47 protein-coding genes and 1 pseudogene (2 of these 48 cut by a window edge) are annotated in these 57,671 nt (G+C 61.3%); 27 read left to right on the forward strand and 21 right to left on the reverse strand.

Going from position 1 to position 57,671, the window contains the following annotated elements:
- The 5 genes in view from dctA to J3P91_RS15285 are tightly spaced (at most 40 nt apart) and all read right to left on the reverse strand, a layout consistent with a single transcriptional unit that may run on beyond the window.
- On the reverse strand, positions 1 to 1,268 hold the 5' portion of the coding sequence (gene dctA / locus J3P91_RS15265) for a C4-dicarboxylate transporter DctA (protein WP_434600927.1). It extends 31 nt beyond the left edge of the window; the window shows 1,268 of its 1,299 coding nt (coding positions 1–1,268); it begins with the start codon at positions 1,266 to 1,268; its stop codon lies beyond the left edge, outside the window.
- A gap of 40 nt (positions 1,269 to 1,308) precedes the next feature.
- A complete protein-coding gene (locus J3P91_RS15270) occupies positions 1,309 to 2,250 on the reverse strand; it encodes a D-2-hydroxyacid dehydrogenase (protein ID WP_434600928.1) in 942 nt (313 codons plus the stop codon).
- On the reverse strand, positions 2,247 to 2,630 hold the full coding sequence (locus J3P91_RS15275; protein WP_434600929.1) for a VOC family protein: 384 nt from the start codon (positions 2,628 to 2,630) through the stop codon (positions 2,247 to 2,249). Before J3P91_RS15275 ends, J3P91_RS15270 begins: the two co-directional genes overlap by 4 nt.
- Positions 2,627 to 3,592 carry a hydroxymethylglutaryl-CoA lyase gene (locus J3P91_RS15280; RefSeq protein WP_434600930.1) on the reverse strand — a complete coding sequence of 322 codons (966 nt, stop codon included), beginning with the start codon at positions 3,590 to 3,592 and terminating at the stop codon, positions 2,627 to 2,629. The genes J3P91_RS15275 and J3P91_RS15280 overlap by 4 nt, the downstream gene beginning before the upstream one ends.
- A gap of 16 nt (positions 3,593 to 3,608) precedes the next feature.
- Positions 3,609 to 4,799, reverse strand: coding sequence for a CaiB/BaiF CoA transferase family protein (locus J3P91_RS15285; RefSeq protein ID WP_434600931.1), 1,191 nt, complete (start codon positions 4,797 to 4,799; stop codon positions 3,609 to 3,611).
- 112 nt (positions 4,800 to 4,911) lie between these two features.
- On the opposite strand from J3P91_RS15285, the gene J3P91_RS15290 reads away from it, so the two are divergent.
- From J3P91_RS15290 to J3P91_RS15300, 3 genes and pseudogenes are all read left to right on the forward strand, one after another.
- Positions 4,912 to 5,811, forward strand: coding sequence for a LysR family transcriptional regulator (locus J3P91_RS15290; RefSeq protein WP_434600932.1), 900 nt, complete (start codon positions 4,912 to 4,914; stop codon positions 5,809 to 5,811).
- Positions 5,812 to 6,322: 511 nt separating this feature from the next.
- Positions 6,323 to 6,613 (forward strand): type II toxin-antitoxin system ParD family antitoxin, encoded by a 291-nt coding sequence (locus tag J3P91_RS15295; RefSeq protein ID WP_434600933.1) that lies wholly within the window; start codon positions 6,323 to 6,325, stop codon positions 6,611 to 6,613.
- Between the two features lie 2 nt (positions 6,614 to 6,615).
- Positions 6,616 to 6,972: pseudogene (locus J3P91_RS15300) on the forward strand (type II toxin-antitoxin system RelE/ParE family toxin).
- A 62-nt stretch (positions 6,973 to 7,034) separates the two neighbouring features.
- Here the strand turns inward: J3P91_RS15300 and J3P91_RS15305 are convergent.
- The 3 genes from J3P91_RS15305 to J3P91_RS15315 form a co-directional block, all read right to left on the reverse strand.
- Entirely contained in the window at positions 7,035 to 7,589 is a 555-nt protein-coding gene (locus J3P91_RS15305) for a hypothetical protein (protein WP_434600934.1), read from the reverse strand.
- A 187-nt stretch (positions 7,590 to 7,776) separates the two neighbouring features.
- Positions 7,777 to 8,661, reverse strand: coding sequence for an alpha/beta fold hydrolase (locus J3P91_RS15310; RefSeq protein WP_434600935.1), 885 nt, complete (start codon positions 8,659 to 8,661; stop codon positions 7,777 to 7,779).
- Positions 8,662 to 8,811: 150 nt separating this feature from the next.
- A complete protein-coding gene (locus tag J3P91_RS15315; RefSeq protein ID WP_434600936.1) occupies positions 8,812 to 9,780 on the reverse strand; it encodes a helix-turn-helix domain-containing protein in 969 nt (322 codons plus the stop codon).
- 216 nt (positions 9,781 to 9,996) lie between these two features.
- Between J3P91_RS15315 and J3P91_RS15320 the strand changes: the two genes are divergently transcribed.
- The 3 genes from J3P91_RS15320 (at position 9,997) to J3P91_RS15330 (ending at position 13,511) form a co-directional block, all read left to right on the forward strand.
- Positions 9,997 to 11,370, forward strand: a complete 1,374-nt coding sequence (locus tag J3P91_RS15320) for an aspartate aminotransferase family protein (RefSeq protein ID WP_434600937.1) — start codon at positions 9,997 to 9,999, stop codon at positions 11,368 to 11,370.
- Positions 11,371 to 11,401: 31 nt separating this feature from the next.
- Positions 11,402 to 12,856, forward strand: a complete 1,455-nt coding sequence (locus tag J3P91_RS15325; protein WP_434600938.1) for an aldehyde dehydrogenase family protein — start codon at positions 11,402 to 11,404, stop codon at positions 12,854 to 12,856.
- A 91-nt stretch (positions 12,857 to 12,947) separates the two neighbouring features.
- On the forward strand, positions 12,948 to 13,511 hold the full coding sequence (locus J3P91_RS15330; protein ID WP_434600939.1) for a cytochrome b: 564 nt from the start codon (positions 12,948 to 12,950) through the stop codon (positions 13,509 to 13,511).
- Positions 13,512 to 13,552: 41 nt separating this feature from the next.
- Here J3P91_RS15330 and acuI read toward each other — a convergent pair whose 3' ends face one another.
- Positions 13,553 to 14,539 carry an acrylyl-CoA reductase (NADPH) gene (gene acuI / locus J3P91_RS15335; protein ID WP_434573915.1) on the reverse strand — a complete coding sequence of 329 codons (987 nt, stop codon included), beginning with the start codon at positions 14,537 to 14,539 and terminating at the stop codon, positions 13,553 to 13,555.
- 72 nt (positions 14,540 to 14,611) lie between these two features.
- Complete coding sequence (locus J3P91_RS15340) at positions 14,612 to 15,424, reverse strand: oxidoreductase (RefSeq protein WP_434573913.1); 813 nt, start codon at positions 15,422 to 15,424, stop codon at positions 14,612 to 14,614.
- 317 nt (positions 15,425 to 15,741) lie between these two features.
- On the opposite strand from J3P91_RS15340, the gene J3P91_RS15345 reads away from it, so the two are divergent.
- The 7 genes from J3P91_RS15345 (at position 15,742) to J3P91_RS15375 (ending at position 27,364) form a co-directional block, all read left to right on the forward strand.
- Positions 15,742 to 16,506: a substrate-binding periplasmic protein gene (locus tag J3P91_RS15345; RefSeq protein ID WP_434600940.1), complete on the forward strand. Its 765-nt coding sequence runs from the start codon at positions 15,742 to 15,744 to the stop codon at positions 16,504 to 16,506.
- A gap of 162 nt (positions 16,507 to 16,668) precedes the next feature.
- Positions 16,669 to 17,922 (forward strand): multidrug efflux RND transporter periplasmic adaptor subunit MexE, encoded by a 1,254-nt coding sequence (gene mexE / locus J3P91_RS15350; RefSeq protein WP_305500743.1) that lies wholly within the window; start codon positions 16,669 to 16,671, stop codon positions 17,920 to 17,922.
- A 15-nt stretch (positions 17,923 to 17,937) separates the two neighbouring features.
- Positions 17,938 to 21,117 (forward strand): efflux RND transporter permease subunit, encoded by a 3,180-nt coding sequence (locus tag J3P91_RS15355; protein ID WP_434600941.1) that lies wholly within the window; start codon positions 17,938 to 17,940, stop codon positions 21,115 to 21,117.
- On the forward strand, positions 21,114 to 22,538 hold the full coding sequence (locus tag J3P91_RS15360; protein WP_434600942.1) for an efflux transporter outer membrane subunit: 1,425 nt from the start codon (positions 21,114 to 21,116) through the stop codon (positions 22,536 to 22,538). The genes J3P91_RS15355 and J3P91_RS15360 overlap by 4 nt, the downstream gene beginning before the upstream one ends.
- Before the next feature lie 447 nt (positions 22,539 to 22,985).
- Positions 22,986 to 24,041: a tetratricopeptide repeat protein gene (locus J3P91_RS15365; protein WP_434600943.1), complete on the forward strand. Its 1,056-nt coding sequence runs from the start codon at positions 22,986 to 22,988 to the stop codon at positions 24,039 to 24,041.
- 153 nt (positions 24,042 to 24,194) lie between these two features.
- Positions 24,195 to 25,697: an ATPase domain-containing protein gene (locus tag J3P91_RS15370; RefSeq protein ID WP_434600944.1), complete on the forward strand. Its 1,503-nt coding sequence runs from the start codon at positions 24,195 to 24,197 to the stop codon at positions 25,695 to 25,697.
- Positions 25,694 to 27,364, forward strand: a complete 1,671-nt coding sequence (locus J3P91_RS15375; protein ID WP_434600945.1) for a response regulator — start codon at positions 25,694 to 25,696, stop codon at positions 27,362 to 27,364. Before J3P91_RS15370 ends, J3P91_RS15375 begins: the two co-directional genes overlap by 4 nt.
- Positions 27,365 to 27,961: 597 nt before the next feature.
- Here J3P91_RS15375 and J3P91_RS15380 read toward each other — a convergent pair.
- The 5 genes from J3P91_RS15380 to J3P91_RS15400 are packed head-to-tail and all read right to left on the reverse strand — an operon-like array spanning position 27,962 to position 34,472.
- The gene (locus J3P91_RS15380; protein ID WP_434573902.1) at positions 27,962 to 28,339 is read right to left on the reverse strand and encodes a response regulator; all 378 of its coding nucleotides are present in this window, start codon (positions 28,337 to 28,339) and stop codon (positions 27,962 to 27,964) included.
- Entirely contained in the window at positions 28,332 to 29,597 is a 1,266-nt protein-coding gene (locus J3P91_RS15385; protein WP_434600946.1) for a hybrid sensor histidine kinase/response regulator, read from the reverse strand. Before J3P91_RS15385 ends, J3P91_RS15380 begins: the two co-directional genes overlap by 8 nt.
- Positions 29,598 to 29,602: 5 nt before the next feature.
- Entirely contained in the window at positions 29,603 to 30,190 is a 588-nt protein-coding gene (locus tag J3P91_RS15390) for a chemotaxis protein CheB (RefSeq protein WP_434600947.1), read from the reverse strand.
- A complete protein-coding gene (locus tag J3P91_RS15395; RefSeq protein ID WP_434573896.1) occupies positions 30,187 to 31,002 on the reverse strand; it encodes a CheR family methyltransferase in 816 nt (271 codons plus the stop codon). Before J3P91_RS15395 ends, J3P91_RS15390 begins: the two co-directional genes overlap by 4 nt.
- Positions 31,002 to 34,472, reverse strand: coding sequence for a response regulator (locus tag J3P91_RS15400; protein ID WP_434600948.1), 3,471 nt, complete (start codon positions 34,470 to 34,472; stop codon positions 31,002 to 31,004). The genes J3P91_RS15395 and J3P91_RS15400 overlap by 1 nt, the downstream gene beginning before the upstream one ends.
- A 257-nt stretch (positions 34,473 to 34,729) precedes the next feature.
- Here J3P91_RS15400 and J3P91_RS15405 point away from each other — a divergent pair, with 257 nt between their 5' ends.
- The 10 genes from J3P91_RS15405 to J3P91_RS15450 all read left to right on the forward strand — a co-directional run bounded on the left by J3P91_RS15405 (position 34,730) and on the right by J3P91_RS15450 (position 46,170).
- Complete coding sequence (locus J3P91_RS15405) at positions 34,730 to 35,101, forward strand: response regulator (protein ID WP_434573892.1); 372 nt, start codon at positions 34,730 to 34,732, stop codon at positions 35,099 to 35,101.
- 75 nt (positions 35,102 to 35,176) lie between these two features.
- Positions 35,177 to 36,469 (forward strand): glycosyltransferase, encoded by a 1,293-nt coding sequence (locus J3P91_RS15410; protein ID WP_434573889.1) that lies wholly within the window; start codon positions 35,177 to 35,179, stop codon positions 36,467 to 36,469.
- An 80-nt stretch (positions 36,470 to 36,549) separates the two neighbouring features.
- Positions 36,550 to 37,455: an AraC family transcriptional regulator gene (locus J3P91_RS15415; protein WP_305500721.1), complete on the forward strand. Its 906-nt coding sequence runs from the start codon at positions 36,550 to 36,552 to the stop codon at positions 37,453 to 37,455.
- 196 nt (positions 37,456 to 37,651) lie between these two features.
- Positions 37,652 to 38,962 (forward strand): ABC transporter substrate-binding protein, encoded by a 1,311-nt coding sequence (locus tag J3P91_RS15420; RefSeq protein WP_434573885.1) that lies wholly within the window; start codon positions 37,652 to 37,654, stop codon positions 38,960 to 38,962.
- 163 nt (positions 38,963 to 39,125) lie between these two features.
- Entirely contained in the window at positions 39,126 to 40,061 is a 936-nt protein-coding gene (locus J3P91_RS15425; RefSeq protein ID WP_053184628.1) for a carbohydrate ABC transporter permease, read from the forward strand.
- 10 nt (positions 40,062 to 40,071) lie between these two features.
- Complete coding sequence (locus J3P91_RS15430) at positions 40,072 to 40,902, forward strand: carbohydrate ABC transporter permease (RefSeq protein WP_014338173.1); 831 nt, start codon at positions 40,072 to 40,074, stop codon at positions 40,900 to 40,902.
- A gap of 39 nt (positions 40,903 to 40,941) precedes the next feature.
- Positions 40,942 to 42,045 carry an ABC transporter ATP-binding protein gene (locus tag J3P91_RS15435; RefSeq protein WP_434600949.1) on the forward strand — a complete coding sequence of 368 codons (1,104 nt, stop codon included), beginning with the start codon at positions 40,942 to 40,944 and terminating at the stop codon, positions 42,043 to 42,045.
- Positions 42,046 to 42,060: 15 nt separating this feature from the next.
- Entirely contained in the window at positions 42,061 to 43,542 is a 1,482-nt protein-coding gene (locus J3P91_RS15440) for a mannitol dehydrogenase family protein (RefSeq protein WP_434600950.1), read from the forward strand.
- A 189-nt stretch (positions 43,543 to 43,731) separates the two neighbouring features.
- Complete coding sequence (xylB, locus tag J3P91_RS15445; RefSeq protein WP_434600951.1) at positions 43,732 to 45,219, forward strand: xylulokinase; 1,488 nt, start codon at positions 43,732 to 43,734, stop codon at positions 45,217 to 45,219.
- Between the two features lie 12 nt (positions 45,220 to 45,231).
- Complete coding sequence (locus J3P91_RS15450; protein ID WP_434600952.1) at positions 45,232 to 46,170, forward strand: carbohydrate kinase family protein; 939 nt, start codon at positions 45,232 to 45,234, stop codon at positions 46,168 to 46,170.
- Positions 46,171 to 46,245: 75 nt separating this feature from the next.
- Here the strand turns inward: J3P91_RS15450 and J3P91_RS15455 are convergent, their stop codons facing one another.
- The 4 genes from J3P91_RS15455 to J3P91_RS15470 all read right to left on the reverse strand — a co-directional run bounded on the left by J3P91_RS15455 (position 46,246) and on the right by J3P91_RS15470 (position 49,819).
- Complete coding sequence (locus tag J3P91_RS15455) at positions 46,246 to 46,530, reverse strand: DUF1652 domain-containing protein (protein ID WP_434605157.1); 285 nt, start codon at positions 46,528 to 46,530, stop codon at positions 46,246 to 46,248.
- A 377-nt stretch (positions 46,531 to 46,907) separates the two neighbouring features.
- Complete coding sequence (gene ilvA / locus J3P91_RS15460; RefSeq protein ID WP_434600953.1) at positions 46,908 to 47,915, reverse strand: threonine ammonia-lyase, biosynthetic; 1,008 nt, start codon at positions 47,913 to 47,915, stop codon at positions 46,908 to 46,910.
- 370 nt (positions 47,916 to 48,285) lie between these two features.
- Positions 48,286 to 49,437, reverse strand: coding sequence for a PQQ-dependent sugar dehydrogenase (locus tag J3P91_RS15465; RefSeq protein WP_434600954.1), 1,152 nt, complete (start codon positions 49,435 to 49,437; stop codon positions 48,286 to 48,288).
- Between the two features lie 40 nt (positions 49,438 to 49,477).
- On the reverse strand, positions 49,478 to 49,819 hold the full coding sequence (locus tag J3P91_RS15470) for a hypothetical protein (RefSeq protein ID WP_434600955.1): 342 nt from the start codon (positions 49,817 to 49,819) through the stop codon (positions 49,478 to 49,480).
- 224 nt (positions 49,820 to 50,043) lie between these two features.
- On the opposite strand from J3P91_RS15470, the gene J3P91_RS15475 reads away from it, so the two are divergent.
- Entirely contained in the window at positions 50,044 to 50,934 is an 891-nt protein-coding gene (locus tag J3P91_RS15475) for a Ku protein (RefSeq protein ID WP_434600956.1), read from the forward strand.
- A 33-nt stretch (positions 50,935 to 50,967) separates the two neighbouring features.
- Positions 50,968 to 52,956 (forward strand): DNA ligase D, encoded by a 1,989-nt coding sequence (ligD, locus tag J3P91_RS15480; RefSeq protein WP_434600957.1) that lies wholly within the window; start codon positions 50,968 to 50,970, stop codon positions 52,954 to 52,956.
- 5 nt (positions 52,957 to 52,961) lie between these two features.
- Here the strand turns inward: ligD and lpxO are convergent, their stop codons facing one another.
- Positions 52,962 to 53,861, reverse strand: a complete 900-nt coding sequence (gene lpxO / locus J3P91_RS15485) for a lipid A hydroxylase LpxO (RefSeq protein WP_434600958.1) — start codon at positions 53,859 to 53,861, stop codon at positions 52,962 to 52,964.
- A 407-nt stretch (positions 53,862 to 54,268) separates the two neighbouring features.
- Here lpxO and J3P91_RS15490 point away from each other — a divergent pair, with 407 nt between their 5' ends.
- A complete protein-coding gene (locus J3P91_RS15490) occupies positions 54,269 to 55,858 on the forward strand; it encodes an ABC-F family ATPase (RefSeq protein ID WP_215005954.1) in 1,590 nt (529 codons plus the stop codon).
- A gap of 347 nt (positions 55,859 to 56,205) precedes the next feature.
- A complete protein-coding gene (locus tag J3P91_RS15495; protein ID WP_434600959.1) occupies positions 56,206 to 57,399 on the forward strand; it encodes an MFS transporter in 1,194 nt (397 codons plus the stop codon).
- On the opposite strand, the gene J3P91_RS15500 is transcribed toward J3P91_RS15495, so the two are convergent.
- Positions 57,393 to 57,671, reverse strand: the end of a protein-coding gene (locus J3P91_RS15500; RefSeq protein WP_434573861.1) for an alpha/beta hydrolase family protein. 759 nt of this gene lie beyond the right edge of the window; the window shows 279 of its 1,038 coding nt (coding positions 760–1,038); its start codon lies off the right edge, out of view; its stop codon occupies positions 57,393 to 57,395. The genes J3P91_RS15495 and J3P91_RS15500 overlap by 7 nt on opposite strands.

The raw sequence follows: 57,671 nt of genomic DNA on the forward strand, positions 1-57,671 counted from the left end.
TCCAGAGCCCCATCCCAGCGGGCAATGAACAGCGTGGCGACACCGTTTCCGATCACATTGATCAGCGCGCCGCCTTCGGAGATAAACCGGTAGACGCCTAGCACCAGTACCAGGCCTGCCGCCGGTATTACATCGATCGAACCGAGGGTTGCCGCCAGGGTGATGAACGCGCCTCCGGTCACGCTCGCGGCGCCCTTGGACGTCAGCAACAGGATCAGTAACAGCGTTACTTGATGATAAAGAGAGACGTCGATGTCCAGGGCCTGGGCAATGAAGATCGCCAGTACCGTCATGTTGATGCAACTGCCGTCAAGATTGAAGCAGTAGCCGGAAGGTACCACGAGGCCGACGGTGGACTTCTCGCAGCCGAGCTTCTCCAGCTTGCCCATCAGGCGCGGCAACGCCGACTCCGACGAGGAAGTGCCGAGGACCAGTACCAGTTCTTCGCGGATGTACTTGAGGAACTTCCACAGGCTGAAACCAGCCAGCCGCGCCACCAGATTCAGCACCACGAATACGAATACCAGCCCGGTAAGGTAGTAACACACCAGCAGGTTCACATAGGCCCCGAGCGACTGCACGCCGTACTTGCCCACAGTGAAAGCCATGCCGCCGAAGGCTCCCAGGGGAGCCAGGTACATGACGATCTTGAGCATGCGAAAGAATGCCTTGGCCACCAGGTCGATGGTATTGAGCAGCGGCTTGCCAGTCTCGCCCAACAATTGCAGGCCGAAGGCGAACAGCACCGAGATGAATAGCACTTGGAGGATATCGCCCTCAGTAAACGCGCCGAACACCGTGGTCGGCACAATGTGCGTGAGGAACCCGACCACGCTCTGATCATGGGCGGCCTTGGTGTAGCCCGCGATAGCCGAAGCGTCGAGGCTGGCCGGGTCGATGTGCATGCCGACACCTGGCTTGAGCAGGTTCACCCCGATCAAGCCGATCACCAGGGCTATGGTGGTCAGCACCTCAAAGTAAATCAGAGACTTGAAACCGATACGCCCGATGCGCTTAAGGTCCTGCATGCCGGCGATACCGCTGACCACCGTGCAAAATATGATCGGTGCTATCAGCATCTTGATCAGCTTGATGAACGTATCGCCCAAGGGTTTCATCTGCTCACCGAGACCGGGGCTAAAGTGACCGAGGATCACCCCCAGCACGATCGCTGCGAGGACTTGCACGTAGAGGTGCTGGTAAAACGCTTTGCGCCGTGGAAGCGGTTCATCCACGGATTCGACTGACGAGCTGATTATTTTTGTCATGGCTCTGCCTTATGGGGTTGTGATTGGGGGAGCTGAAGGTTCAAGTCACCACGTTGATCGGTTGATGGGCCGCAAACGCCGCTATATTGGCTGCCAGCACGGCTTTGAGCCGCTCGACACTGCTTTGGCTGGCCCAAGCGACGTGGGGCGTAACCAGCAAATTGGGATGTTCGCAGTGCAGCAAGGGATGGTCGGATTGGGGCGGTTCCACCTGGAGTACGTCCAGTGCAGCCCCGCCCAATCGGCCGTGGGCGAGCCCGTCGAGCACGGCGTTTTCATCTACCAGTGCACCGCGTGCGGTGTTGATGAGCAAGGCACCGGATTTCATCCGTGCGATCTCGGCGGAACCGATCAAGTTACGAGTCTGCGGCGTCAATGGACAATGCAAGGTCAGCGCATCGGCCTTGGCCAATACCGTGTCGAACGCCGTGTAGCCTTCCCGCACCCGCGACTCGCCACGGTGTTCGGCAAACAGCACGGTGATGTCCAAGGCCTTGGCCAGGCGCGCCACGCGGCTGCCGATATCACCTCGGCCGATGATACCCAGGGTCGAGCCTTGCAGGTCTTGGATCGGCGCCGCATGCACGCAGAAATGGGATGACTGTGGCCACAACCTGGTCGACGCCGCACGATACGCCATGAGGTGACGACGTAGCGCAAACAGCGAGCCGATCACCGCTTCGGCCACGCTGACCGCGCTGTACGCCGGCACGTTGCACACCGTCACGCCTTGATCACGGCAAGCCGCAATATCGATGCAGTCGTAGCCAGTCGCAGCCACGCAGATCAGCTTCAAATGTGGCAGTTGTCCCAGGGTAGCTCGGTCGATACGTACCTTGTTGGTAATGGCCACATCGGCTTCGGCCAACGCCTGCACAACCTGGTCGGGAGTGGTTTTTTCTCGTTCAGTCCACGTGCTGGCCTGGGCCGGGCGCGCCAATGGCGACGGCAAGCTTGCACCGTCGAGAAACACGATATTCATACGGGCACCTGTTCAGAAATTTCGATGAGGTTCAGGTCCGGGTCGCGCACATACACCGAACGAATCGGCCCAGTGGCGCCTGTACGCGGCACCGGGCCTTCGATGATCGGCCAGGCCTGGGCTTGCAAATGGGCGATCACTTCCTCCAGCGAAGTGCTGGTGATAAAGCACAGGTCCAGCGCACCGGGCACCGGCAGATGGGCCTTGGGCTCGAACTCTTGTCCACGCTCATGCACATTGATTTTCTGGTTGCCGAAGCGGAACGCGAGTCGGCCGTTGCCAAAGCTCTCCTGGTGCATGCCCATGACGCGAATGTAAAAGTCTTTGCAGGCCGCTACGTCGATGGTGGTAAGAACCAGATGGTCTAGATGATCAATCATGGGGTGCGCTCCAGTTCAGGGTTGGCCACTTGCTTGCTTAGGCTGTGTACGTGATCGGGGATAGGATGCAGGTCCAGGCGTTTGCCGGCTTTGAGGATCTGGCTGGGGATGTCGTGACCAATCAGTCCGGGCAACTGGGCGGACGCCGCCAGTACGCGGTCCAGGTTCATGCCGGTGTCGTAACCCATCAGGTCCAGCATGTGCACCAGGTCCTCCATGCACACATTACCGCTGGCACCTGGGGCATACGGGCAACCGCCCAAGCCGCCCAGGGATGCATCAAAGCGGTCGATGCCGGCCTGCAACGCCGCCAGGGTATTGGCCAGGGCCATGCCACGCGTGTTATGAAAATGCAAAGTCAGTTGCAACTCAGGAAAGCGCTCGCGCACCTGGCTCGACAACGCCTCCACTTGCGAGGGATAGGCCATGCCAGTGGTGTCACACAAGGTGACGCCACGCACGCCCAATTCGGCGAAACGCCCGACCCAACCCAATACATCGTCGGCCGGCACGTCGCCCTGCATCGGGCAGCCAAATACCGTGGACAGCGACACGTTGACCGCCACCGGCCCGCGCCCAATTACCCCCACCACATCTCGGAGCTGGGCAAACGACTGCTCGCGTGTCATGCGCAGGTTGGAGCGGTTATGCGGTTCGCTCACCGACATCACCAGGTTGGCTTCGTCGATTCCACACCCCAGCGCTCTTTCTGCCCCCCGAATGTTGGGCACTAGCACCGTGTACTCCACATCTTTATGCCGCTGAATTACAGCCATCACGGCCTCGGCGTCACGCAACGCGGGAATGGCCTTGGGCGAAGTGAAGGAAGTCACTTCGATCTTGGCGTAGCCGCACTGGCTCAGCGCATCGATCAAGGCGATTTTCTTTTCGGTGTCGATAAAGGTCTTTTCGTTCTGGAAGCCGTCACGGGTCGCGACTTCCTGCAGGTATAAGCGTTTCATTGAGGTACTCCTGGTTTCAGATGAGGCCGCGAGCGCGCCAGGCTGTACGGGTCGGCGCATCGATACCGATGTTCTCAAGCACCGCATCTGTGTGTTGTCCAAGACTCGGCGCACGCGAACGCACACGGCCGGGTGTCGCCGTCAACTTGGGAACGATGCCGGGCAAGGTGACGGCAGTGCCGTCGTCCAACTGGCTGGCAAGTAGCATGTCGCGTGCCTGGTAATGGGAGTCGCAGGCAATGTCGGCGGCGTCATAGATCTTGCCGGAGGGGATGTTGGCGTCCTTCAACGCGGCGAGCACATCATCAAGGTTCCGCTCGGCCGTCCACGTGGAAATTGCCGCATCAATGCGCGCCACATGGCGCACACGGCCATCGTTCTGCGCCAGTTCCGGGTCCTCGGCCAAGTCCGGGCGTTCGATCTTTTCCATCAGGCGGCGGTAGATGCTGTCGCCGTTGCCCGCGATCAATGCGTACTTTCCATCCTTGCAACGGTAGGCATTGGTCGGCGCAATACCCGGAAGGCTGCTACCGGCCGGCTCGCGCACCGTGCCAAACACCGAATACTCGGGAATCAGGCTTTCCATCATGTTGAAAACCGACTCATACAAAGCCACATCTACCTGCTGGCCGACACCGTGGTTTTGTTCGCGATGGCGTAGTGCAAGCAGCACCCCGATCACACCATGGAGTGCGGACAACGAGTCGCCTATCGACACCCCCACCCGCACCGGTGTGCGCCCTGGCTCGCCGGATAGATGTCGCAAACCGCCCATGGCTTCTCCGATAACGCCGAAGCCTGGCAAGTCGCGATAAGGCCCGGTCTGGCCATAGCCGGACACCCGCAGCATCACCAGGCCAGGGTTGATAGCGAACAGCTCATCCCAGCCCAACCCCCATTTTTCCAGTGTTCCAGGACGGAAGTTCTCGATCAGGATGTCGGCGTCCTTGACCAGCCGCTTGACCACTTCCCGGGCTTCGGCCTGACGAAGATCGAGGGTGACCGATTGCTTGTTGCGCGACTGGGCTGCCCACCAAACTGAGGTGCCGTTGTGCAGCAACCGCCATTTGCGCAGGGGGTCGCCGGTGACCGGCGGTTCGATCTTGATAACTTCAGCGCCGAACTCGGCGAGGATCTTGGCCGCGAAAGGCCCAGCAATCAGCTGGCCCATTTCGACCACCTTGATGCCTTCTAGCGGTAGGCTCATGACGTCTTCCGTTCTTGTTGGAGGCGATGGTCAGATAATCCACTCAAACGCACGGTGTGAGAATTTCAAAGATTTCCACTACTCTTTCCAAACTGGAAACACAGAGGTGGATATGTTCAATTTGTTGCAACTCGATTTGGTGTCGCTACGCCTGTTGGTATTGACCGCCAAGACGGAAAACCTGACCCAGGCCGCAAACAGTGCGCACATGACCGTTTCCGCAGCGAGCAAGCGGTTAGCTGAACTTGAAAGGGTGACCCACTGCACCTTGTTCACCCGTGTGCCCCGAGGACTGCAGCTCACTCCCGCTGGGCGCGGCCTGGCAGAACATGCGCGGGCCATCCTCGACGTCGCACAGCAAATGGCCCACGACGCCACCGACTACGCGAATGGTGTTCGCGGCCATGTGCGGTTGTTTGCGAATACCTCCGCAGTGATCCAATTCCTGCCGCATGACCTGGCGACATTTCTGGCGGCCAACCCCCACGTACGTATCGAGCTTGCGGAAGCGCTCAGCGACAGCACCATCCATGCGGTGGAAAGCGGCCAGGCCGAGATAGGAATCTTTGCCGACAATGCGCCTGCTCCCGGGCTGCAAATGCAGCCCTATCGACGCGACCGCCTCGTGGTGCTGGTGCCCCGAGCCCACGAGTTGGCGCAGCGTGCCGCCGTGACCCTGGCTGACACGCTGGATTTTGATTACGTGGCTTTGAATCAGGGGAGCTCACTGCTGCGTCGCATCAACGACGCCGCTGCCAGCACTGGGAGGCTGCTGAAAGTACGGATTCAAGTCAGCAGTTTTGACGGTATCTGCCGCATGATCGAGGCTGGATTAGGCATTGGCATTCTGCCGCTCGGGTCGGTCCATCCCGAACTGCTCGAATCGAAGCTACGAGCGATACCGCTGGAGGGGGCCTGGGCGACGCGTACGTTATATGTCGGCGTGGCTGACGCCTCGCGTCTGTCACCGGAAGCAATGAACTTATATAACTATCTCGGGAGTCTGGAGTAGGAAATAGAGTTGACCGAAATCGGAGTTAAACCCTATCCCTTCTGGCGCCGTCTTGATTGACCATGCAGCGAGCTTGTGTCAGTTGCTCTTTCCTTAGCGGTCTCCGCAGTCGGTAGCTGGCGTCTGGTTTGCGTGGTGTCAATTATTGTCAGCGGCTTCAGGCGCAATACGATCTGGTTGCTCAGGGCCTCAGCGGCAGGAATCGTCACTCGCAATCGCTCGCACACTCGGTTCGAATTGGGGCAAAACTGGGGGCATGCTTTGGATGGTTTGAAAAGGATGCCCCCAGCCTAAGGCCAAGTGGGCTATTGATGAGGATAGCTCCGACCGGACACTCTGGATTCGATAGGCCGGCCTGAAGCTTTCAGCGGAACGGCGGGCACTGATCTGCAGGTCGCTTTATCATGGGCGGATGACTTTGAACCTTGCTGATTGGCGCCGAGTCAGCCATGACCTTGGCATAATATGCCAACAATCAAAAGTACCTGTTTGCATAGAACTGGAGCTAGTTATGGCGACGCGAAACGTTGTGCTCACCCCTCACCAGGAACAGGTTATCCATGACTTGGTGCAGTCCGGTCGTTATCAGAATGCCAGCGAAGTGATGCGAGAAGGTTTACGTTTATTGGAGCAGCGCGTCGCCGAAGACACCGCCAAAATTGAGGCCCTGCGTCAGGCGACCTCAATCGGCACCATGGATCTTGAGCACGGGCGCGTTACTCAGATGAACGAAGGGGATCTGGAGCACTACCTCGAGGGCTTGAGCCTGGAGGCAACCCTCCCCGCGCGCGAGAAACACTGAGCATGCCGCCGTATCGGATTTTCAACGCGGCGCGCGCCGACATTGTCGACATTCTCAGGCTCTCGCAGACGCAGTTCGGCGATCAAGCTCGTCAGCGCTACCAAGCGCTGATCCTCGCGGCGCTGCAAGCGCCTGCCGACACGCCTTATCGCATCGGCAGCCACGACTGCGATGAGCTTGCACCTGGCCTTCGCAGCTATCACCTCATCTATTCACGCCTGTAGGCCAAACAAACCCATGGAACGGTCAAAAGCCCAGGCCATATTGTGTTCTATCGTGTGGCAAACGACGACGTGATCGAGGTCGTCAGGCTCCTTCATGACGCCATGGAAGTGCACTTGCACTTGCCTAACGATTGATCAGCAACCTGGCCCAACGGCTTAACTGGCCAGGAATAGCGAACTATCCGGAAACCTGCGGTTTACTGGCCCAGAATGTTCTCCAACGCAGCGGTATGGCCGGCCGGGTCGTTTGCGCTGGACATCACTTCGACGATGGTGATGTTCTGATTGTTCATCGTCATCAACGAGGCCATCAGTAGTTTCAGGCCGTTGAAATCGTCGGTGCCGTCCAGGCGGTACATCTTCAAGCCGTTCACCTGGATGGTCTTCTCGCCAGTCATGCGAAAGTTGGGTGACGCGGCCTGCTGCTTTTCCTTCACGGTATCCACGGCAAGGCGAAACGCAGCGTCCGGGGTGGTGCCCGCAGTCGGTGCCGGACCTTCGGTAACGATGATGGCCCGCTCGCTTTCCGGATCGAAGTACATCGTGCCGCCGTTCTCGCTGTTCAAGGTACGGGCCTCGACGCCGTTCAGCACGAACTTCAGCTTGCCGCCTGCCAGGGACACCGCTTGCGTATCCGATGCCGTCGTAGCGGTTTTTTCAGGCGAGGCAGCGACTGCCATGGTGGCCGCGCCGCTCAAGGCAGCAAGCACGCACAAGGAACGGGTCCAGCCCAACAGCAAATGCTTCGACATTGATAACGCCTTTGTTTTCAGGCCGTCGACTACCGACGGCCTGTCGTGCGAACAGCCTAGCTTACTTGCCTGCTCATTTGCCCAGGATGTTGTGGGGGCGCTGGTTCCGGGTTGTTGCTGGGGCTGGATCGGGATGACCAGCAGCATCGAGCCTAAGTCTCACGACTTGGGCAGCCTGCCAAGGAAGTCAACCACCGAGGCTCAAGATCCCGTCAGCAAATTTTCCTGGCGCCTCTTGAGGCACGTTGTGGCCAATGTTTTCCAGGATTTCCCGGCGATACGGCCCGGTAAAATGACGGGCGAATGGGTCCTCCTCGGCAGGCGGATCAACCGCATCAGCGCCACCCTCCAGAACCAATGAAGGCACCGCTATCCTGGGTTGTGCGGCAAGCCGGGATTCAATGTTCCGATAGGCTGGATCTCCTTCGACCAATCCGAAACGATGACGGTACGAGTGTGTTACCACGTCAACAAAGTCGTCGTTCTCAAACGCTGCAGCGGTCGTTTCGAACTCCTCCTGCGTGAACCCCCAGGTCGGCGACCACATGCGCCATAACAAGCGGCAGAAATCCCTTCTGTTCGAGGCCAATCCAGCGCGACCACGGCTACCGTGAAGATAGTATTGATACCAGAGCAGGTGCTCCGCCTCGGGAGAAACAGGCCGGTGCGCTTCAGCGATATTCTGAATACTGTAGCCACCACAGCTGACCAAACCGCTTACCCGTTCCGGCCATAGCGCGGCGACGATGCAAGCCGCTCTTGCGCCCCAGTCATAACCCGCAAGTACAGCTTTTTCGATTTCCAGTGCGTCGAGAAAAGCCAACAGGTCGGCTCCGATTGCCGCCTGCTCTCCAGAGCGCATTGTCTGCTCATCCAGAAATCGGGTGGGGCCGTAGCCACGAAGGTAAGGCGTCAAGCATCGCTTTCCAGCTGAAGCCAGGATCCTGGCGACTTCATCGTAGGCATGCACGTCATAGGGGAAGCCGTGGAGCAACACCACGGGGGCCCCGTCGACCGGACCGATCTCCAGATAGGCGATTTCCAGAACACCGGCTTTAACAGTTTTCATCATTGCCTCCTGCGTAGCACCTGCGATCGAAAAATCGGACCAGGAAAAACACGCCCATGCTCAATGAATCGATAACCTCGCCTTCCATCAGAAGCGAGAAGCGTCCCGCCCGGAATCGACGCCAGCGCACCGCCGATTGCGCCAGGAGAACCTTCAGGCATGGGCGCAATCAGGAATGGCGGCGCGGGCAGTATGGGAGGGCAATTCCGCGAACAGCTCCTGATACTCCGCGGCAAAATGGCTGAGGTGATAAAAACCCCATTGGGCGGCGGCGTCGCCGATCGACAGATGGGACGCCCGGGTAGACATCAAGGTCCGGCGCACACCGTTGAGCCTGACGGAGCGCAGATAGTTGAGCGGCGTGGTCTCGGCAACCGAGCGGAAGCTGTTCTGCACGGTACGCCGACTCACCTGGAGGCGCTGGCAGAGGTCGTCCACGCTGGGCACGTTGTTCAGTTCCGCGGTCGCCAGGCGGTGGCATTTTTCGACAATATAACTGCGCGTCGAGCTTGGCGTGCGCTGCTGCTTGTCGCAGGCCGGATCGGTCATCAATTGCAGCAACTCGCCGAGCATGGCCTGTTCCAGCACCAGCTCGCGATCGTGCGTCGGGTCGAGCTCTTCGCTTGAGAGGGCCTGGGAGAATGCCGCCAGCATGCGACGGCGGGCGTCGGCATAACGTTGAGTGGGCAGCCTGATGACCGGCTGCCGCAGCAATTGACCGATTTCCTTTGCCGAGGTGGTTTGTGCCAGCGCCTGCTCGAACCATTCGCGCTCGAAGGTAATGGCCAGCAGCTCCATGCCCATCGGCATATGGAACATGAACTCCTCGCCCCCGTGCAGGAAGAACAGGCTGCTGTCGTCGACCTCCCGCCCTTGCATCCGGATCGAACCCGGAACCGTGATGGGCACGGCGAAACACATCTTGCCCCGGGGCGCGACGCCGTGCTGCACGACACGCTGGTTGATCTTCTCGCGAAATACGTGGCAGCGCGCGGTGCTCAGCTGTATGAGCGAGCTCTCGGCCGAGCCGGCGGTCAGTTGGTTGTAATCCTGATTCCACTCCTGGACGGTAGCGGCGTGGACATGAATATCGCGGAAATGGCTGATGTTGTGGTTTTTCATGATGACAAAAGCCTCTGCCGATATTCTTGTTATTGGGATCGTCTTTGTGCGCAATATTCTCACGATAGGAGAATTCTGCAAATTTATTTGGTTAGCTTTCAGCACTCCTGCCGGACCGCTGCGGGATGGCCGGCCAATGTGCCGATTCGGGCTACCGGCCGCGCACGGGCGACGGGGATGATCGGGACACTGAAACCGACATCCTGAGAGACCGTCATGAGTGAAGCCAAGCTTGAATCCTTGCATTTTGCGGATGCGCCGCGGATCACCTCCGCCATTCCCGGCCCCAGGACCATCGAGGCCATGGCGATATCGGCGCGTACCGAGTCGATGGCGCGCGGTGGCGGACGCATGCCCGTGGCCATGGACCGGGCTTTTGGCGCGACCTTCAAGGACCCCGATGGCAACACCTATATCGACCTGTCCGCCGGCGTGGGCGTCAGCAGCGTAGGCCGCTGCCATCCGAAGGTGGTGCAAGCGATCCGTGAACAGTCCGAAGTGCTGATGCACGCCCTGGAAGTGAACAGTACCCGGCGCACCGAACTGGCGGCGAAGATTGCCGAAATCGCCCCCGACGGGTTGCGCGGCGATTGCATAACGTTCTTCACGCAAAGCGGCAGCGACGCACTGGAGGCCGCGGTCAAGTTCGCCAAGCGCATTACAGGGCGGCACCAGATCATCGCTTTCCACGGTGGCTATCACGGCGTCTGGAACGCCTCGGGCGCGCTGACCACTGGCACCGCCTACCGCAAGGGCTACGGTGCCCAGATGGGCGGAGTCATTCATGCGCCCTACCCTTACGCCTATCGTTTTCCCTTCGACACCACGCACAAAAGCGCCGAGCAGATCGCCGGCGAATACGTGGATTACTTGCTGAACACCCCTTACACAGCGGCCGATGACGTGGCCGCGGTGATCGTCGAACCGGTCCAGGGCGAAGGCGGCTACGTGCCCCCGTCGCCAGAGTTCCTGCAATTGTTGCGCAAGGCCTGCGACCGCAGTGGCGCGTTGCTGATCGTCGATGAAGTGCAGTCCGGCGCGGGACGCACCGGCAAGATGTGGGCGGTCGAACATTCAGGCGTGAAGCCCGACATGCTCACCTTCGGCAAGGGCATCGGCAGCGACCTGCCGATGGCGGGCCTGATCATGCGCTCGGACCTGGCGGCGGCGATTCCTGATGGCTCGGTGCCCAATACCTTTGCCGCCAACTCACTCTCGGCGGCAGTGGCGCTGACCAATATCAGCATCCTCCAGGACCCTGAGCTCGACCTGCTCAACCGCGCCCACACGCTTGGGCTGGAAGCACAGGAACGCATCCGCGGTTTCGACAGCCCTTTCATCGGCGAGGTACGCGGTCGTGGCCTGATGATCGGCATCGAGCTGGTCGAGGACCCGGTCACCAAGGCGCCGCTGGCGCCGGCCAGGATCGGCCAACTGATGGGCTACCTGCTGAACCACGGCGTACTGATGATTCCCTGCGGTCGCTACAGCAACGTGATGCGGGTGATGCCTTCGCTGACGATCCCACGCTCGATGTTCTTCAAGGCCCTGGACATTTTTGGCGACGCCCTGGCCACCCTCAAGGCATGACCGTCCACTTCACCTTATTACGGATCGCAAAATGACCCAGCACTTCAAGCACTTCATCGAAGGCGCGGCCCTCGAAGCCTCCGACGGTCGCCGCATCCCCCTCGTCGACCCAGTGACGGAACAGGCCTACGGCAGCTCCGCACGCGGCACCGCCGAGGACGTCGACCGTGCGGTGAACGCTGCGCTCGACCAACTTGAGCGTGGCGCCTGGAGTCGGCTCGACGGCGCCCAGCGCGCGCGACTGCTGTCGAAACTGGCTGACCTGGTCGAGCGCGACACCGAACAGCTCGCCGACCTCGACGCCAATGCCATCGGCCGCTCCCCCCTCGAACCCCGCCGAATGGACATCCCCAACGCCGTTGCGAATCTGCGCGCCGCCGCCGGCTGGGCCAATCAGCTGGAGGGCCGGACCATCCCCTCCGGCGGTTATTTCGGCACCAGGACCCTGTCGTATACGGTGCGCGAGCCGGTAGGCGTGGTCGGCGCCATCGTCCCTTGGAACTCGCCGCTGATGATCACCGTCTGGAAGCTCGCTGCGTTACTCGCGGCAGGCTGCACGGTGGTCATCAAGCCTTCGGAAGAAACCCCGCAATCGGCCCTGCACCTGGTGGCGCTGGCCCAGGAAGCGGGCTTCCCCGACGGGGTGATCAACGTGGTCACCGGTTACGGCGATGAAGTCGGCCGTGCCCTGTGCGAACACCCGCACGTCGCCAAGATCAGCTTCACCGGCAGCCCCGAAGCGGGTCGCGAAATCCAGCGCACCGCCGGTGTGCTGTTCAAGCGCGTCGCCCTGGAGCTGGGCGGCAAGAGTCCGCAGATTGTCTTCGACGACGCACCCTTCGACGATGCGTTGCACGGCTGCTCGCTCGGCCTGTTCGTCAACCAGGGACAGATCTGCGCGGCCGGCTCGCGCATCCTGGTCCAGCACGGCATCGCCGAGCGCTTCGCCGCGGCGCTTGCCGATGCCGCACGGGCGGTCAAGGTCGGTGATCCTCGGAAAGCCGACGTACAGATGGGCCCCGTGGCCAAAAAAGCCCAGTTCGAGCGCGTCAACCGGTACATCCAACTGGGTATCGAGCAAGGTGCCACGCTGTTGGCTGGCGGCGTATCGACGCCCGAAAGGGGCTGGTTTGTCCAACCGACCATCTTTGCCAATGCACGCAATGACATGGCGATCGCCCGGGACGAGATCTTCGGCCCGGTCGGCACCGTGATCACTTTCGACAGCGAAGACGAGGCTCTTGCCTTGGCCAACGATTCGGCTTACGGCCTCGCGGCGACGGTCTGGACCAATGACCTGGCAAAGGCGCATCGCGTGGCTGGCGCGGTGAAGGCCGGCGCCGTGGGCGTCAACTGCTGGAGCCCGCTGGATGCCAACCTGCCGTGGGGCGGGGTGAAAGCCAGCGGCATTGGCCGTGAGGGCGGATTTGCTGGCGCGTTGGCCTACACCGAAGAGAAAGTCATCACCGTATTACTGCCCACCTGACAGCCATCCCTGCACTGACCAAGCGACCCTCGATGCGCTGATTAGCCGAGGGTCGCTCAGGTGCATTTTTGTTACCGATGGAGAGACCGCGATGCATCCGGCAAATCAAACACCTGTTGATCGGTATCCTACGTCCCTGCGACTCCTGCATTGGGCGCGCGCCGTGCTCATCGCAGGCCTGCTCTGGGCAGGCTGGCACATGACCGGGCTGGATGACGAGGTGGCGAGCAAATACGAGCTTTATTATCCGTGGCACAAATCGTTCGGGGTGTTGGCATTCTTGCTGGTCCTGGTCCAGATCGTCTTGCGCATGCGAACCCCCAGGCTGCCGCAGCCGCCGGAATCATTGGCGCGCTATGAACGGGTTTCGTCAAGACTCGCCCACCGTACCTTGTATGCGCTGCTGGTGATCGTGCCGTTGATGGGCTATTCGATGTCGAGCACCTACACGATGAGCGACGGGGTGTTCTTCTTTGGCGTGAACCTCCCGGAGCTGCTTGGCAAAAATGACGATTGGTTCGTCGTCTTCCAGTGGCTGCACAAGGTGCTTGCCTACACGCTGCTCGGCCTGATCCTGCTGCACGTTGCCGGCGCGCTCAAGCACCGGTTCCTCGACCGCGATCCCCGAAGCGACGTGCTGCGCCGCATGCTCTGACGGCTTTGCAAACCCTCGTCGGACACCGCGGGAGGCCTTGGTTATGCGTTCACATCCACGACCGTACGGCCACGCACCTGTCCTTCCAACACCTGAGCGGCGACCTGCGGAACCTGCGCCAGGCCGACGACCTGGGTGGTCCGGGCGAGCTTGTTCACGTCGAGATCCCGGGCCAGTCGCGCCCATGCCTGCAGGCGAACATCTTGCGGAGCGTTCACCGAGTCGATACCGGCGAGGGTCACGTTGCGCAGGATGAAGGGCAGCACCGAGCCGGGCAGATCCGCCCCCTGGGCCAGGCCGAAAGCGGCGACAACGCCACGATATCGAGTCTGTGCCAAGGCATTGACCAGGGTATGGCTACCGACCGAATCGATGACGCCGGCCCAGCGCTCCTTGGCAACCGGAGCACCCGGCTCGGACAAGGTATGACGATCGATGATCTCGCAGGCACCCAGATCGCGCAGATAATCGGCTTCTTCCTGACGGCCGGTCGAGGCAATCACCCGATAGCCCAGGCCGGACAACAGTGCGATTGCAACCGAGCCCGCGCCGCCGTTGGCGCCGGTCACCAGAACGTCGCCACGCTCAGGCGTCAGGCCACCGTGCTCCAGGGCCAACACACTGAGCATCGCGGTGTAGCCGGCGGTGCCGATGGCCATGGCCTGGCGGGTCGAAAAAACCTCCGGAACCTTCACCAGCCAGTCGCCGCTCACGCGCGCCTTCTGGGCAAAGCCGCCGTGGTGGGTCTGGCTCAGCCCCCAGCCGTTGAGCAGCACCCGATCGCCAGCCTGGAAACCGGCATGACTGGAACTCTCGACAACGCCGGCAAAGTCGATGCCAGGAATCAGCGGAAATTGGCGGATCACGGGTGTGCGACCGCTGAGCGCCAAGGCGTCCTTGTAATTGACGGTGGAGTACTCGATCGCGACGGTGACGTCGCCGGCCATCAGGTCCTCATCCTTGAAGTCGACCAGGCTGGTGGAAATCACGTCAGCGGTTTTGGTGCAAAGCAGCGCTTTGAAGGTCATTGTTGGTTTCCTCTTCATTCTGAGCGGGTCGGGGCCAACGCAGCGAATGCGGGCGCTGGCCCGGCTGGCAATTCATGCGAGCTGCAGGGCCTTGCGGATGCCCGTGTCCAGCACGCCAGCCGGCGCGAAGCGACGCATGAACTGCAGCTGCGCGGCTGTCTTGCCGGCGGTGTAACGCAGCTTCGGCCGCTCGGCGCGAGCAGCCTTGAGCACCACGTCAGCCACCACGTCGGGGCCCTCGGCGGTCGCCATCGCCTGGTTGACGACCTTCGTTACCTTAACCCGAATGTCCTCATACACGTCCAGCTTGGCGTCAGCCTGCAGGCTGTTGCTTTCGAAGGCCGTGCGCGTATAGCCGGGCTCGATGACGACCACCCGGATGCCATGGGTACGCAACTCGTGATCCAGGGCTTGGGAATAGCCGTCCACCGCATGTTTGCTGGCCACGTAGAGCGCTACATAAGGTACGGATACGACACCAAGAATGGAGCCGATGTTGATGATTCGACCGCTGCCCTGACGTCGCATGTGGGGCACAACGGCGCGGGTCATGCGCACGACACCGAGGAAATTGGTATCGAAGACGGCCTTGGCCTGCTCGATCGAGCTTTCTTCCGCCGCGGCCGGAGCAAGCCCGAAGCCGGCATTGTTGACCAGCAAATCGATGCGCCCTTCCCGGCGCAGCAGCTCGGCGACGGCGGCTTCGACGCTGGCGTCGTCGGTCACGTCCAGCGCCAGCATCGCATAGGGCTGATGCTCACCGCGGGTTCCGCGGCGACTGGTGCCATAGACGGTGTAGCCTGCGGATGCCAGCTTGTTGGCGATGGCCTCACCGATGCCGGACGAAGCGCCAGTCACCAACGCTACGGGTTTAGTGGTGGTCATGAAGTTTTCCTCGGCTGCCTGGTTGGCCCGGCATCGGTGCGTGTCGGGCGAACCTATGATGATGACCATAATCATAGACGTCAAGATTTTTGATTTTGATCGACATCAAAATAGACTAACCTGTTTGCGTCCCCCATCGGCAGGATGATCTATACCTACAGGAACACGCGCCCAGGCCAGACGACAATAAGAGACGCCCGGGCAAGACGATTGACCAGTCAGGGAAACGCGGCCTCCGTGCATTGGCCTGCGACATGTTCCCGGCGCCGGACAGGTAGGATGGCGCCCCCCCCCTTTTAATGCCTGAAGTATCGATCATGAGCCGGATCCCGCGCGTATTGAATGGCCGTCCCAAAGTGTTTGCCCGGCTCTGCCTGTTACTGCTGGCATGGGTTATCCATCCAGCGTACGGTGAGCCGCAGGTCATTGAGCTGCACATCCCGGACGCACCTCCGCTGACGTTCATCAACGACCCCAGGGGGTACGGCATCGTCGGTGACGTCGCGGTGCAGGCGATTACCCGGGCCGGGTATACGCCAAAGATCCACCTGCTGCCCTGGGCCAGGGCACAGAAACATGTCAGCGAAGAACACGACTACCTGATAGCTCCCTTGTCGCGCATTCCTGTGCGCGAGGAGCGCTTCACCTGGATCGCTTCGATCATGCCCATGGAGCGCGCCTTCTTCAGCCTCGACCGGCAGGTCACCAGTTTCGCCCAGGCGAAAGCAACCTACCGCAAGATCGGCGTCGGCCTGGGCAGTGCACAAGAGGACATCCTGCGCGCCGAAGGCTTCAGCGACGAACAGATCTATCCGCTGGCCATCGGTGACAACCCTGCCCAGATGCTGTTGATGGGACGTATCGATGCCTGGTTCAACGGTGTTCCGGAGAGTCGCTACATCTGGCCGAAGGTGTCCAGGCGCAAACTGCTGATGAGCCCGGTTGGCAGCAGTGCCGACCTCTATCTGGCGTGTTCCAGGCGCTGCTCCGAAAAAATTGTCGAAGACTTGCGTGGAGCCGTGGAGGCCCTGCGCAAGGACGGCACGATCAAGCGGATACGTGAGGTTTATCTGCCTGACTAAGTAGCCGGCTGGCACCGATCCACTACACAGTTGCCGTATGCCATGGCTCATCAATGGCTTATATCATTCCGAATGATAGTTACCTTTGCTTCATTCGATTCGTTCCTTTCAGCCTTGCCACGCATCATCCGCCCATCTCAATACACTTGGCGGATGCTATCCATGGAACATTCACTTTCTAAATTGCGCTTTCCCCTGGCACTGTTGGCAGTGCTGGTGATCAGCGCGTGCGGCAAGACCCCCGACACGGCAGCTTCGATGCCGGCGGCCAAAGTCAGTGTGGCCAAGGTACTGGAGCAACCCGTCAACGAATGGGACGAGTTCACCGGGCGCCTCGAAGCGCCGGAAACCGTCGAGATCCGCCCGCGGGTTTCCGGGCAGATCGATGAAGTGGCCTTCACCGAAGGCGCGCTGGTCAAGAAAGGCGACCTGCTGTTCCAGATCGACCCGCGCCCGTTCCAGGCTGAAGTGCGTCGTCTCGAAGCCCAACTGGCCCAGGCTCGCGCCACCGCGACCCGCAGCGAGAACGAGGCCCAGCGTGGCGAACGCCTGCGTTTGAGCAATGCGATTTCCGCTGAACTGGCGGATTCGCGCACCACCGCAGCCCAGGAAGCCCGCGCCGCCGTGGCCGGCATCCAGGCGCAACTGGACCTGGCCAAGCTGAACCTCAGCTTCACCCGGGTCACCTCGCCCATCAACGGCCGTGTCAGCCGGGCGGAAATCACCGCCGGCAACCTGGTGACCGCCGACGTCACGCCGCTGACCAGCGTGGTCTCCACCGACAAGGTCTACGCCTACTTCGACGCCGACGAGCGCGTCTTCCTCAAGTACACCCAACTCGCCCGCCAGGGCCAGCGCGGCCAGGCCACGCCGGTCTACATGGGCCTGTCCAACGAGGAAGGCAACCCGCACCTGGGCCAGATGAACTTCGTCGACAACCAGGTCAACCCGCAGACCGGCACCATCCGTGGCCGCGCGGTGTTCGACAACAAGGACGGCGCCTACACCCCTGGCCTGTACGCCCGACTGAAACTGGTGGGCAGCGGCACCTACTCTGCCGTGCTGATCAACGACGAAGCCGTCGGCACCGACCTGGGCAAGAAATTCGTGCTGGTGATGGACGCCGACAACAAGCCGGCGTACCGCGCCGTCGAGCTGGGGCCGAAAATCGAAGGCCTGCGTATCGTGCGCAACGGCCTGAGCAAGGACGACACCATTATCGTCAAGGGACTGCAACGGGCCCGTCCGGGTTCGCCGGTCACGCCTGAAACCGTGCCGATGGCCAGCGAGCAAACCCTCGCCGCCCTGGCACAACAACGTAAAGCGCTCGAAGCCAGCAACCTGCCCCAGGTCGCGCCCAACAAGGCAGCGTCCGGCTCCGCAGGCAAACTGGCCTCTGCGTCCCCACGCGGCTAAGGGACTGAACTCAAGATGAAATTTTCCCAGTTCTTCATTTCGCGGCCGATCTTCGCAGCGGTGCTCTCGCTGCTGATCCTGATCGCCGGTGCGATCTCGTTGTTCCAGCTGCCGATCAGCGAATACCCCGAAGTCGTGCCGCCGACCGTGGTCGTGCGCGCCAACTTCCCCGGTGCCAACCCCAAGGTCATCGGTGAAACCGTAGCCGCGCCTCTGGAACAAGCCATCACCGGCGTCGAGAACATGCTCTACATGTCCTCGCAGTCCACCGCCGACGGCAAGATCACCCTGACCATCACCTTCGCCCTGGGCACCGACCTGGACAACGCCCAGGTGCAGGTGCAGAACCGCGTCACCCGCACCGAGCCCAAGTTGCCGGAGGAAGTGACCCGGATCGGCATCACGGTGGACAAGGCGTCGCCCGACCTGACGATGGTCGTGCACTTGACCTCGCCGGACAAACGCTACGACATGCTTTACCTGTCCAACTACGCCTTGCTCAACATCAAGGATGAGCTGGCGCGCCTCGGCGGCGTCGGTGATGTGCAGTTGTTCGGCATGGGTGATTATTCGCTGCGGGTCTGGCTGGATCCGAACAAGACCGCGTCGCGCAATCTGACCGCTACCGACGTTGTCACGGCGATCCGCGAGCAGAACCGCCAGGTTGCCGCCGGTGCCCTGGGCGCGCCTCCAGCGCCGAATGCCCAGGCGTTCCAACTCTCGGTCAACACCCAGGGTCGCCTGGTCAGCGAAGAAGAGTTCGAGAACATCATCATCCGTTCCGGCGCCAATGGTGAAATCACTCGCCTGAAAGACATCGCCCGGGTGGAGCTGGGCTCCAGCCAATACGCCCTGCGTTCGCTGCTCGACAACCAGCCGGCGGTGGCGATCCCGATCTTCCAGCGCCCGGGTTCCAATGCCATCCAGATTTCCAACGATGTGCGCGAGAAAATGGATGAGCTGAAAAAAGGCTTCCCGGCCGGCATGGACTACAGCATCGTCTATGACCCGACGATCTTCGTGCGCGGCTCCATCGAAGCGGTGGTGCATACCCTGTTCGAAGCGCTGATCCTCGTGGTGCTGGTGGTGATCCTGTTCCTGCAGACCTGGCGCGCCTCGATCATCCCGCTGGTGGCAGTGCCGGTGTCGCTGATCGGTACATTCGCGGTCATGCACCTGTTCGGCTTCTCACTCAATGCGCTGTCGCTGTTCGGGCTGGTACTGGCCATCGGTATCGTCGTGGACGATGCCATCGTGGTGGTGGAGAACGTCGAACGGAACATCGGCCTCGGGCTTACGCCGGTGGAAGCCACCAAGCGCGCTATGGGCGAAGTGACCGGGCCGATCATCGCCACGGCACTCGTACTGTGTGCGGTGTTCGTTCCCGCCGCCTTCATCAGCGGCTTGACCGGGCAGTTCTACAAACAGTTTGCCTTGACCATTGCCATCTCGACGGTGATCTCGGCGTTCAACTCGCTGACCCTGTCGCCAGCCCTGGCCGCGGTATTGCTCAAGAGCCATGACGCGCCCAAGGACCGTTTCTCGCGGCTCCTCGACAAGATCTTCGGCGGCTGGCTGTTCCGTCCGTTCAACCGCTTCTTCGACCGCGCCAGCCACGGTTACGTGGGCACCGTCGGCCGCGTGATCCGCAGCAGCGGCATTGCCCTGATCGTTTACGCAGGCTTGATGGTGCTGACCTTCTTCGGTTTCTCCAACACGCCAACCGGTTTCGTGCCTGGCCAGGACAAGCAATACCTGGTGGCCTTCGCGCAACTGCCGGACGCCGCGAGCCTGGACCGCACCGAAGACGTGATCAAGCGCATGTCCGAAATGGCCCTCAAGCAGCCGGGCGTTGAAAGCGCGGTGGCCTTCCCGGGCCTGTCGATCAACGGCTTCACCAACAGCCCGAACGCCGGCATCGTCTTCGTGACCCTCAAGCCTTTTGATGAGCGCAAGGACGCGAGTATGTCGGCCGGTGCCATCGCTGGTGCGTTGAACGGCCAGTATTCGGAGATCCAGGAAGCCTACATGGCGATCTTCCCGCCGCCGCCGGTACAGGGCCTGGGCACGATCGGTGGTTTCCGCCTGCAAATCGAAGACCGGGGCAACCTGGGCTACGACGAGCTGTACAAAGAAACCATGAACATCATCACCAAGAGCCACAACGTGCCGGAACTGGCCGGGTTGTTCACCAGCTACACGGTGAACGTGCCTCAGGTCGATGCCGCCATCGATCGTGAAAAAGCCAAGACCCACGGCGTAGCCGTCAGCGACATCTTCGACACCCTGCAGATCTACCTGGGTTCGCTGTATGCCAACGACTTCAACCGCTTCGGCCGTACCTACCAGGTCAACGTCCAGGCCGAGCAACAGTTCCGCCTCGAGTCGGACCAGATCGGCCAGCTCAAGGTGCGCAACAACCGTGGCGAGATGATCCCGCTGGCGACCTTCATCAAGGTCAGCGACACCTCGGGGCCGGACCGCGTGATGCACTACAACGGCTTCATCACCGCTGAAATCAACGGTGCCGCCGCCCCGGGCTACAGCTCCGGCCAGGCTGAAAAAGCCATCGAGAAACTGCTCAAGGACGAATTGCCCAACGGCATGACGTACGAGTGGACCGACCTGACGTACCAGCAGATTCTTTCGGGCAACACCGCGTTGTTCGTGTTCCCGCTCTGCGTATTGCTGGCGTTCCTGGTGCTCGCGGCCCAATACGAAAGCTGGAGCCTGCCTCTGGCGGTGATCCTGATCGTACCGATGACGCTGCTGTCGGCGATTACCGGGGTGATTCTCTCCGGTGGCGACAACAACATCTTCACCCAGATCGGCTTGATCGTACTGGTCGGACTGGCCTGCAAGAACGCGATTCTGATCGTCGAGTTCGCCAAGGATAAACAGCTCGAAGGCATGACCCCGCTGGCTGCGGTACTGGAAGCTTGCCGCCTGCGTCTGCGGCCGATCCTGATGACCTCCTTCGCCTTCATCATGGGCGTGGTGCCCCTGGTGCTCTCCAGCGGCGCCGGTGCGGAAATGCGCCACGCCATGGGTGTCGCGGTGTTCTCGGGCATGCTTGGGGTGACCTTCTTCGGCTTGCTGCTGACCCCGGTGTTCTACGTATTGATCCGTAACTTCGTCGAGCGCAGCGAGGCCCGCAAAGCGGCCCGGGCCTTGAAACTGGAGGCGCAACAATGAGTTTGAAAGCGTTCGTGCCGAGCCTGCTGGTCCTGGCGTTAAGCGCCTGCGCCGTGGGCCCGGATTACCAGGCACCGAAAACGGAGGCGGCCAACATCACCGCCGCCACCGACGGCGCCGCCGGTCAGAAGAACTTCGACCGCGCGCGGTTCGAAGGTATCTGGTGGCAGCAGTTCGACGACCCGACCCTCAACGCGTTGGTGACTCGCTCCCTGGACGGCAACCGCGAGTTGCGCGTGGCCTTCGCCCGCCTGCGGGCCGCCCGGGCGATTCGCGACGACGCCAGCAATGACGCCATGCCGACCATCACCAGCCGCGCCAGTAGCGAGCTGGGCAAAGGCCAGAACCCGATGGGGCAGACCGACGACCGGGTCAACTCCGAGCGTTATGACCTGGGCCTGGACATGGCCTGGGAACTGGACCTGTTCGGCCGCATCCAGCGCAACCTGGAAGCGACCGATGCCGACCAGCAGGCCGCCGAGGCCGATCTCTATCAGTTGCAGGTGAGCATGATCGCCGAACTGGTGGACGCCTACGGCCAGCTGCGCGGCGCCCAACTGCGTGAAAAAATCGCCCTGGCCAACCTGCAGAACCAGCAGGAGTCGCGCAAGATCACCGAAAGCCTGCGTGATGCCGGCGTCGGCGATCAGCTCGACGTGGTGCGTGCCGATGCGCGCCTGGCCGCGGTGGAAGCCAGCGTGCCGCAACTGCAAGCCGAACAGGCGCGCCAGCGCAACCGCATCGCGACATTGCTGGGCGAGCGTCCGGACAAGCTGAGCGTGGACCTGAGCCCTAAACAGCTGCCGGCGATTGCCAAGGCCCTGCCGATTGGCGACCCCGGTCAACTGCTGCAACGCCGTCCGGATGTCCTGAGTGCCGAGCGTCAACTGGCGGCTGCCACGGCGCGCATCGGCGTGGCCAAGGCCGACCTGTTCCCAAGGGTCAGCCTCAGCGGTTTCCTCGGCTTCACCGCCGGACGCGGTTCGCAAATCGGTTCCTCGGCGGCCAATGCCTGGGCGCTGGGTCCAAGCATTACCTGGGCCGCGTTCGACCTGGGCAGTGTGCGAGCGCGCTTGCGCGGTGCCAGCGCCGAGGCTGATGGCGCCCTGGCGAACTATGAACAGCAAGTGCTGCTGGCCCTGGAAGAATCGGAAAACGCCTTCAGCGATTACGGCAAACGCCAACAGCGGCTGATCTCGTTGATCCGCCAGAGCGAATCGAGCCGCGCGGCCGCCGACCTGGCCGAGATTCGCTACCGCGAAGGCACCGAGGACTTCCTCGTGCTGCTCGACGCCCAGCGTGAACGCCTCGCCGCCGAGGACAGCCAGGCCCAGGCCGAAGTGGACCTGTATCGCGGCATCGTCGCGATCTACAAGGCCCTGGGCGGCGGCTGGCAACCGGAAACCGTCGCCAGCAACTGAGCCCTCCCCAACCGAGCTCCTTTGGTTGGCCGCAACCAACCAATCCCTTTGCCCCGCGTCTCATTCGGTCGCGGGGCTTTTTTGTTTATCGACCAGCGCTCTTGGAAAAGCCTGTTGTGGGAGCGAGCCTGCTCGCAATGAGGCCAGCCCAGATACCCCGTGGCGAGGGAGCTCGCTCCCGCTCGGCTGCGCAGCAGTCGCAAAATCGGCTGACGCGGTCTGCCTGAAGACAGCCAGGGCCGGCTTTGCCGGCCAGCGGGAGCAAGCTCCCTCGCCACAGGGTTGTCTGATATATCGGGTTCCTGGCGATGAAATGTCATTGCCTGTCCCACCGTCATCGCGAGCAAGCTCGCTCCCACAGATCCCCCACCGCTATTCAGGTTTGACTCAAGCCCGGACCTGACCGAAGCTTGCGACACTTCACGCTTCTGGTTATGGATTACCTGAATGTCCTCGTCTCGCCGCTATCTGCTCCTCAGCCTCGCCGTCGTCCTGGTCATCGGTCTCGTCGCGATATGGCTACGCAGCACCACGCCGCAAATCCCCGAAGCAATCAAGCGTGGTTACAGTGAGGCCCTGGACAACGCCCGCAACGGGCAGCCCGGCGCGGCGCGGATGCTTTACCAGCAACTGGGACGCCCGGACCTCTCACCCAAGCGCCGCGTACGCTTGCACGCCGAGCTGCCCAACTACCCGAGCCCCCAGGCCCTGAAACTGGCGCAAGCGGACTTGCACAGCGAATCGCCGCAGGTGCGCCACGCGGCCATCGACAGCATCGTCGGGCTGGTGCCGAACGCCCAGCGCAGCCTGTTGCTCGGCCCGCTCCTGGAGGACAACGAGCCGGACGTCCGGTTTGCCGCCGTGAATGCCCTGCTGGGTCTTTCGCCAGATGAACTGGGCCTGTATTTCGGCGCGATGCAGATCGCCGCCGACACCTGGAAGCAGGTACTCAACGACGCTCCGCCCACCACCGAGTCGCTCTATCAGCTCGCCCGGCTGTACCTGCATAACGCTGATCTGAAAAAAGCCCAGCAGGCGCTGGAGCAGGCCCTGCGCCTGCAGCCGGACAACCTGCCGGCGCTGGTCATGCAGGTCGATGTGCTGGACCGACAAGGCCAGGCCGAAGCTGCACGCCAACTGCTCGCCCGGCAGTTGCAAACCCAGCCGGCATCGGCTTATCTGCAACATGCGCTGGGCATGTGGCTGCTCCAGCACGGGCAGACCGAATACGCCGTGCTTGGCCTGGCCAAAGCGGTGGAGCTTGAGCCTGAGAACCGGCACTACCGCTATGACCTGGCGACCACTTTGCACGCCGAGCAGGAGGTGGAAGCCGCGCAGAAGCAGCTACAGGAAATCGTCCAGCGCTACCCTGCCGATCGCAAGGCGCGGGTATTGCTGATCAATTATTGGAAGGAGACCGGTCAGTTACAGCATGTCCAGGTTTTATTGGCCCAACTGGAACAACTGAACCCTGACGACCCGGCGATACAACAAGGCCTGTAGGCCCATTTGCGCGGGTGGAAAGTTGTGCAGCAGTGCGCGTTTTGTCAAAGGAAGCGGAACCGCCATCACTGCCAAAGGTCAAGTGTTCAGGCAGTTCATTTTCAGGCGATACCCCGCCTGCTGCCCACTTCCCTAGTCATGAGAGGGTTATTTTTGATTACATCTAACGAGTCGATCAGCGCAAAAGCCGCCACCGGGATCGAAGGGCTGGACGATGTCCTTTCCGGTGGTTTGTCCCGGGGTCACGTGTTTCTCCTGGAGGGAGAGCCGGGTACCGGTAAAACCACGGTCGCGTTGCATTTCCTGATGGCCGGCGCCAAGGCCGGCGAACGCTCGTTGTATATCACGCTGTCGGAAACCGAGCGTGAATTGCGTCAGGGCGCGGCCTCCCATGGATGGACGCTCGATGAGAGCATCCACATCTTCGAGCTGACCCCGCCCGAGAGCCTGCTCAACGCCGATCAGCAGCAGAGCCTGCTGTATTCCTCCGACCTGGAACTGGGGGAAGCGACCCGGCAGATCTTCGAAGTGGTGGAGCGCATCAAGCCGACCCGGGTCGTGCTCGACAGCCTTTCGGAGATCCGCCTGCTGGCGCAGAGCTCTCTGCGCTATCGTCGGCAGATCCTCGCGATCAAACACTACTTCGTGCGTTATGACGCCACGGTCCTGCTCCTGGATGACCTGACCACTGAATCCCTGGACAAGACCGTGCACAGCGTGGCCCACGGAGTCATTCGCCTCGAGGAACTGACCCCCAACTACGGTGCCGAACGGCGCCGGCTGCGGGTGGTCAAGTATCGCGGGCAGAAATACCGTGGCGGCTACCACGATTTCACCATCATGAGCGACGGCCTGCACGTCTTCCCTCGCCTGGTGGCCGCCGAGCATCGTGGCCAGTACTTGCGTCAACAGCTGTCCAGCGGAATCGCCGAAATGGACGCCCTGTTGGGCGGTGGCATCGAGACCGGCTCCAGCACGCTGATTCTCGGTCCGGCCGGTACCGGCAAATCGCTGATCTCGTTGATCTTTGCTGCAGCTGCCGTACGCCGCGGAGAAAAAGCCGCTCTGTTCATCTTCGACGAAGAGCTGGGGCTGCTGTTCGAGCGCATGAAAAACATCGGCATCGATCTGCACGAATTGCAAAAAACCGGCAACCTGCTGATCGAGCAGGTCGACGCCGCGGAGTTGTCTCCGGGTGAGTTTTCCCATCGCGTGCGGCGTTGCGTCAGTGACGGCAACATCAAAACCGTCGTGATCGACAGCATCAACGGCTACCAGGCCGCCATGCCGGAAGAAAACGCCCTGGTCTTGCATATGCATGAGCTGTTGCTCTACCTCAACCGCAAAGGCGCGGCGACCTTCATGACCGTCGCGCAGCATGGTCTCGTGGGCGACATGCAGGCTCCAGTGGACATTACCTACCTCGCCGACACCGTCATCCTGCTGCGTTACTTCGAAGCGCTGGGCAAGGTTCGCCGGGCGGTTTCCGTTATCAAGAAGCGCACCGGCGCCCATGAGTCGACTATCCGTGAATATCGCATCAGCAAGCTGGGCATGACCATCGGCCAACCGCTGGAAGCATTCCAAGGCGTGTTGCGTGGCGTACCGACCTATATGGGTGCGGACAACCCGTTGCTTGAGGATGGCACTCCGTGACGTCGGCCGAGCCACTGTCCGAGCGGGCGCTGATTCTCGCGCCGCTCGGACGGGACAGCCAGATTGCCCTGATGATTCTAAAGGAAGCCGGTTTCAACGGCCTCGTTTGCAGTCATCTGGGCCATTTATGCGAAGAATTGGGGCAAGGTGCAGGCCTTTTGGTGATTTCATCGGAAGCCCTGGTCGGGCCGGATCTGGAAACCCTGTTCCAGCACATCGAACAGCAGCCGGCCTGGTCCGACTTGCCAATTGTCCTGCTGACTCATCACGGTGGCCCGGAGCAGAACCCGGTGGCACGCATCGGCGTGCAGCTGGGCAACGTGACGTTCCTGGAGCGTCCGTTCCATCCGGTGACGCTCGTCAGCCTGGTGACCACCGCGCTGCGCGGACGCCGCAGGCAATACGAAGCGCGGGACCGGCTAATCGACCTGAGCAACAGCGAGCTGCGCCTGCAAACGACCCTCGAAACCTTGGAACAACAGGTCGAGGAGCGCACCGCCCAGCTGCGTCATAACGAAGAAGCCCTGCGCCAGTCGCAGAAAATGGAAGCAGTCGGCCAATTGACCGGCGGGATCGCCCATGACTTCAACAACATGCTCACCGGCATCATCGGCAGCCTCGAATTGCTGCGCCGACGCCTGGCCCGCGGCCGCACCGAAGACCTGGACAGCCTGATCGACCTGGGCGTGACCTCGGCCAACCGGGCGGCAGGCCTGACGCATCGGCTGCTGGCCTTTTCCCGGCGGCAATCGCTGGACTCCAAGGCTGTGCAAATGAACACGCTCGTATTGTCCATGGGCGAGCTGCTGCAGCGTAGCCTCAACGAGAGCATCCGCCTGGAAATGCAACTGGACGAGCAGCTCTGGATCGCCGAAGCCGACCCCAATCAACTTGAAAGCGCCCTGCTCAACCTGGTGCTCAACGCCCGCGATGCAATGCCGGGTGGCGGCAAACTGCTGGTGCAGACGTTCAATCGTTACCTGGACACCGGCTTCACCGACGCCTACACCAACCTGGAGCCCGGGGACTACGTGGTGTTAAGCGTGCAGGATAGCGGATGCGGCATGCCGGAATCGGTGATGCACCGTGCGTTCGATCCTTTCTTCACGACCAAGCCGATCGGCCAGGGCACCGGCCTCGGCCTTTCGATGATCTATGGCTTCAGCAAGCAGTCCCGTGGCCACGTTACCATCGACAGCGAGGTCGACAAAGGCACCACCGTGAACCTTTATCTGCCGCGCTTTGTGGGTGAGGAGATACACGAACCAGCCGCCGTCACCCAGCAGGCGCCTTATGCGCAGGATGGCGAAACCGTGCTCATCGTCGAAGATGATGCGGCGGTGCGGGTGTTGGTCAGCGCAGTGCTGAGCGAGTTGGGCTACGCCTTCGTCGAGGCCGGCGACGCAAACGCGGCGATGCCGATCCTGCAATCGAACCAGCGCATCGACCTGTTGATCAGCGATGTGGGCCTGCCCGGCATGAATGGGCGGCAACTGGCCGAAATCGGCCGGCAGATCCGCCCCGATCTGAAAGTGCTGTTCATTACCGGTTACGCCGAGCACGCGGCGGTGCGCGGTGGTTTCCTCGACCCTGGCATGCAGATGATCACCAAGCCGTTCACGTTTGATCTGTTGACGGCGAAGGTGCGGGAGATGATCAAGGTTTGACCCCTTCGCGAGCAGGCTCGCTCCCACGGGATTGCCGTATGCCGTGAGGCCTGTGTCTGTCCAAAATCCAATGTGGGAGCGAGCCTGCTCGCGATAGCGGTGGGTCAGTCAATGATGATGTTGGATGGACTGGCCCCTTCGCGAGCAGGCTCGCTCCCACAGGGATTGCTGTGTGCCGTGAGGCCTGTGTCTGTCGAAGGTCCAATGTGGGAGCGAGCTTGCTCGCGATAGCGGTGGGTTAGCTACGCAAATGCTTGCATGTACCCGCTGTTGCTCTTGCTCTTGCTGTGCTTTTGATGTTGATCTCAGCGCCCCGTTAACCACGCTGGCCGAACGCAGGCATTGTGGAGTGGGCATCCCGGCATGGATGCCGGGATAGCCGCGCTGGGCCAGGGACGGCCCTTCGCGGCGGGCCCACGGAGCAATGCCGGAGTGAGGGCATGCCGAGCCTTGGCGAGGCACCGAGTGGTGGGGCAAAGCCTTTTTGGTTACTTTTTTGGCGTCTGAAAAAAGTGACCCGCCGTAAGGGCGGAACCCTAAGTAGCCGTTACCGAAGAAACGGATATACACCCATTGAAGCCCAAACAACCGGCTGAACTACGACAACATCCCCTGCATGATCTTCTGCAACACATCCAGATCAAACGGCTTGTCCAGAATCGGCGCCTTACGCGTGATGGGGCTATCGGTCTCGCGCACTTCCTGAGCATACCCACTGATAAAGATGACCTTCAGGTCCGGACGCAACCTCACCGCAGGCTCGGCGATCTGCACCCCGGAAATCCCCCCCGGCAGACGGAAGTCGGTAATCATCATGTCCAGGTGAGGCTTGCTCGCCAGAATCTCGAACGCCTGCTCGCCGTTTTCAGCCTGGAGCACCCGGTATCCTTCGCCAGACAGGTAGGCCGACAGCACCATCAGGATCGACGGATCATCCTCGACAATCAGTACAACGTCTTGCGCATCTTCACTCATGAGAAGCCTTTGTTGGATCAATAGCTGCTGATACGACCTTGGGGCCACTCAGAGGTTGCGTCCGTTCGCCAGTTTTCTGAAAAGGCAGACAAACGCGAAACAACGCCCCTTCGTTGAGGCGGCTATTGACCGTAATGATACCGCCATGGGCGGTGACAATCTGCTCGGAGATGAACAAGCCCAGCCCCAGGCCAGCGGTGGCGGCCTTGGACGATACCCGCTCGAACTGCTGGAAGATGCGTTTCTGGTTCTCTTCGCTGATGCCGATACCGTGATCCTGCACTTCGATGCAGGCGTGGTCGGGCGTCTGGTAGACGCGCACCTCGATCGAGCTCTTGCTGCCATAACGCAACGCGTTGGTCAGCAGGTTCGAGACCACCTGCTCGATGCGAAACTCATCCCAGTGCCCTTCCACCATAGGCTCGGCGGTACAACTCACGGAGCATTCGGCGGCAGCGATCTGCGGCTGGAAGTTGCGCAGCAGGTTCTCCACCAGCGCCGTCAGGTTGAAGCGGGTCGGACGGATGGACAACTTCCCGGTGCGAATCCGGGACACGTCCAGCATGTCCTCGATCAAGCGGATCAGGCTTTTGATCTGGCGCTCATCGCGTTCAACCATCGCCTTGATCTTGTCCAGGGTGAACGCCGAGGCGTTGTCGCGCGCCAAGTGCATCTTGCGCAACTGCGTTTCCAGGATCAGGCCGTTAAGCGGCGTACGAACCTCATGGGCGACGATCGACATGAAATCGTCCCGCATACGCACCGCCTGCTCGAGCTCGCCACGGGTGGCTTGCAACTGCTGGAGCAATTGCTCCTGCTCCCGGCGACTCTGCTCGAGAGCTAGCACTTGTTCCTTCATCGCCTTGCGCTGGCGATAGAGCTCGACGAACACGCTGACCTTGCTTTTGACCGCGTGGGTGTCCAGCGGCTTGTGCAGGAAATCCACCGCGCCGCTTTCATAGCCGGTGAATGCATAGTTGCGCTCGCGGCCGGCGGCGCTGACAAAAATGATCGGGATGCTGCGGGTCTTTTCCGTGCCGCGCATCAGCTCGGCCAATTCGAATCCGTTCATGCCCGGCATCTGCACATCAATGATCGCCAGGGCAAAGTCGTGTTGCAACAGCAGCGACAGCGCTTCATCCGCCGACAAGGCCTTGAAGACCTCGCGGTCCTCGCGCTTGATCAGCGCTTCCAGGGCCAACAGATTCTCAGGCAGATCGTCGACGATCAGCAGTTTGGCTTGAATATCTCTTGGCATGTGGTTCATTCCAGCCCGGCCAGCAACTGGCCGATGCCCTGTAAAGTTAGGATATGGTCGGGCTCATGCAACGTAAGCGCCGCTTCGGGCATGGTGGAAACCTGTGCCTCCTTCGGGTCCTGGACGACGGTGATGCCGCCCAGCTCTTTCACCCTGGCCAACCCCCTGGCGCCGTCATTGTTGGCACCGGTCAGGACCACTGCCAGCAGACGAGGACCATAGACATCGGCGGCCGACTCGAACAACACGTCGATCGATGGCCGCGAATGGTGCACCGGCGCTTCTAGGCTCAGTGACAGGCTGCGATCAGCCTCGATCGACAGGTGATAACCGGGCGTTGCGACATACAACGTGCCCGGGCGTATGTCCTGCTTGTCCCGGGCTTCTTCGACGGGTATTGCCAGGCGATGACGAAACACCTGGGCCAACTGGCTGTTACGTTCGTCGGGCAAATGCAGCACCACGAGGACAGGCAGGCTGAAGCCCTTGCGCAGAGGCGTGAAGATGTTGAGCAGCGCCTCGACGCCTCCGGCGGAAGCGCCGACTACGATGGCCTCGATCAGGGGCCTGGATCTGTCCGTCATTGGGCTCATAACTTGCGATAGATCCGTTCCTGTTTGACCAACGGCTCGAACTGCTTGCCGAAAGCCGAAAAATCCAGTGTTTCCTTACTGCCCAACACCAGAAAACCACGATGGCAGAGGGACTCATGAAACAGTCCAAATGCGCGATCTTGCAGCTTTTTATTAAAATAAATCAATACGTTACGACATGAAATCAACTGAGTTTCGGAAAACACGCTGTCCGTCGCAAGGCTGTGATCGGCAAAGGTCACATTCTGACGCAGGGTTTTGTCGAACATGGCGTAATCGTAGGCGGCCGTGTAGTAGTCGGCAAACGAACGCCGGCCTCCGGCGAGCTGGTAATTCTGGGTGTAGGCCCGGACATTCTCCAAGGAAAAAATGCCTTGTTTGGCTTTCTCCAGTGAACGCGGATTGATGTCAGTGGCGTAGATCAGAGTGCGGTCCAACAGCCCCTCTTCGTGCAGCAGGATCGCCATGGAGTAGACCTCTTCACCGGTGCTGCAGCCGGCGATCCAGATCTTGATCGAGGGATACGTCTTGAGCAGCGGCACCACTTCCTCGCGAATGGCCAGGAAGTGCGCAGGGTCGCGAAACATCTCGCTGACTGGAATCGTCAGCAGTTGGAGCAATTGCATGAACGCGCTCGGGTCGTGCAGTACGCGCTCTTGCAAGGCCGAGATGGTCTTGCATTCGAACTGATTCAACGCATGCAGGACCCGGCGCTTGATGGAGGCGCCGGAATAGTCACGAAAGTCGTAGCTGTACTTCAGATAGATCGCTTCGATCAACAAACGAAGTTCGATGTCAGTGTTTCGTTCCACTAGATTCTTTCCATATTCGGCAACCACACGCGAATCAGTGAGAACAGGCGATCCAGGTCGATCGGCTTGGCCAGGTAATCGTTGGAGCCCGCCGCCAGGCAGCGCTCCTGGTCATCCTTCATGGCCTTGGCGGTCACGGCGATGATCGGCAACTTGCGCCAGCGCGGGTCCTTGCGGATCAGCGCGGTGGCTTCAAAGCCGTCCATCTCGGGCATCATCACGTCCATCAGCACCAGATCGATATCCTCGACTTCGTTCAGCCGTTCGATCGCTTCGTAACCGTTACGGCCGATGACCACGACGGCGCCTTTCGCCTCCAGGGCGCTGGTCAGGGCAAAAATGTTGCGCACATCGTCGTCCACCAGCAGCACCTTGCGGCCTTCGAAAACCTTGTCGCGGCTGCGGGCGGTCTGCAGCATCCGCTGTCGTTCATGGGACAACCGCGATTCGACTTTGTGCAGAAAGAGTGTGACTTCGTCCAGCAAGCGTTCCGGCGAGCGCGCGCCCTTGATGATGATCGAGCGCGAGTATTTGCGCAGTTCGGCTTCTTCATCACGGGTCAGGTTGCGCCCGGTGTAGACGATCACCGGCGGAAACGAGCAGATCTCTTCGCTGGACATGCGTTTGAGCAAGTCATTGCCGAGCATATCCGGCAGCTTGAGGTCGATGATCATGCAGTCATAGACATGCGTGCGCAGCAGATCCAGCGCCTGCTGGGCCAGGCCGACCGCGGTGATCTCGATATCATCGTCGCCGATCAGCCGGGTAATGCTGTCGCGCTGCAAGTCATCGTCTTCCACCAGCAGCACGCGCTTGACCTTCTGGGTCAGCTTGGCTTCCAGGCGCGCGAAAACGTCCTTGAGCTCTTCTCGGGTCGTCGGTTTGACGGCATAACCGATCGCGCCCATGTGCATCGCCGCTTCGACGCGGTCCTCGACGGAAATGACGTGCACCGGGATGTGCCGGGTCTGGGCCTGCTCCTTGAGCCGCTGCAACACGGTCAGCCCGGAATGGTCAGGCAAACGCATGTCCAGCAGGATCGCGTCCGGGCTCAGTTGCAAGGCCAGGTCAAAGCCTTCGTCAGCGCCATGGGCGACCAGGCACTGATAGCCCAGTTCATGGGCCAGATCGAACAGGATCCGGGCAAACTTTGGTTCGTCTTCGATAACCAGAATGCAACGGGTAGCGAAAGGCGCCTTGTCCCGGTCATCGGCAAATTGCGGCACAGGGGTTTCCACCTCGGCGACCAGTGTCGGAGCCGGCACATGAGCCGGGGCAGTGGTCGTCGGGGTGAACGCCATCGGTGCGACAGGCGCCTCCCCTGGCTCGACATAACGCCCAGGCATCACCAGCGTGAACACACTGCCCTGCCCCGGCTCGCTGGAGACCGAGATCGAGCCGCCGAGCAACGTCGCCAGGTCGCGGGAAATCGACAGCCCCAGGCCGGTGCCGCCGTAACGCCGGTTGGTGGTGCCGTCGGCCTGGCGGAACGCCTCGAAAATACTCTGCTGCTGGTCGGCGGCGATGCCGATCCCCGAGTCGCGCACCATGAACGCGATACCCGAGCCGGGCTGGCCGGTGATAGTCAGGCAGACGGAACCCTGCTCGGTGAACTTCACCGCATTGGACAAAAGATTCTTGAGTACCTGCTCCAGGCGCTGGCGATCGGTATACAGCATCGACGGCGCGTCAGGCTGCAACTGCACCTCGAAACTCAGGCCCTTGTCTGCCGCCAGCGGCTTGAACATGTCCCGCAGCCCTTCGACCAGGCGAGGCACGCTGGTGTTTTCCGGGCGCACCTCGAGTTTTCCGGCCTCGACCTTGGAAATGTCCAGGATGTCGTTGATCAGGTTCAGCAAGTCATTGCCGGCGGAGTAGATCGATTCGGCAAACTTGACCTGTTCGTCGCTGAGGTTCCTCTGCGGGTTTTCCGCCAGCAGCTTGGACAGGATCAACGAACTGTTGAGCGGCGTGCGCAGCTCATGGGACATGTTGGCGAGAAATTCGGACTTGTACTTGCTCGAACGCTGCAGCTCTTCGGCGCGCTCCTGCAATTGGATCTGGGCCAGGTTCAACTCGCTGTTCTTCTGGTCCATGGCGTCGCGCTGCTCGGCCAACTGCTCGTTCGTCTGCTCCAGCTCCTGCTGCTGGGCTTCCAGGTGGGCCTGGGATTCCTTGAGGATGCGCGACTGTTCCTCGAGCTCTTCGTTGGCCGTCTTGAGTTCTTCCTGCTGCACCTGCAACTCTTCGTTGAGTTGCTGGGTTTCGGCCAATACTTCCTGCAGACGCTGACGGTAACGGGCCGCTTCGATGGAGGTGCCGATATTGCCGGCCACCAGTTCCAGCAACTCGATGTCCCGCCCGGTCAGGGGACGCAGGAAGCCCAGCTCGATGACACCATTGATGCGGTCGTCGTCACGGGTCGGCACCACCATCACGCAGTTAGGCAGCCCTTGGCCGAGCCCTGAGCTGACCTTGAGGTAATCACTTGGCACGTCATCCAGACGGATGAGCCGCCCTTGGCGCACGGCCTGCCCGACGATGCCTTCGCCGTCCATGACCATCTGGTGCTGTTCGTCGTCTTCCCGGGACATGCCATAGGTGGCGATGCGCTTGAGCACGCCGTTTTCCTCCCGCGCATACAGTGCGGCAACGACGCTGCCCAGGTACTGGGCGCAGAACTGCAGAATGTTGCGCCCCAAAAGATTCAGCGTCAGTTGGCCGAGCACCTGCTCGGCCAGTTGAGTCTGGCCGTTGCGCAACCACGCCTGCTTTTCCAGATGCAGGGCGCTTTCTTGCTGGACTTTCAGGCTCGCGCTGTAGTTGCTCGACAGGGCCAACAGATCGCGCCGCCCCACGTAGGCCAGCAACCCGCTGATGGCCGCGACGAAGAGCAAATACAGGGCAATGCTCCAGAGCGTCGTGGTGCGCACCTGCTCGTTGCGCTCGGCGCGCAACTGCTGCTCGGTTTCGACGATGTCTTCGAAGGTCGTGCGGATCTCGTCCGTCAACCGTTTGCCACGCCCCTTCTTCACCGCGCCGCGGTAATCACCGCTGCTGCGCTGCAGGTCGATCATGCTCTGGGCATAGTTGGCCCATTCTGTCTGCAGTGCCTGGACCTTACGCAGGCGATCGGTCTGGACGGGATTGTCGGCTGTCAATTCCAACAATGTATCCAGGGCCACGGCGATGCGCGGCTTGGCCACCTCGTAAGGGTCGAGGAAATGCTCGTCGCCGCTCAGCAGGTAACCGCGCATGCCGGTTTCCAGATCGACGCTCAGCTTCAGCGCTTCATTGGCATTGTTGATGACGCGATCGGTGTGCCCGACCCACTGGATCACCGACAGCAGATAAGTGATCAACACGATGAAAAACACCGCGCTGAGTGCACCCATGCCCAGCGGCAGGCTGATATTGCGGCTCAGGAGCTTGCGAAAACTTTGTTCGTCGACCGAAGACGAAGGAGTCATGGAAAAGGCCTTGGTGGACAATTGAAGACGATGGAGTTTGCCCAAAAATACGGGTTGGATCCACACATCTGACAAGGCAATGCCACAATTTCCTGACGGTACGACCGGGTCATAAGGATGCGACTATCCTTGTCAGCTCTTGTACTATAGATCCTTTCTTGTACAACCTCGGGAACTTGTACCGCTTCGCTACTTACTCATGCATACGGCTACTTTTTGCCGCGCCCCTACCGATTCCATCTTCCGAGAAGTCTATTATGTCCGTCCCCGCTTCTGACACCCCCTCCACCATCCTGGTAGTCGAAGACGACAACATCGTGCGCATGTTGATTGTCGATGTGCTGGAAGAACTGGAATACAAGGTTTTGGAAGCTGACGGCTGCGAGCAGGCACTTGAGTTTCTGAACGATGACGCTCAGCCCATCGCCCTGATGATGACGGACGTCGGCCTGCCGGTCATGGACGGCCGCGAGCTGGCGAAACGGGCCCAACTGGCCAGGCCCGGGCTGCCGATCCTGTTCGCTAGCGGTTATGCCGAAAGCATCGATGTGCCGGAAGGCATGAACGTGATCGGCAAACCCTTCTCCATCGACCAACTACGCGACAAGGTCAAAAAGATTCTTTCTTGAGCCCAGGCGCATTCTTGGTCACTATCGGCGCCCCGCGCGCCGACCGCGCCTGACCCGCCTCAAGGAATGTCCCTCATGTCTCATCCCACCGCCACCAAGGTCCTGGTGATCGGCTATGTCTGGCCCGAGCCACGCTCATCGGCGGCCGGTGGGCATGTCATGCAGTTATTGGAGGCTTTTCTCGGGCAAGGCTGGGACATCACTTTCAGCAGCCCCGCCAGGCCCGGGGAAAACCGCGCCGACCTGATCGCCCTGGGCATCCGCGAGGTACCGATCGAGCTCAATAACAGCAGTTTTGACGCATTCATCAGCGAACTCGCGCCCGATGTCGTCCTGTTCGACCAGTACATGATGGAAGAACAGTTTGGCTGGCGAGTCGAGAAGCACTGCCCCGACGCCCTGCGCGTGCTGGAAACCTCCGACCTGCAAAGCCTGCGCCACGCGCGACATCAGCGCTTGAAGGATCGCTTGAAAGCCGATGAAACCTGCGAGGATTTCAGCGACCTGTTCGCCCCCGCCCTGCGCGAAGAATTCGAGCTGATGGCCGACACCGACCTGGCCAAGCGCGAGATTGCCGCCCTGTACCGGTGTGACCTGAACCTGATGGTGTCTGAAGTCGAGATCGAACTGTTGGTGGAGCACTTCAAGGTGCCCCGTGAGCTGTTGCTCTGGTGCCCATTGATGCTCGACCTGCCTGAGCAAGCCTTCGTGCCGTTCGAAGAACGGGCGCACTTCCTCAGCATCGGCAATTTCCGCCATGCACCGAACTGGGACGCCGTACTCTGGATGAAAAATGCCGTGTGGCCGCTGATTCGCCAGCGACTGCCCGGTGCACAGCTGCATCTGTATGGCGCCTACACCCCACCCAAGGCCGCAGCGCTGCATAACCCGGCCCAAGGCTTTTACATCATGAACTGGGCGGAGGATGCCTTGCAGGTCATGTCCGCGGCGCGCATCTGCCTGGCCCCCCTGCGTTTCGGCGCGGGCATCAAGGGCAAACTGATCGAAGCCATGCTCTGCGGCACGCCCAGCGTCACCACGCCCATCGGTGCCGAAGCCATGCACGCCGGCATGCCCTGGCCCGGTGTCATCGCGCAGAGCGCCGAGGACATCGCCAACGCCGCCGTACAGCTGTATAGCGATCAGGCACGCTGGGCCGATGCCCAGGACGCCGGGCTGGCTTTGCTGGCGGCGCGCTTTCGCCGGCAGGTGCACGGCCCGGCGCTGACCGACAGCATCAATGCCTGTCGTGCCGATCTGGCGCGCCGACGCCGGGACAACTTCACCGGCAGCATGCTGCGCCATCACCAGCACAAGAGCACCCAGTACATGTCCCAGTGGATCGAAGAGAAGAACCGCAACAGCTGACCGGCCTTCGTTCCGGGGCTGGAACCTGCGCGGCGAAGGGGGCATTATCCAGCGGCGATAACAATAAAAGCGCCAGGCCCATGACCCGAACAGCCAGAGTCACCGACCCTTCCTACGAGTTGATGGACGACCACAACGGGCTGTCCATCATCTATCGCCAGCACGGCTTTCCTTGCCCGCTGGTGCGCTGGCATTTCCACAAGGAATACGAGCTGCACCTGATCGTCGCCAGTTCGGGCAAGGTCTTCATCGGCGACTACATCGGCAATTTTTCTCCGCAGTCGCTGTTCCTTACCGGCCCCAACCTGCCCCACAACTGGATCAGCCAGGTGGCCGAGGACGAAGTGGTGCCCAAGCGCGACATGCTGGTGAACTTCACTGATGAGCTGTTTGAAAGCGGCAACCAGGTGTTCGCCGAGCTCAAGACCCTCGCACCGCTGCTGGAGCGTGCCCAGCACGGCATCGAATTTCGCTGCAAGCGCACCATCCGCCAGGCCATGACGTTGATGCAACGCATCGCCGACGCCCAGGGCATGAGCCGGCTGGGCTACTTTTTTATCCTGATGGAGCTGCTGGCGGCCTGCGACGACTTCCAGCTGCTTTCCGGCGCCACCACACCACACGCGGCGGACGAGCACAGCATCGACCGCACCAACCGCGCGGTGGATTACATCTTTGCCCATTACGCCCGGGAGTTGCCCCTGGAAGAAGTCGCCGAGCACCTGGGCATGAAACCCACCTATTTCAGCCGGGTTTTCAAGCAAGCCACGGGGCGTTGCTTCATCGAATTCGTCAATCGCCTGCGCATCAGCAAATCTTGCGAGCTACTGGCCGATGGCGACAAACCAGTGACCGATGTGTGCTTCGAGTCGGGCTTCAACAATATTTCCAACTTCAACCGACGCTTCCAGCAACTCAAGGGCATGACCCCGTCGCACTACCGGCGGCTGGCGGTGCAGCGGTTGACCGAGCAGAACCAGGCCTGACCTTTACCCGATTCCCTCGCCACGGGTTTTTCGCAAATCCCATCCAGTGCAAAAAAGTATCAGTAAAAGTGCGACGAATGATTTGTCATGCAATCCATTGAGGGCTGTAATCAGCGCACATTCTTCCTCTCATCCGGAAGACACAAAAACAATAACTGTCCTTCTGCAGCCCGTGGGCGCGGAAAAGGAGTGCGCGATGAAACCTTCGGTAAAAGCTCTGCTTGTCTCCACCTGCATGACCCTCAGCAGCGTCAGTTTCGGCGCGCAAACCCTGACCATTGCCACCGTCAACAACAGCGACATGATCCGCATGCAAAAGCTTTCGAAGACTTTCGAGGCCGAGCACCCGGACATCACGCTGAACTGGGTGGTGCTCGAAGAAAACGTCCTGCGCCAGCGCCTGACCACCGACATCGCCACCCAGGGTGGACAGTTCGACGTGCTGACCATTGGCATGTACGAAGCCGCACTGTGGGGAGCCAAGGGCTGGCTGGAGCCGATGAAGGACCTGCCGGCGTCCTACGACCTGGAAGACGTCTTCCCTTCCGTGCGCGATGGCTTGTCGGTCAAGGGCTCGTTGTACGCCCTGCCGTTCTATGCCGAAAGCTCGATCACCTATTACCGCACGGACCTGTTCAAGAACGCCGGGCTGAGCATGCCTGAGCACCCGACCTGGACCCAGATCGGTGAATTCGCGCAAAAGCTCACCGACAAGTCCAAGGAACAGTATGGCCTGTGCCTGCGGGGCAAGGCCGGTTGGGGCGAGAACATGGCGCTGATCACGACCCTGGCCAACGGTTTTGGTGCGCGCTGGTTCGATGAGAAGTGGCAGCCGGAGTTCAATGGGCCTGAGTGGAAGGATGCCCTGAACTTCTACGTCGACAACATGAAGAAATCCGGCCCGCCGGGCGCGTCCAGCAACGGCTTCAACGAGAACCTGGCCCTGTTCAACAGCGGCAAGTGCGCGATGTGGGTCGATGCCAGCGTCGCCGGTTCGTTCGTGACCGACAAGACCCAGAGCAAGGTGGCCGATCACGTCGGGTTCACCTTCGCCCCCCACGAAAAAACCGACAAGGGCACCTCCTGGATGTACTCCTGGTCGCTGGCCATCCCGACCAGTTCCAAAGCCAAGGACGCGGCCAAGGTCTTCACCACTTGGGCAACGTCCAAGGAATACGGCCAACTGGTCGCCAAGACCGACGGCATTGCCAACGTACCGCCAGGCACCCGCGCCTCGACCTACAGCGACGAGTACATGAAGGCCGCACCGTTTGCCAAGGTGACGCTGGAGTCGTTGAAAGTCGCCGACCCGAAAGCACCGACGCTCAAGCCCGTGCCTTACATCGGCATTCAGTTGGTGACCATTCCCGAGTTCCAGGCCATCGGCACCCAGGTCGGCAAGTTCTTCTCCGGCGCGCTGACCGGCCAGCAGAGCGTGGACCAGGCATTGACCGCCGCGCAGTCCACCACCGAGCGCGAGATGAAACGCGCCGGGTATCCCAAGTAAAGACTTGTAAATATCCATTTGTGGCGAGGGAGCTTGCTCCCGCTGGCGGGCAAAGCCCGCCCTGGCGATCAGAAAGATTGCCTATGGGCATGGGCCCGCTGCGCGGTCCAGCGGGAGCAAGCTCCCTCGCCACAGGGAATGTGTTGCATAAGAGTAAGCGCTCATGAATAGCTCAACGACAACCGCCAAAGCCCCCATCGAGATTGCTCCGCCGCCAGCCCGCAAGATCCGCCTGGCCAACCCCGGCTGGTTCCTGGTCAGCCCGTCGGTCGCCTTGTTACTGCTGTGGATGATCGTGCCGCTGGGCATGACCGTCTATTTCTCGATGATCCGTTACAACCTGCTCTACCCCGGTGAAAACGAATTCGTCGGGCTGGAGAACTTCACTTACTTCCTGACCGATTCGGGCTTCATGCCCGGTGCCACCAATACCTTGCTGCTGGTGGGCAGCGTGCTGCTGATCAGTATCGTGCTCGGCGTATTGATCAGCGCGTTGCTGGAGGCCAGCGAGTTTTTCGGTCGCGGCATCGTGCGGGTGTTGCTGATCTCGCCGTTTTTCATCATGCCCACCGTCGGCGCGCTGATCTGGAAGAACCTGATTTTCCATCCGGTCTCCGGCATCCTCGCCTCGGTGTGGAAGCTCTTCGGTGCGCAGCCGGTGGACTGGCTGGCGCATTACCCGTTGCTGTCGATCATCATTATCGTGTCGTGGCAATGGCTGCCCTTCGCGATCCTGATCCTGATGACCGCCATGCAGTCCCTCGACCAGGAACAGAAAGAAGCCGCGCGCCTGGACGGAGCCGGACCGATCGCGATTTTCTGGCACCTGACCCTGCCACACCTGGCGCGTCCGATTGCCGTGGTGCTGATGATCGAGACGATTTTCCTGCTGTCGGTGTTCGCCGAGATCTTCACCACCACCAACGGTGGCCCTGGCTACGCCTCCACCAACCTCGCCTACCTGATCTACAACCAGGCGCTGGTGCAGTTCGACGTCGGCATGGCGTCAGCCGGTGGCCTGATCGCCGTGGTGATCGCCAACATCGCCGCCATCATCCTGGTCCGGATGATCGGCAAAAACCTCACCGACAAGCATTGAGGCCGTCGCCATGACTCTTCAACAATCCCGTCGCCTGCAAAGCCTGCTGCTGGGCACGTTGGCCTGGGCCATCGCGATCCTGATCTTCTTTCCGATCTTCTGGATGGTGCTGACCAGCTTCAAGACTGAAATCGACGCCTTCGCCACGCCGCCGCAGTTCATCTTCGCGCCGACACTGGAGAACTACCTGCACATCAACGAGCGCAGCAACTACTTCAGCTTCGCCTGGAACTCGGTGGTGATTTCCTTCAGCGCCACCGCCCTGTGCCTGCTGATCGCGGTGCCGGCGGCCTACTCCATGGCGTTCTACGAAACCCAGCGCACCAAAGGCACGCTGCTGTGGATGCTCTCCACCAAAATGCTGCCGCCGGTGGGCGTGCTGATGCCGATCTATCTGCTGGCCAAGCAGTTCGGCCTGCTGGACACGCGCCTCGCGCTGATCATCATCTACACCCTGATCAACCTGCCCATCGTGGTCTGGATGATTTACACCTACTTCAAGGACATCCCGCGCGACATCCTCGAAGCCGCGCGCCTGGACGGTGCCACCCTGTGGCAGGAAATGGTCCGCGTGCTGCTGCCGATCGCCAAGGGCGGCCTCGCGTCAACGGTGCTGCTGTCGCTGATCCTGTGCTGGAACGAGGCGTTCTGGTCGCTCAACCTGACCTCATCCAAAGCCGCGCCGCTGACAGCACTGATCGCCTCGTATTCCAGCCCCGAGGGCCTGTTCTGGGCCAAGTTGTCCGCCGTCTCGACCCTGGCCTGCGCGCCGATCCTGATTTTCGGCTGGATCAGCCAGAAACAGCTGGTGCGCGGTTTGTCCTTCGGCGCGGTGAAGTAACGCGCCCTACACACTCATCAGAAGTGGAGGCCCATCATCATGGCCAACCTGAAAATCAAGAATCTGCAAAAAGGCTTCGAAGGCTTCTCCATCATCAAGGGCATCGACCTTGAAGTGAACGACCGCGAGTTCGTGGTCTTCGTCGGCCCCTCGGGCTGCGGCAAGTCCACGCTGCTGCGGCTGATCGCCGGCCTGGAAGAAGTCAGCGACGGCACCATCGAGCTGGACGGCCGTGACATCACCGAAGTCAGCCCGGCTAAGCGCGACCTGGCGATGGTGTTCCAGACCTATGCCCTGTACCCGCACATGAGCGTGCGCAAGAACATGTCCTTCGCCCTCGACCTCGCCGGTGTGCCCAAGGCCGAGGTGGAAAAAAAAGTCAACGAAGCGGCGCGCATCCTCGAACTGGGGCCGATGCTGGAGCGCAAGCCCAAGCAGCTGTCCGGCGGCCAGCGCCAGCGCGTCGCGATCGGCCGGGCCATCGTGCGCAACCCGAAAATCTTCCTCTTCGACGAGCCCTTGTCGAACCTCGACGCCGCGCTGCGCGTGCAGATGCGCCTGGAACTGGCGCGCCTGCATAAAGAGTTGCAGGCAACCATGATCTACGTGACCCACGACCAGGTCGAAGCCATGACCCTGGCCGACAAGGTGGTGGTGCTCAACGGCGGGCGCATCGAGCAGGTCGGCTCGCCGCTGGAGCTGTATCACCAGCCGGCCAACCTGTTCGTCGCCGGGTTCCTCGGCACGCCGAAGATGGGTTTTCTCAAGGGCAAGGTCACCGGCCTGGACGGCCAGGGTTGTGAAGTGCTGCTGGACGCCGGCACCCGCATCAGCCTGCCGCGCAGCGGTGCCAACCTGAGCGTCGGCGGCGCGGTAACCCTGGGGATTCGCCCGGAACACCTGAACCTGGCGCAACCGGGTGATTGCACGCTGCGGGTCACCGCCGATGTCAGCGAACGCCTGGGCAGCGACACCTTCTGCCATGTCGTCACCGCCTCCGGCGAAGCCCTGACCATGCGCGTGCGGGGTGACCTGGCGAGCCGTTTCGGCGAGCAACTGGAGCTGCACCTGGACGCCGAACACTGCCACTTATTCGATGCCGAAGGCGTTGCGGTTTCCCGCGCGCTGCGCGCTGCCGCCTGATTGCCGAGATTTGCGATGAAACTCAACCGACAGAACCTGCACAACCTCAACGCCGAGGTCGCCCTGCCCGCTTACAACCTGGGCGACCGCCGCCAGGGCATCGCCCACATCGGCGTCGGCGGTTTCCACCGTGCGCACCAGGCGTATTACACCGATGCGTTGATGAACACCGGCGAAGGCCTCGACTGGGCGATCTGCGGCGTCGGCCTGCGGGCGGAAGATCGCCGGGCCCGGGATGATCTGGCTGGCCAGGACCACCTGTTCACCCTGTATGAACTGGGGGATACCGACGACACCGAAGTCCGGGTCATCGGCGCGATCGCCGACATGCTGTTGGCCGAGGATGGCGCCCAGGCGTTGATCGACAAACTGGCCGACCCGCAGATCCGCATCGTCTCGCTGACGATCACCGAGGGTGGTTATTGCATTGACGACAGCAACGGCGAATTCATGGCCCATCTGCCGCAGATCCAGCACGACCTGGCCCATCCGGACGAACCGCACACCGTGTTCGGCTTCCTCTGCGCCGCGCTGGCCAAACGCCGGGCTACGGGGACGCCGGCGTTCACCCTGATGTCCTGCGATAACCTGCCCCACAACGGCGCCGTCACGCGCAAGGCGCTGCTGGCGTTTGCCGCGTTGCGAGACCCCGGACTGAAACAATGGATCGAGCAGAACGTGAGCTTCCCCAACGCCATGGTCGATCGCATCACCCCGATGACCAGCAGCGCCCACCGCTTGCAGCTGCACGACGAGCATGGCATCGACGACGCTTGGCCAGTGGTGTGCGAACCCTTTGTGCAATGGGTGGTGGAGGACAAGTTCGTCAATGGTCGCCCGGCCTGGGAGAAGGTCGGTGTGCAGTTCACCGATGATGTTTCGCCCTATGAAGAGATGAAGATCAAGCTGCTCAACGGCAGCCATCTCGCGTTGACGTACCTGGGTTTCCTCAAGGGGTATCGTTTCGTCCACGAAACCATGAACGACCCGTTGTTCGTGCGCTACATCCGCGCCTACATGGACCTGGACGTGACGCCACAACTGGCGCCCGTGCCGGGCATCGACCTGACGGAATACAAGGACACCCTGATAGAGCGTTTCTCCAACCAGGCCATCGCCGACCAGTTGGAACGGGTGTGTTCGGATGGCTCGTCGAAATTCCCCAAATTCACCGTGCCGACCATCAACCGCCTGATCGCCGACGGCGGCCAGACCCGCCGCGCGGCGCTGGTGGTGGCGGCCTGGGCTGTTTACCTCAAAGGGGTAGATGAAAATGGCACGACCTATTCGATCCCCGACCCACGCGCGGCGTTCTGCCAGGCGCTGGTGGCCGACGACGCGCTGGTGACCCAGAGAATGCTTGCAGTGGAAGAAATTTTTGGCACGGCCATCCCCCGTTCGCCCGAGTTCGTGGCAGCATTCGAATGGTGCTGCAACAGCTTGCGCGAGCAAGGGGTGACCAAGACGCTGGAGCGAGTGCTGGCTGATCAAGGCTAGATGCAACCCGCATTCGTGGCGAGGGAGCTTGCTCCCGCTGGGTTGCGAAGCGACCCCCTGGGTTTGTCAGATTCACCGCGTTGCCTGGGTGGGGCTGCTGCGCAGCCCAGCGGGAGCAAGCTCCCTCGCCACAGGTAAGCCGTTAACCGCAGGTATTGTATCGACTGTTCTTTTGACCCGAGGATTTCCATGGCAAACCAACAACTGTTCCTGGGCATCGACTGCGGCACCCAAGGCACCAAGGCGCTGATCCTCGATTCGATCAGCGGCCAGGTACTCGGCCAGGGCGCCGCCGCCCACGACATGATCAGCGGTGCCAACGGCCGCCGGGAACAAGACACCCGGCAATGGCTCGACGCGTTCACCCAGGCCACTCGGCGAGCGCTGGCGGATGCAAAGGTCGATGGCCAGTCGATTCTCGGCATCGGCGTCTCCGGCCAGCAGCACGGCCTGGTATTGCTCGATGAGCAGGGCCAGGTACTGCGCCCGGCAAAACTGTGGTGCGATACCGAGACGACCGCGGAAAACGATCGTCTCCTGGCGCATCTCGGCGGTGAAGAAGGCAGCCTGGAACGCCTCGGCGTGGTGATTGCGCCGGGCTACACGGTGTCCAAACTGCTCTGGACCCGGGAACAGCACCCGCAGGTATTCGAGCGAACCGCCAGCATCCTGCTGCCCCACGACTTCCTCAACTACTGGCTTACCGGGCGCCATTGCAGCGAGTATGGCGATGCCTCGGGCACCGGCTACTTCAACGTCCGTACCCGCCAATGGGATCGCGCGCTGCTGCGCCATATCGACCCCAGCGGCCGGCTGGAATCGGCCTTGCCCGAGCTGATCGAGGCCCATCAGCCAGTCGGCAGGATCCTGCCCGAGATCGCCGCACACCTGGGCCTCAACCCCGACGCGGTGGTTGCCAGTGGCGGCGGCGACAACATGATGGGCGCCATCGGCACCGGCAACATCCAGCCCGGCGTGATCACCATGAGCCTCGGTTCCTCCGGCACGGTGTATGCGTATGCCGCCGAGCCCGTGGTCAGCCCGCAAGCATCCGTGGCGACGTTCTGTTCGTCGAGCGGCGGCTGGCTGCCGTTGATCTGCACCATGAACCTGACCAACGCCACCGGAGCGCTGCGCGAGCTGCTGGAACTGGACATCGATACGTTCAATACCCTGATAACCCAGGCACCGATCGGTGCCGAGGGCGTGTGCATGTTGCCGTTCCTCAATGGCGAACGCGTCCCCGCCCTGCCCCATGCCACCGGCAGCCTGCTGGGCCTGACGACCACCAACCTGACCCGGGCCAACCTCTGCCGCGCGGTGGTCGAAGGCACGACCTTCGGCCTGCGCTATGGCCTCGACCTGCTCCGTGCCAACGGGCTCAAGGCCCAGAGCATTCGCCTGATCGGCGGCGGTTCGAAGAGCCCGGTCTGGCGACAGATCGTCGCCGACATCATGGACACTACCGTCATTTGCACCGAACAGAGCGAAGCCGCTGCCCTGGGCGGGGCGATCCAGGCGGCGTGGTGTCATGGCGCCGGGCAAACATCCCTGGCCGACCTGTGCGAGCGCTGCGTCAAACTCGACCCGGCCAGCGAAACCCGGCCCGTCGCCGCACACGTCGCGGCGTCACAACAAGCCTACGAACGTTACCGGCAACACGTCGCAACCCTTTGAGAGCAGGCAATTATGTATCTGGTATGTGGTGAAGCGCTGTTTGATTTCTTCAGCGCAAACGAAGCGCAGACTCCGGCTTCGCAAGTTAACTTCAAGGCGCTCGCCGGTGGCTCACCGTTCAACGTGGCGGTGGGTTTGCGTCGACTGGGGATCGAGTCGGCGCTGTTCACCGGGCTGTCCACCGACTATCTGGGCCGGCGCTTGAAACAGGTGCTGGTGGACGAAGGCGTCAGCATTCAATTTGCCCAGGACTTCGAGGCCCCTACCACCCTGGCCATGGTCGCTGTCGGCGCCAACGGCTCGCCCCACTACAGCTTCCGTGGCGAAGGCTGCGCAGACCGGCAACTGCGCGTGGAGCATTTGCCGACGCTGGGCCCGCAAGTGCGCGGCCTGCATGTGGGTTCGTTCTCATTGGTGGTGCAACCAGTGGGCGATACGCTGCTGGCACTGGTACAACGCGAAAGCGGCCGACGCCTCATCAGCCTCGACCCTAACGTGCGGCTCAATCCGCAGCCAGACATCGAGTTGTGGCGTTCACGGATCGCGACGCTGGTGGAATACGCCGACCTGATCAAGGTCAGCGATGAGGACCTGAGCCTGCTCTACCCTGACCGGGACCCACATGAAGTGATTGGGGGCTGGCTGGAGCACCGCTGTCAGTTGGCCTTCCTCACCCGTGGCGGCCAGGGCGCAACGGTGTTCAGCCGTCAGCATGGCGTATGGTCGCTTCCCGCCTGCCCGGTCCAGATTGCCGATACGGTGGGCGCGGGCGACACGTTCCAGGCTGCGCTGATCGCTTGGCTGACCGAGCAGCAGTTGGATGATGTGCAGGGTTTGCATTCGCTGAGCGCGGAGCAGATCGGGGAGCTGCTGCATTTCGCCATGCGCGCCGCGGCACTGACGTGCGGCAAAGTCGGGCCAGACCTGCCCTATCGGCAGCAATTGGTCTAGGAAAAATCGAAAGCTGGACGCCGGGTTCGAACAATATCGGACCCGGTCGTCAGGTTTGCAAAGGTCGGGCGGTGCTTAACGCCCGCTCATCCGGTGTTGCTGGTGGAAATAGTTCCCGTGGCCGTGACCCTGGCCACGGTCGAGTTCGGTACGCAGTTCCGCAATCAGATCGTTAATGGCGCGGCAGCCGGTGAGCTTGGTGGCGTCAATATCGCTCTTGACCAACGCCACGCGGTCGGTCTGGTGGTCGTCGTAGATTTTAACGGTCATGGACAGATCAGGTGACAAGGTGCATTGCGAGCGTTTGGGCAGCAGGCTGCTTTCAATGATGTTTCGCATTTCGAGGGCAGATAAAAACATGGCAACTCTCTCCTTTTGAGGCAGCCAATTCATGTTCACGACGGCGGTATTTTCGTCCGATTCTTCCCTGCGGACAGGACTTCGAATGCCGTGCCGTTCGTTCATTTTGGCGTTTTCTGGTGTTGGAGCCCGTCATCGGACTCGGGTATCAACTCGCAAAAAATATGCCCGTAAATCAGTACAGCGACACTGTTACAAATCAATTACTTAGCAGTCAGGTCCAACGCAACGGCCATGCAAAATGCAAGGAAACGGTGTTTTATCCATGCAAACTGCATCGCGCCGCTCAACTTGCCAGGCTGGAGATTAGCCACTATTTCGACTTCACGGGCGGGCACCCGTCGGCTACTTCAAAAAATATGGTGCGCGGGAGCACCTCAAGACGCAGCCATTGCCGCGCGCTCTGCCACGTGGCCCAAGCTGTCGAAGTTGATGTTTGCGCCAGAGTTGATCGCCACCAGTGTCTGGCCCTGCGCTCCGCTGTCCGTCACGTAGCGCTTGATCCCCGCCACCGCCAGGGCGCCGGATGGCTCGGTGATCGAGCGGGTGTCGTCATAGATATCCCGGATCGCGCCGCAGAGCTGGTCGTTGCTGACGGTGATCACTTCATCGACGCAGAAACGACAGATATCGAAGCCATGGGCGCCGATCTGCGCGACGGCCACGCCGTCGGCGAACGTGCCGACGCTCGCTAGCGTCACCCGCTCCCCTGCTGCCAGTGCGGCCTGGAGGCATGCGGAGTGTTCCGACTCGACGCCAATGATGCGCACCTCCGGACGCAGGTATTTGACGTAAGCCGCCACCCCGGCAATCAAGCCGCCACCACCGACCGGAACAAAGATCGCATCCAACTGACCTGGATGCTGGCGCAGGATCTCCATCGCGACGGTTCCCTGCCCGGCGATGACTTGCGGGTCATCGAACGGCGAGACGAATTCCCGCCCGGTCTGCCGAGCCAGGTCCAGGGCGAATTCCAGGGCGAATGGAAAACTCTCACCGTGCAGCAACGCTTCGGCCCCGCGACTGCGCACGCCCAGTACTTTCAGTTGTGGCGTCGTGCGCGGCATGACAATGCACGCCGAGATACCCAACGCTTGAGCCGCCATCGCCACGCCTTGGGCGTGGTTGCCCGCCGATGCGGTGATCACGCCACGGCTGCGTTGCTCGGGGGTCAGTTGCACGAGCTTGTTATAAGCGCCGCGGATCTTGAACGAGAACGTCGGTTGCAGGTCCTCGCGCTTGAACAGAATCCGATTGCCCAAGGCCTGGGACAGCGCCGCAGCCGCTTGCAGCGGCGTGGGCACCGCCAGGTCGTACACCGCAGCGGCAAGGATCTTCTTGACGTAGTGCTCAAGCAGCGTCTGCTCGGGGCTGGTTGGGGTCATGGCGGTCTCCTGGTCGGGTAAAGCCCTGGAGACAGAAAGAAAAAACCCGCCTCTAGGGCGGGTTGGGTGCAGTCGTCAGCTAGCCCGCCAGATAAGGAATGGCGGTAATAATGCTTGGCTGGCTGCGCAGTACGGTGGAAGTCATGGCTGGAAACTAGCCGCGAGGGGCCGGGAAGTCAACGAAAATCCCCGGCCTCCGCGATCCTTTGGCGCTTTTGATCCTGTGGGGAGGGAGCTTGCTCCCGCTGGGTTGCGAAGCAACCCCAAGATCGGATACTCGGTGTGTCAGGCTCATCGCGTTGCCTGCATGGGGCTGCCACGCAGCCCAGCGGGAGCAAGCTCCCTCGCCACAAAAAGCTTCATAACATGCTTATTGCTTCAGCCCGACCTTGTACAGCGCACCGTCATCGTCGTCTGTCAGCACATAGAGGAAACCATCCGGCCCCTGGCGAACGTCGCGGATCCGCTCCTTGAGCTCGCCGAGCAAGCGTTCTTCATGGACAACCTTGTCGCCGTCGAACTCCAGGCGAATCAGGTCCCTGGAAACCAGCGCCCCGACAAACGCGTTGCGTTGCCAGGCCTTGAACCGGTCATTGTCGTAGAACGCCATGCCGCTGAGCCCTGGCGATACCTGCCAGACGTGATGGGGGCCGACGGCACCCTTCGCGGTCTTGCCTTGGGCCTCGGGAATCGGCGCGCCGGAATAGTTGTCGCCATGAGTCGCCAACGGCCAGCCATAGTTCTTGCCGCGCTCGATGATGTTCAGCTCGTCACCGCCCTTGGGGCCATGCTCATTCTCCCAGAGCGTGCCATTCCAGGGATTGAGCGCGGCGCCTTGGGGATTGCGCAAGCCGTAGGACCAGATCTCGGGACGGACGTTTTTCTGTCCCACGAAAGGGTTGTCGTCCGGCACCTTGCCGTCGGGATAGATCCGCACGATCTTGCCTTGCAGCTTGTCCAGGTCCTGTGCGGTCGGACGGTCGTTGTTTTCGCCGAGGGTGATGAACAGATAGCCGTCCCGGTCGAATACCAGGCGCGAACCGAAATGGTTGCCTGTCGAGAGTTTGGGTTGCTGGCGGAAAATTACATCGAAGTTGTCCAGGCGCGTCATGTCGCTGGACAACTGGCCACGGCCCACCGCCGTGCCGGCCTTGCCATCCTCGCCCGCCTCGGCATACGACAGGTAGACGGTGCGATCCTGTTTGAAGTCCGGAGACAGCACAACATCCAGCAAACCACCCTGCCCCTTGGCCCAGACCTCGGGAACACCGCTCAACGGCGCAGACAATTTTCCGTCGGCCTTCACCCATCGCAGGTTACCGGGACGCTCCGTGACCAGCATGCCCTGCTGCTCCGGCAGGAACGCCACGGACCAGGGCCGCTCCAGCCCCCGGGTGACCGTGGTGACTTCGACGGTGCCATCCTCGGCCTTGAATTGCTGGACTGGCGCGGCAGAAGCCGGCGTTGAAAGGGCCAGGGCAGCGCTGGCGCAAAGTGTTGCCAGGAATGTTTTACGCAACATGCACACTTCCTTCTGTGGTGGTGTTGATCGGCACGGTGTCTCAACGATTGCCGTTATTGGTGTGCCGGGGAGGCGTCGGCGCCTCGATGGTGGGGCGTGGCGACCCCGATGGCGGCCCGGAACGCGGGTAGCCGTTGCCGATGCCGCCATTCTCCAGGGTCGGCGGTCGGGGAACCGGAACCGTCGGGTTGTTCCGTATGCCTGGCACGTTGGGCTGGGTGCCCTGCATGCTGTTCGGGTTGGCCCGGCGGATCGGACTGTTGTAGGGATTGTTGTTGCCCGGCAGGCTCTGCGCCACGAGTACTGGATCCGCACCGGGCGCAGCCGCTTGGGCAGTGGCCGCCGTCAGCAGCACCAAGATGGCGAGTATCAGCCTGTTCATCGAGACCTTCCTGATTTCATGGGTACGGCACCCGCATTTCGAAAACACGCTACGCCGCAGGTTCGCCGTTGTTAAGCAAAATATCCTCACGAAGATGTAACCAGGCGTCTCCAACTCAGCGCCCCTGGAGGACCCCAACCGCAGCCAGCCGGCGCCCAATGGAAACTTTTCCAGAGACCCAAGGGTCACCAGAGAGACTATTCACCGGCAAGGAAAACTCCACCATGGCACGGGCTATCTGGAAAGGCGCAATCAGTTTCGGGCTGGTCCACATTCCCGTGGCCCTGGTGTCAGCCACCGCGTCCCAGGGCGTGGATTTCGACTGGCTGGACAAACGCAGCATGGACCCGGTGGGCTACAAGCGGGTCAACAAGGTTACCGGCAAGGAGGTGACCAAGGACGACATCGTCAAAGGCGTGGAATACCAGAAAGGCCAATACGTGCTGATCAGCGAAGAGGAGATTCGCGCCGCCCACCCCAAGTCCACCCAGACCATCGACATCTTTTCCTTCGTCGACAGCGAAAAGATTCCGCTGCAGAACATCGAGAAGCCGTATTTCCTCGCGCCTGACAAACGTGGTGGCAAAGTCTACGCCCTGCTGCGCGAAACCCTGCTCAAGACCAACAAAGTCGCGCTGGCGAATGTGGTGATGCATACCCGCCAGCACCTGGCCGCGCTGATGCCCTTGGAATCGGCCTTGGTGCTGGTGCTGCTGCGCTGGCCCGCCGAAGTCCGCGAACTCGACGTCCTGGAACTGGGCGACGAAGTCACCAACCCGACGCTGGCGAAGGGCGAACTGGACATGGCCAAACGGCTGGTGGAAGACATGAGTGGCGACTGGGAACCCCAGGAATACCGTGACAGTTTCCAGGAAAAGATCATGGAACTGGTGGAGAAAAAAGCCACCGAAGGCCGGCTCGAAGCGGTGGAAACCGACCCCGGCGAAGAACAGCGCAAAACCGCCGACGTTATCGACCTCACCGAATTGCTCAAGCGCAGCCTCGGCGGCAAGGGCAAGACGGCGGAAAAGCCTGCCGAAAAGCCTGCGGCAAAATCGACCAAGACGCGCAAATCCGCTCCTGCTAAAAAAGCCACCAAGGCCTCCCGGGGCTAACCCCCGGGCGCCTGTAATACAAGGGAATCTGTCATGGCCAAGGCCGAGAGTGAATATGCCCGCCTGTCCGCCGTGGAGGCGGATGAACCAACGACTCGTAGCCGCACTCGCCGGAATGCGCAGACCGACACGGGGCGAATCCCCGAACGTCTGTCGCCGCAATTGGCGACACCGGTGGAGCAACCGCCGGCCGGTGAGTGGCGCTATGAAGTGCAGTTTCATGGCTACCGGTTGATGGCGCGCATCCAGAACGGCGAGGTCCGGCTGTTCAATCGCCACCATGCGGACTGGACCGATCGCCTCACGCTGCACGCCGAAGCCCTGGCCCAGTTGAATCTGGGCGACAGCTGGCTCGACGGCGAACTGGTGCTGCTCGATGAAACCGGGCACTCCGACTTCCCTGCCCTGCGCCAGGCCTTCGAGATCGGCCGCAGCGTCGACATGCTGTATTTCCTTTTCGACGCACCGTTTCTCAATGGCGTCGACCTGCGCGACAAACCGGTTGAAGAACGCCGCGCAGCCTTGAAAAATGCGCTCAAGAGCAACGCCAGCAAGCGCCTGCGGTTCTCCGAGGCGTTTTCCGCCAGCCAGCATGACATCTTCGAAAGCGCCAGCGCCCTGTCACTGGACAGCGTGGTTGGCAAGCGTCTGGGCAGCCCTTATGCCTCGGGACGGAACGCCGATTGGGTCAAACTCAAATGTCGGCTGCGCCAATGCTTCGTCATCGTCGGGTTCACCCGCCCGCAAGGCACGCGCAACGGCTTCGGCGCACTGTTGCTGGCGGTCAACGGGCCGTCGGGGCTGGTCTATGCCGGCCGGGTCGGCACGGGCTTCAGCCAATCCCAACTCAAACAACTGCATGAACAGCTATGTGCCTTGGAACGTGAAACGTCGCCACTCGACCAGCCGCTCAAAGGCGCACCGGCGCGCGGCGTGCATTGGGTCGAGCCGACGCAGGTCTGCGAAATCGAATTTGCCGAATGGACCCGCGACGGGCTGGTGCGTCAGGCGGTGTTCCTCGATCTGCCCGGCGACCGGCAGGTCAGTCGGGTGACGCGTGAACAACCCATGCCCATCAAAGCCACGCCCGCCAAGCCCAAACGCCGCGGCAAGGCCGACACCGCGAAAGTCGACGGCGTGGTCATCACCCACCCGGACCGCGTCGTCGACAGCGTCAGCGGTGTGCAGAAAGCCGAACTGGCCCAGTATTACCTGGACATCGCCCCCTGGATCCTGCCGCATCTCAAGTTGCGGCCGGTCTCCCTTGTACGGGCGCCGGAAGGGATTGGCGAGGAGCTGTTTTTTCAGAAGCACGCCGATCGCCTGGAAATCCCCCATATCAGGCAACTCGATCCGGCGCTGGACCCGGGCCATGCGGCTTTGATGGAAATCGACAGCATCCATGCCCTGGTCGGCGCGGCGCAGATGGGCGCGGTGGAACTGCACACTTGGACGGCGACCCATGACCGGATCGAGACGCCGGATCTGTTTGTGCTGGACCTGGACCCGGATCCGTCGTTGCCCTGGAACGCCATGCTCGACGCGACGCGCATGACCCTGTCAGTACTCGACGAACTGGGTTTGCAGGGGTTTCTCAAGACCAGCGGCGGCAAAGGCATGCACGTCATCGTGCCACTGGCGCGAAACGAGGGGTGGGACGTCACCAAGGCCTTTGCCAAGGCCATATCGCAGTTCCTGACCCGGCAGATGCCGCAACGGATCACCGCGACCATGGGCCCGAAAAACCGCGTGGGCAAGGTCTTTATCGACTACCTGCGCAACGCCCGTGGTGCCAGTACCGTCGCCGCTTATTCGGTGCGTGCCCGGCCGGGCCTGCCGGTTTCGATACCGATCGCCCGGGACGAACTCGCCGGCCTGCGCAACGCGCAGCAATGGGATATCCATACCGCGCTGGAACGGGCCAAGGGCCTGGGCGCCGATCCGTGGGAAGGCTACAACCATCGCCAACGGATCACGGCGAAGATGTGGGAACAGTTGGAGGCTGAAAAACCGGGCGGCTGAACCATTCAGATCCAGATGAAGATCGCCAACAGGCCGCCAAAGAACGCCCATTTCTGCAGATAATACAGCTTGCGATTGCGCTTTTTCAGCGCTTTGCCTTGCAGGCGGATCTTGTACAGCCGGGAAAACGCCCGGTTCAGGCCACCGGTCCGGTCCCCGGCGTCATTCGGCGCGCCAGCAGCGGCCATCACGGTACGGCTGAACCAGCGATTGAAGGCGGTGGCCCAACGAAATCTCATCGGCCGCTCCACGTCGCAGAACAGGATGATGCGGTTCTGCGCCGTGGTGTTCTCGGCGTAGTGGATGAATGTTTCGTCGAACACCACCGCCTCGCCGTCGCGCCAGTGATAGGCCTCGCCGTCGACATCGATGTAGCAGCCGGCGTCGTTGGGTGTCTGCAGCCCCAGGTGGTAGCGATAAGACCCGGCATACGGATCGCGATGACGCACCAGCTTCGAACCCGGCGGCAGCTCGGCGAACATCGCGGCCTTGATCGAGCCGATGCTCTGCACCAGTTCGGTGGTGCGCGGGCACAGCTTCATCGCCGAGGGATGGCTGTCGCCATACCACTTCAGGTAAAAGCGCTTCCAGCCAGTCTTGAAAAACGAGTTGAAGCCCACGTCGTCATATTGATCGGAGCGCTTGATCTCCCCCGCTTGCAGCAGGCTCTGGCCTTCGGCGCGGATCTCTTCCCAATGGGCCTGCAAGGGACTCAGGTCGGGAAACTGGGCCGGGCTCAGGAAAGGCCTGTTGGGCAGTTTCGAACACAGGTAGAGCAGGCAATTGATCGGCGCAAGGAAGGATGAGTGATCGCTCAACTGGCGCCCGAGTTTATGCCGCACGCGCCCGCGCAGGTGCACATAGCCAATGGAAAGTACGTAGATTGCGACAATAATGAGCTTCACGGATTTGGTCAGGGTCCAGAAGTGAACAGGCTGCTTCTCCGGGGCCAGCCAAGCGGCAAGGGAGATGGCGTAGAGTGAGATGGCATTTTCGCCACAGTTGCCGATTTAAAGTTATCCCTGCGTTGTGAAAAACTGTCTTGCCTGGGTTACACCCTATCGTTAACGCGGCCAGATCAGTACAATCGCCGCCAACTATCAAGCGCCCCCTCTGGCTGACACCGGCAATCCCGGCTTCGGCGCATATCCACTCGGGCCAGGCGCTCCGTATGCAGCTGTCCTCTATATGCCGGATGGACCCTTGCGCCAGTGATCGCCAAGCCGCTTGCGCGGTCGGGACTTGCGCAAACAGGTACTGAACAGGTACTGCCGCACCCTTAGCTACTCTGAATGTTCCGCAGGATAAACCTTTGATCTCTACAGCTAACATCACGATGCAGTTCGGCGCCAAGCCACTGTTCGAAAACGTCTCTGTCAAGTTCGGCGCGGGTAACCGCTACGGCCTGATCGGCGCCAACGGTTGCGGCAAGTCGACCTTCATGAAAATCCTCGGCGGCGACCTCGAGCCGTCCGGCGGCCAGGTGATGCTCGAGCCGAACGTGCGCCTGGGTAAACTTCGCCAGGATCAGTTCGCCTACGAAGAATTCACCGTGATCGACACCGTGATCATGGGTCACGAAGAGCTGTGGAAGGTCAAGGCCGAGCGCGACCGCATCTATTCGCTGCCGGAAATGACCGAAGAAGACGGCATGGCCGTGGCTGAGCTGGAAACCGAATTTGCCGAGATGGACGGCTACACCGCCGAATCTCGCGCCGGTGAACTGCTGTTGGGCCTGGGGATTGGCATCGAGCAGCATTTCGGTCCGATGAGCGAAGTGTCGCCAGGCTGGAAACTGCGTGTGCTGCTGGCCCAGGCGCTGTTCTCCGACCCGGAAGTGCTGCTGCTCGACGAGCCGACCAACCACCTGGATATCAACACCATCCGCTGGCTGGAAAACGTACTGACCCAGCGTTCGAGCCTGATGATCATCATCTCCCACGACCGTCACTTCCTGAACAGTGTCTGCACCCACATGGCGGACCTGGACTACGGCGAGCTGCGCCTGTTCCCGGGCAACTACGACGAGTACATGACCGTGGCGACCCAGTCCCGCGAGCAACTGCTGTCGGACAACGCCAAGAAGAAAGCACAGATTTCCGAACTGCAGTCGTTCGTCAGCCGTTTCTCGGCCAACGCCTCGAAAGCCAAGCAGGCCACCTCCCGCGCCAAGCAGATCGACAAGATCCAGCTGGCCGAGGTCAAGCCATCGAGCCGCGTCAGTCCGTTCATCCGTTTCGAGCAGACCAAGAAGCTGCACCGCCAGGCGGTCATTGTCGAACGCATGGCCAAGGGCTTCGACGGCAAGCCGCTGTTCAAGGATTTCAGCTTCACCGTCGAAGCCGGCGAGCGCGTGGCGATCATTGGCCCGAACGGCATCGGCAAGACCACCTTGCTGCGCACCCTGGTCAATGAACTGGAACCGGACGCCGGTACCGTGAAATGGACCGATGCCGCGGAACTGGGCTACTACGCCCAGGACCACGCCCATGACTTCGAGGATGACGTCAACCTGTTCGACTGGATGGGCCAGTGGACCCAGGGTGGCGAGCAGCTGGTTCGTGGCACCTTGGGCCGCATGCTGTTTTCCAACGACGAGATCCTCAAGTCGGTCAAGGTCATCTCCGGTGGTGAACAAGGCCGCATGCTGTTCGGCAAGCTGATCCTGCAAAAGCCGAACGTGCTGGTGATGGACGAACCGACCAACCACCTGGACATGGAATCCATCGAAGCGCTGAACCTGGCGCTGGAAAACTATCCGGGCACGTTGATCTTCGTCAGCCACGACCGTGAGTTCGTATCGTCCCTGGCAACCCGCATCATCGAGCTCAGCGCCGACGGCGTGGTCGACTTCAGCGGCACCTATGACGACTACCTGCGCAGCCAGGGCGTGTTGTTCTAAAACAACTGCAAGCTTCAAGCTGAAAGCTGCAAGTAAAAGCCCTGTCCATGTGACGGGGCTTTTTCATTCCTACAGCAAACACAACACCCTGTGGGAGCGAGCCTGCTCGCGAAGAGGCCATCGCTGTCGGCATCTGACTGCCTGACACACCGCCTTCGCGAGCAGGCTCGCTCCCACAGAGGGTTTGTGCCAACCATGAGGTCGGGCAACACCGGATCAAGGTGGAGCGAGCCTGCTCGCGAAGAGGCTATGCAATCTCCAGCGGGACAAACCGTTAGCCTGCTTCCTTTTCTCCCCCGCACGCGCCATGATGAAGCACTCTTACCGCTGCCCGCGAACGAGCCGCCATGCCAACGCCCCAGCCCGCCCCCAGTTCCCTGTCGATCACCTTGCAGATCGTCTCCATCGTTTTTTATACCTTTATCGCCTTCCTCTGCATCGGCCTGCCGATTGCCGTGTTGCCTGGGTATGTCCATGAGCAACTGGGCTTCAGCGCGGTGGTGGCCGGGCTGACCATTGGCTCACAGTATCTGGCGACCTTGCTCAGCCGGCCCATGGCCGGGCGACTGTCGGACAATGTCGGCACCAAGCGGGCGATCGTCTACGGCCTGGTGGGCATCCTGCTCAGTGGCGTGCTAACGCTGTTGTCGACGCTGCTGCAAAGCTTTCCGTTGCCCAGCCTGGTGATCCTGATTGCCGGGCGTTTGCTGCTCGGGGTCGCCCAAGGCCTGATCGGCGTCGGTACCATCAGCTGGTGCATGGGACAGGTCGGCGTGGAGCACACCGCCCGTTCGATCTCCTGGAACGGCATCGCTTCCTATGGTGCCATCGCCATCGGCGCACCGCTGGGGGTGGTCATGGTCGGCGGCCTGGGCTTCGCCAGCCTGGGCATCGCCTTGTCGTTATTGGCCGGCGGCGCATTGCTGCTGATTCGCAACAAACCCTCGGTGCCGGTCGTTCGCGGCGAGCGCCTGCCCTTCTGGGCCGTGTTCGGACGCATTGCACCGTTCGGGACGAGCCTGTGCCTGGCCTCGATCGGCTATGGCACCCTGACTACCTTCATCACCCTGTTCTACCTCAGCCGAGGCTGGACCGGCGCCGCCTGGTGCCTGACCGTTTTCGGCATCTGCTTCATCCTGTCACGGTTGCTGTTCATCTCCAGCATCGCCCGTTTCGGTGGCTTCAGTTCGGCCATTGTCTGCATGAGCATCGAGACCCTGGGCCTGGTGCTGCTGTGGCTGGCGCCCTCCACCGCATTCGCCTTGGTCGGCGCGGGGCTGGCGGGCTTCGGGTTGTCGCTGGTGTACCCGGCGCTGGGCGTGGAGGCCATCAAGCAGGTGCCCAACAGCAGCCGCGGCGCCGGCTTGAGTGCCTATGCGGTGTTCTTTGACCTGGCACTGGCGATTGCCGGACCGTTGATGGGCGCGGTGGCATTGAACCTTGGCTATTCGTCGATCTTTTTCTTCGCCGCCCTGCTGTCGATCATCGGCCTGGGCCTGACGCTCGTGTTGCGTCGGCGAGCCGAAAGCCCGCATCACTGATCGGCGGTCCGCAGGCCCGCACGGGTCGGCTTTCCCAGTGCCTGGCTGAAGAAGCGACTGGCTTCGGTGATCATGGTGCGGTGGATGTCCTTGCGATCAACGCCGTCGGCATCGGTGCACAGCGCTGGCATCGCCGCGATCTGCTCGTCCGTACAGGGCGCCATGAAAACAAAGTGTCCGGCCCCGGCCAACGTCTTGAAATCCGGCGCGGTAGGCAGCTTGCGCGCCAGGGCCGCGGCGTTCTTGTCGAAAGCCACCAGTTTGTCGCCGTC

The sequence above is a fragment of the Pseudomonas sp. Z4-7 genome (assembly GCF_051131965.1).
Classification (GTDB): Bacteria; Pseudomonadota; Gammaproteobacteria; order Pseudomonadales; family Pseudomonadaceae; genus Aquipseudomonas.

Excerpts from the sequence above, each read along its gene's own strand:
- J3P91_RS15270 (WP_434600928.1), bottom strand. The coding sequence starts at position 2,250 with ATGAATATCGTGTTTCTCGACGGTGCAAGCTTGCCGTCGCCATTGGCG.
- J3P91_RS15275 (WP_434600929.1), bottom strand. The coding sequence starts at position 2,630 with ATGATTGATCATCTAGACCATCTGGTTCTTACCACCATCGACGTAGCG.
- J3P91_RS15280 (WP_434600930.1), bottom strand. The coding sequence starts at position 3,592 with ATGAAACGCTTATACCTGCAGGAAGTCGCGACCCGTGACGGCTTCCAG.
- J3P91_RS15285 (WP_434600931.1), bottom strand. The coding sequence starts at position 4,799 with ATGAGCCTACCGCTAGAAGGCATCAAGGTGGTCGAAATGGGCCAGCTG.
- J3P91_RS15290 (WP_434600932.1), top strand. The coding sequence starts at position 4,912 with ATGTTCAATTTGTTGCAACTCGATTTGGTGTCGCTACGCCTGTTGGTA.
- J3P91_RS15295 (WP_434600933.1), top strand. The coding sequence starts at position 6,323 with ATGGCGACGCGAAACGTTGTGCTCACCCCTCACCAGGAACAGGTTATC.
- J3P91_RS15305 (WP_434600934.1), bottom strand. The coding sequence starts at position 7,589 with ATGTCGAAGCATTTGCTGTTGGGCTGGACCCGTTCCTTGTGCGTGCTT.
- J3P91_RS15310 (WP_434600935.1), bottom strand. The coding sequence starts at position 8,661 with ATGATGAAAACTGTTAAAGCCGGTGTTCTGGAAATCGCCTATCTGGAG.
- J3P91_RS15315 (WP_434600936.1), bottom strand. The coding sequence starts at position 9,780 with ATGAAAAACCACAACATCAGCCATTTCCGCGATATTCATGTCCACGCC.
- J3P91_RS15320 (WP_434600937.1), top strand. The coding sequence starts at position 9,997 with ATGAGTGAAGCCAAGCTTGAATCCTTGCATTTTGCGGATGCGCCGCGG.
- J3P91_RS15325 (WP_434600938.1), top strand. The coding sequence starts at position 11,402 with ATGACCCAGCACTTCAAGCACTTCATCGAAGGCGCGGCCCTCGAAGCC.
- J3P91_RS15330 (WP_434600939.1), top strand. The coding sequence starts at position 12,948 with ATGCATCCGGCAAATCAAACACCTGTTGATCGGTATCCTACGTCCCTG.
- acuI (WP_434573915.1), bottom strand. The coding sequence starts at position 14,539 with ATGACCTTCAAAGCGCTGCTTTGCACCAAAACCGCTGACGTGATTTCC.
- J3P91_RS15340 (WP_434573913.1), bottom strand. The coding sequence starts at position 15,424 with ATGACCACCACTAAACCCGTAGCGTTGGTGACTGGCGCTTCGTCCGGC.
- J3P91_RS15345 (WP_434600940.1), top strand. The coding sequence starts at position 15,742 with ATGAGCCGGATCCCGCGCGTATTGAATGGCCGTCCCAAAGTGTTTGCC.
- mexE (WP_305500743.1), top strand. The coding sequence starts at position 16,669 with ATGGAACATTCACTTTCTAAATTGCGCTTTCCCCTGGCACTGTTGGCA.
- J3P91_RS15355 (WP_434600941.1), top strand. The coding sequence starts at position 17,938 with ATGAAATTTTCCCAGTTCTTCATTTCGCGGCCGATCTTCGCAGCGGTG.
- J3P91_RS15360 (WP_434600942.1), top strand. The coding sequence starts at position 21,114 with ATGAGTTTGAAAGCGTTCGTGCCGAGCCTGCTGGTCCTGGCGTTAAGC.
- J3P91_RS15365 (WP_434600943.1), top strand. The coding sequence starts at position 22,986 with ATGTCCTCGTCTCGCCGCTATCTGCTCCTCAGCCTCGCCGTCGTCCTG.
- J3P91_RS15380 (WP_434573902.1), bottom strand. The coding sequence starts at position 28,339 with ATGAGTGAAGATGCGCAAGACGTTGTACTGATTGTCGAGGATGATCCG.
- J3P91_RS15385 (WP_434600946.1), bottom strand. The coding sequence starts at position 29,597 with ATGCCAAGAGATATTCAAGCCAAACTGCTGATCGTCGACGATCTGCCT.
- J3P91_RS15390 (WP_434600947.1), bottom strand. The coding sequence starts at position 30,190 with ATGAGCCCAATGACGGACAGATCCAGGCCCCTGATCGAGGCCATCGTA.
- J3P91_RS15400 (WP_434600948.1), bottom strand. The coding sequence starts at position 34,472 with ATGACTCCTTCGTCTTCGGTCGACGAACAAAGTTTTCGCAAGCTCCTG.
- J3P91_RS15405 (WP_434573892.1), top strand. The coding sequence starts at position 34,730 with ATGTCCGTCCCCGCTTCTGACACCCCCTCCACCATCCTGGTAGTCGAA.
- J3P91_RS15410 (WP_434573889.1), top strand. The coding sequence starts at position 35,177 with ATGTCTCATCCCACCGCCACCAAGGTCCTGGTGATCGGCTATGTCTGG.
- J3P91_RS15415 (WP_305500721.1), top strand. The coding sequence starts at position 36,550 with ATGACCCGAACAGCCAGAGTCACCGACCCTTCCTACGAGTTGATGGAC.
- J3P91_RS15420 (WP_434573885.1), top strand. The coding sequence starts at position 37,652 with ATGAAACCTTCGGTAAAAGCTCTGCTTGTCTCCACCTGCATGACCCTC.
- J3P91_RS15425 (WP_053184628.1), top strand. The coding sequence starts at position 39,126 with ATGAATAGCTCAACGACAACCGCCAAAGCCCCCATCGAGATTGCTCCG.
- J3P91_RS15430 (WP_014338173.1), top strand. The coding sequence starts at position 40,072 with ATGACTCTTCAACAATCCCGTCGCCTGCAAAGCCTGCTGCTGGGCACG.
- J3P91_RS15435 (WP_434600949.1), top strand. The coding sequence starts at position 40,942 with ATGGCCAACCTGAAAATCAAGAATCTGCAAAAAGGCTTCGAAGGCTTC.
- J3P91_RS15440 (WP_434600950.1), top strand. The coding sequence starts at position 42,061 with ATGAAACTCAACCGACAGAACCTGCACAACCTCAACGCCGAGGTCGCC.
- xylB (WP_434600951.1), top strand. The coding sequence starts at position 43,732 with ATGGCAAACCAACAACTGTTCCTGGGCATCGACTGCGGCACCCAAGGC.
- J3P91_RS15450 (WP_434600952.1), top strand. The coding sequence starts at position 45,232 with ATGTATCTGGTATGTGGTGAAGCGCTGTTTGATTTCTTCAGCGCAAAC.
- J3P91_RS15455 (WP_434605157.1), bottom strand. The coding sequence starts at position 46,530 with ATGTTTTTATCTGCCCTCGAAATGCGAAACATCATTGAAAGCAGCCTG.
- ilvA (WP_434600953.1), bottom strand. The coding sequence starts at position 47,915 with ATGACCCCAACCAGCCCCGAGCAGACGCTGCTTGAGCACTACGTCAAG.
- J3P91_RS15465 (WP_434600954.1), bottom strand. The coding sequence starts at position 49,437 with ATGTTGCGTAAAACATTCCTGGCAACACTTTGCGCCAGCGCTGCCCTG.
- J3P91_RS15470 (WP_434600955.1), bottom strand. The coding sequence starts at position 49,819 with ATGAACAGGCTGATACTCGCCATCTTGGTGCTGCTGACGGCGGCCACT.
- J3P91_RS15475 (WP_434600956.1), top strand. The coding sequence starts at position 50,044 with ATGGCACGGGCTATCTGGAAAGGCGCAATCAGTTTCGGGCTGGTCCAC.
- ligD (WP_434600957.1), top strand. The coding sequence starts at position 50,968 with ATGGCCAAGGCCGAGAGTGAATATGCCCGCCTGTCCGCCGTGGAGGCG.
- J3P91_RS15495 (WP_434600959.1), top strand. The coding sequence starts at position 56,206 with ATGCCAACGCCCCAGCCCGCCCCCAGTTCCCTGTCGATCACCTTGCAG.